42 protein-coding genes and 1 pseudogene are annotated in these 57,671 nt (G+C 68.9%); 16 read left to right on the top strand and 27 right to left on the bottom strand.

Features of this window, described 5'->3' with window-relative positions; translation table 11 throughout:
- Nucleotides 1–497: 497 nt before the first annotated feature.
- Nucleotides 498–2,174: an aspartate-alanine antiporter gene (aspT, locus tag ACSVC7_RS13650; RefSeq protein ID WP_448204934.1), complete on the top strand. Its 1,677-nt coding sequence runs from the start codon at nt 498–500 to the stop codon at nt 2,172–2,174.
- Nucleotides 2,175–2,207: 33 nt separating this feature from the next.
- Here aspT and ACSVC7_RS13645 read toward each other — a convergent pair whose 3' ends face one another.
- A complete protein-coding gene (locus ACSVC7_RS13645) occupies nt 2,208–3,011 on the bottom strand; it encodes a DUF4344 domain-containing metallopeptidase (RefSeq protein WP_448204935.1) in 804 nt (267 codons plus the stop codon).
- A 135-nt stretch (nt 3,012–3,146) separates the two neighbouring features.
- Here ACSVC7_RS13645 and ACSVC7_RS13640 point away from each other — a divergent pair, with 135 nt between their 5' ends.
- A complete protein-coding gene (locus ACSVC7_RS13640; protein ID WP_448204936.1) occupies nt 3,147–3,539 on the top strand; it encodes an EF-hand domain-containing protein in 393 nt (130 codons plus the stop codon).
- 21 nt (nt 3,540–3,560) lie between these two features.
- On the opposite strand, the gene ACSVC7_RS13635 is transcribed toward ACSVC7_RS13640, so the two are convergent.
- The 11 genes from ACSVC7_RS13635 to ACSVC7_RS13585 all read right to left on the bottom strand — a co-directional run bounded on the left by ACSVC7_RS13635 (nt 3,561) and on the right by ACSVC7_RS13585 (nt 16,359).
- A complete protein-coding gene (locus ACSVC7_RS13635) occupies nt 3,561–5,090 on the bottom strand; it encodes a S41 family peptidase (RefSeq protein ID WP_448204937.1) in 1,530 nt (509 codons plus the stop codon).
- Between the two features lie 285 nt (nt 5,091–5,375).
- Nucleotides 5,376–5,759 (bottom strand): hypothetical protein, encoded by a 384-nt coding sequence (locus ACSVC7_RS13630; protein WP_448204938.1) that lies wholly within the window; start codon nt 5,757–5,759, stop codon nt 5,376–5,378.
- Nucleotides 5,760–5,835: 76 nt separating this feature from the next.
- Nucleotides 5,836–6,096, bottom strand: a complete 261-nt coding sequence (locus tag ACSVC7_RS13625) for a hypothetical protein (RefSeq protein WP_448204939.1) — start codon at nt 6,094–6,096, stop codon at nt 5,836–5,838.
- A gap of 407 nt (nt 6,097–6,503) precedes the next feature.
- Complete coding sequence (locus tag ACSVC7_RS13620) at nt 6,504–7,724, bottom strand: MFS transporter (protein ID WP_448204940.1); 1,221 nt, start codon at nt 7,722–7,724, stop codon at nt 6,504–6,506.
- A gap of 223 nt (nt 7,725–7,947) precedes the next feature.
- Nucleotides 7,948–9,258, bottom strand: coding sequence for a solute carrier family 23 protein (locus ACSVC7_RS13615; RefSeq protein ID WP_448204941.1), 1,311 nt, complete (start codon nt 9,256–9,258; stop codon nt 7,948–7,950).
- A 212-nt stretch (nt 9,259–9,470) separates the two neighbouring features.
- Nucleotides 9,471–10,001 (bottom strand): peptidoglycan-binding domain-containing protein, encoded by a 531-nt coding sequence (locus tag ACSVC7_RS13610; protein ID WP_448204942.1) that lies wholly within the window; start codon nt 9,999–10,001, stop codon nt 9,471–9,473.
- A gap of 162 nt (nt 10,002–10,163) precedes the next feature.
- The gene (locus ACSVC7_RS13605; RefSeq protein ID WP_448204943.1) at nt 10,164–11,513 is read right to left on the bottom strand and encodes a four-carbon acid sugar kinase family protein; all 1,350 of its coding nucleotides are present in this window, start codon (nt 11,511–11,513) and stop codon (nt 10,164–10,166) included.
- Nucleotides 11,510–12,802 carry a ribulose-bisphosphate carboxylase large subunit family protein gene (locus ACSVC7_RS13600; protein WP_448204944.1) on the bottom strand — a complete coding sequence of 431 codons (1,293 nt, stop codon included), beginning with the start codon at nt 12,800–12,802 and terminating at the stop codon, nt 11,510–11,512. The genes ACSVC7_RS13605 and ACSVC7_RS13600 overlap by 4 nt, the downstream gene beginning before the upstream one ends.
- A 10-nt stretch (nt 12,803–12,812) precedes the next feature.
- Nucleotides 12,813–13,352, bottom strand: coding sequence for a VOC family protein (locus tag ACSVC7_RS13595; protein WP_448204945.1), 540 nt, complete (start codon nt 13,350–13,352; stop codon nt 12,813–12,815).
- Between the two features lie 39 nt (nt 13,353–13,391).
- Nucleotides 13,392–15,281 carry a TRAP transporter large permease gene (locus ACSVC7_RS13590; protein ID WP_448204946.1) on the bottom strand — a complete coding sequence of 630 codons (1,890 nt, stop codon included), beginning with the start codon at nt 15,279–15,281 and terminating at the stop codon, nt 13,392–13,394.
- Nucleotides 15,282–15,327: 46 nt separating this feature from the next.
- Entirely contained in the window at nt 15,328–16,359 is a 1,032-nt protein-coding gene (locus tag ACSVC7_RS13585; protein WP_448204947.1) for a TRAP transporter substrate-binding protein, read from the bottom strand.
- A gap of 112 nt (nt 16,360–16,471) precedes the next feature.
- On the opposite strand from ACSVC7_RS13585, the gene ACSVC7_RS13580 reads away from it, so the two are divergent.
- Nucleotides 16,472–17,593 carry a LacI family DNA-binding transcriptional regulator gene (locus ACSVC7_RS13580; protein WP_448204948.1) on the top strand — a complete coding sequence of 374 codons (1,122 nt, stop codon included), beginning with the start codon at nt 16,472–16,474 and terminating at the stop codon, nt 17,591–17,593.
- A 61-nt stretch (nt 17,594–17,654) separates the two neighbouring features.
- Here ACSVC7_RS13580 and ACSVC7_RS13575 read toward each other — a convergent pair whose 3' ends face one another.
- Nucleotides 17,655–18,035: a tautomerase family protein gene (locus ACSVC7_RS13575; protein WP_448204949.1), complete on the bottom strand. Its 381-nt coding sequence runs from the start codon at nt 18,033–18,035 to the stop codon at nt 17,655–17,657.
- A 110-nt stretch (nt 18,036–18,145) separates the two neighbouring features.
- Here ACSVC7_RS13575 and ACSVC7_RS13570 point away from each other — a divergent pair, with 110 nt between their 5' ends.
- Both ACSVC7_RS13570 and ACSVC7_RS13565 read left to right on the top strand, forming a co-directional pair.
- On the top strand, nt 18,146–19,003 hold the full coding sequence (locus ACSVC7_RS13570) for a LysR family transcriptional regulator (protein ID WP_448204950.1): 858 nt from the start codon (nt 18,146–18,148) through the stop codon (nt 19,001–19,003).
- Between the two features lie 285 nt (nt 19,004–19,288).
- Nucleotides 19,289–19,957: a YitT family protein gene (locus ACSVC7_RS13565; protein ID WP_448204951.1), complete on the top strand. Its 669-nt coding sequence runs from the start codon at nt 19,289–19,291 to the stop codon at nt 19,955–19,957.
- A gap of 10 nt (nt 19,958–19,967) precedes the next feature.
- Here the strand turns inward: ACSVC7_RS13565 and ACSVC7_RS13560 are convergent, their stop codons facing one another.
- Nucleotides 19,968–22,265: a calcium-binding protein gene (locus tag ACSVC7_RS13560; RefSeq protein ID WP_483508353.1), complete on the bottom strand. Its 2,298-nt coding sequence runs from the start codon at nt 22,263–22,265 to the stop codon at nt 19,968–19,970.
- 724 nt (nt 22,266–22,989) lie between these two features.
- Between ACSVC7_RS13560 and ACSVC7_RS13555 the strand changes: the two genes are divergently transcribed.
- The gene (locus tag ACSVC7_RS13555) at nt 22,990–23,820 is read left to right on the top strand and encodes a response regulator (protein WP_483508366.1); all 831 of its coding nucleotides are present in this window, start codon (nt 22,990–22,992) and stop codon (nt 23,818–23,820) included.
- Nucleotide 23,821: 1 nt separating this feature from the next.
- Here ACSVC7_RS13555 and ACSVC7_RS13550 read toward each other — a convergent pair whose 3' ends face one another.
- A complete protein-coding gene (locus ACSVC7_RS13550; RefSeq protein ID WP_448204954.1) occupies nt 23,822–27,964 on the bottom strand; it encodes a hybrid sensor histidine kinase/response regulator in 4,143 nt (1,380 codons plus the stop codon).
- Between the two features lie 397 nt (nt 27,965–28,361).
- Here ACSVC7_RS13550 and ACSVC7_RS13545 point away from each other — a divergent pair, with 397 nt between their 5' ends.
- Nucleotides 28,362–32,273 carry an SH3 domain-containing protein gene (locus ACSVC7_RS13545; protein ID WP_483508351.1) on the top strand — a complete coding sequence of 1,304 codons (3,912 nt, stop codon included), beginning with the start codon at nt 28,362–28,364 and terminating at the stop codon, nt 32,271–32,273.
- A gap of 217 nt (nt 32,274–32,490) precedes the next feature.
- Here ACSVC7_RS13545 and ACSVC7_RS13540 read toward each other — a convergent pair.
- The 7 genes and pseudogenes from ACSVC7_RS13540 to ACSVC7_RS13510 form a co-directional block, all read right to left on the bottom strand.
- Nucleotides 32,491–32,763 (bottom strand): annotated as a pseudogene (locus ACSVC7_RS13540) (helix-turn-helix domain-containing protein); the annotation flags it as partial.
- A gap of 423 nt (nt 32,764–33,186) precedes the next feature.
- Entirely contained in the window at nt 33,187–33,861 is a 675-nt protein-coding gene (locus tag ACSVC7_RS13535) for a DUF4142 domain-containing protein (RefSeq protein WP_448204956.1), read from the bottom strand.
- A gap of 23 nt (nt 33,862–33,884) precedes the next feature.
- A complete protein-coding gene (locus ACSVC7_RS13530; protein WP_448204957.1) occupies nt 33,885–35,798 on the bottom strand; it encodes a nitric oxide reductase activation protein NorD in 1,914 nt (637 codons plus the stop codon).
- 8 nt (nt 35,799–35,806) lie between these two features.
- On the bottom strand, nt 35,807–36,616 hold the full coding sequence (locus tag ACSVC7_RS13525) for a CbbQ/NirQ/NorQ/GpvN family protein (protein WP_448204958.1): 810 nt from the start codon (nt 36,614–36,616) through the stop codon (nt 35,807–35,809).
- Between the two features lie 9 nt (nt 36,617–36,625).
- Complete coding sequence (locus tag ACSVC7_RS13520; protein ID WP_448204959.1) at nt 36,626–37,975, bottom strand: cbb3-type cytochrome c oxidase subunit I; 1,350 nt, start codon at nt 37,973–37,975, stop codon at nt 36,626–36,628.
- Between the two features lie 132 nt (nt 37,976–38,107).
- Nucleotides 38,108–38,560: a c-type cytochrome gene (locus ACSVC7_RS13515; protein ID WP_448204960.1), complete on the bottom strand. Its 453-nt coding sequence runs from the start codon at nt 38,558–38,560 to the stop codon at nt 38,108–38,110.
- A gap of 270 nt (nt 38,561–38,830) precedes the next feature.
- Nucleotides 38,831–40,303: an amidase gene (locus ACSVC7_RS13510; RefSeq protein WP_448204961.1), complete on the bottom strand. Its 1,473-nt coding sequence runs from the start codon at nt 40,301–40,303 to the stop codon at nt 38,831–38,833.
- A gap of 123 nt (nt 40,304–40,426) precedes the next feature.
- Between ACSVC7_RS13510 and ACSVC7_RS13505 the strand changes: the two genes are divergently transcribed.
- Nucleotides 40,427–41,269, top strand: coding sequence for a helix-turn-helix transcriptional regulator (locus tag ACSVC7_RS13505; RefSeq protein ID WP_448204962.1), 843 nt, complete (start codon nt 40,427–40,429; stop codon nt 41,267–41,269).
- A 25-nt stretch (nt 41,270–41,294) separates the two neighbouring features.
- On the opposite strand, the gene ACSVC7_RS13500 is transcribed toward ACSVC7_RS13505, so the two are convergent.
- Both ACSVC7_RS13500 and ACSVC7_RS13495 read right to left on the bottom strand, forming a co-directional pair.
- Nucleotides 41,295–42,635, bottom strand: coding sequence for an APC family permease (locus ACSVC7_RS13500; RefSeq protein WP_448204963.1), 1,341 nt, complete (start codon nt 42,633–42,635; stop codon nt 41,295–41,297).
- A 284-nt stretch (nt 42,636–42,919) separates the two neighbouring features.
- Nucleotides 42,920–43,684, bottom strand: coding sequence for an SDR family oxidoreductase (locus ACSVC7_RS13495; protein ID WP_448204964.1), 765 nt, complete (start codon nt 43,682–43,684; stop codon nt 42,920–42,922).
- A gap of 108 nt (nt 43,685–43,792) precedes the next feature.
- Here ACSVC7_RS13495 and ACSVC7_RS13490 point away from each other — a divergent pair, with 108 nt between their 5' ends.
- On the top strand, nt 43,793–44,737 hold the full coding sequence (locus ACSVC7_RS13490) for a LysR family transcriptional regulator (protein WP_448204965.1): 945 nt from the start codon (nt 43,793–43,795) through the stop codon (nt 44,735–44,737).
- 79 nt (nt 44,738–44,816) lie between these two features.
- On the opposite strand, the gene ACSVC7_RS13485 is transcribed toward ACSVC7_RS13490, so the two are convergent.
- On the bottom strand, nt 44,817–46,112 hold the full coding sequence (locus ACSVC7_RS13485) for an NAD(P)/FAD-dependent oxidoreductase (RefSeq protein ID WP_448204966.1): 1,296 nt from the start codon (nt 46,110–46,112) through the stop codon (nt 44,817–44,819).
- 147 nt (nt 46,113–46,259) lie between these two features.
- On the opposite strand from ACSVC7_RS13485, the gene ACSVC7_RS13480 reads away from it, so the two are divergent.
- The 4 genes from ACSVC7_RS13480 (at nt 46,260) to ACSVC7_RS13465 (ending at nt 51,385) form a co-directional block, all read left to right on the top strand.
- Nucleotides 46,260–47,303 carry an efflux RND transporter periplasmic adaptor subunit gene (locus tag ACSVC7_RS13480; protein WP_448204967.1) on the top strand — a complete coding sequence of 348 codons (1,044 nt, stop codon included), beginning with the start codon at nt 46,260–46,262 and terminating at the stop codon, nt 47,301–47,303.
- The gene (locus ACSVC7_RS13475) at nt 47,300–50,584 is read left to right on the top strand and encodes an efflux RND transporter permease subunit (protein WP_448204968.1); all 3,285 of its coding nucleotides are present in this window, start codon (nt 47,300–47,302) and stop codon (nt 50,582–50,584) included. Before ACSVC7_RS13480 ends, ACSVC7_RS13475 begins: the two co-directional genes overlap by 4 nt.
- Before the next feature lie 86 nt (nt 50,585–50,670).
- Entirely contained in the window at nt 50,671–51,000 is a 330-nt protein-coding gene (locus ACSVC7_RS13470) for a rhodanese-like domain-containing protein (RefSeq protein ID WP_448204969.1), read from the top strand.
- A 19-nt stretch (nt 51,001–51,019) separates the two neighbouring features.
- Nucleotides 51,020–51,385 carry a carboxymuconolactone decarboxylase family protein gene (locus tag ACSVC7_RS13465; protein WP_448204970.1) on the top strand — a complete coding sequence of 122 codons (366 nt, stop codon included), beginning with the start codon at nt 51,020–51,022 and terminating at the stop codon, nt 51,383–51,385.
- 156 nt (nt 51,386–51,541) lie between these two features.
- Here ACSVC7_RS13465 and ACSVC7_RS13460 read toward each other — a convergent pair whose 3' ends face one another.
- Together ACSVC7_RS13460 and ACSVC7_RS13455 are read right to left on the bottom strand one after the other, a co-directional pair.
- Nucleotides 51,542–52,381 (bottom strand): isocitrate lyase/PEP mutase family protein, encoded by an 840-nt coding sequence (locus ACSVC7_RS13460; protein ID WP_448204971.1) that lies wholly within the window; start codon nt 52,379–52,381, stop codon nt 51,542–51,544.
- A 102-nt stretch (nt 52,382–52,483) separates the two neighbouring features.
- Complete coding sequence (locus ACSVC7_RS13455) at nt 52,484–53,344, bottom strand: DMT family transporter (protein WP_448204972.1); 861 nt, start codon at nt 53,342–53,344, stop codon at nt 52,484–52,486.
- 173 nt (nt 53,345–53,517) lie between these two features.
- Between ACSVC7_RS13455 and ACSVC7_RS13450 the strand changes: the two genes are divergently transcribed.
- From ACSVC7_RS13450 to ACSVC7_RS13440, 3 genes are all read left to right on the top strand, one after another.
- The gene (locus tag ACSVC7_RS13450; protein ID WP_483508348.1) at nt 53,518–54,921 is read left to right on the top strand and encodes an aminotransferase-like domain-containing protein; all 1,404 of its coding nucleotides are present in this window, start codon (nt 53,518–53,520) and stop codon (nt 54,919–54,921) included.
- Between the two features lie 223 nt (nt 54,922–55,144).
- The gene (locus tag ACSVC7_RS13445; RefSeq protein WP_483508346.1) at nt 55,145–55,744 is read left to right on the top strand and encodes a hypothetical protein; all 600 of its coding nucleotides are present in this window, start codon (nt 55,145–55,147) and stop codon (nt 55,742–55,744) included.
- A gap of 93 nt (nt 55,745–55,837) precedes the next feature.
- A complete protein-coding gene (locus tag ACSVC7_RS13440; protein WP_448204975.1) occupies nt 55,838–57,598 on the top strand; it encodes a toll/interleukin-1 receptor domain-containing protein in 1,761 nt (586 codons plus the stop codon).
- Nucleotides 57,599–57,671: the final 73 nt, after the last annotated feature.

Raw genomic sequence — 57,671 nt, 5'->3', positions numbered from 1 at the left:
AGGCATTGCGGATAGCCCTTCTCCCCTCCGGCCTCTCGCGCAAGCGAAGCTTGCGCTGCCGGCGACAGGCGGCCTTTGGCCGCCGAGAGCGGGAGAAGGGTTGGGATGAGGGGGAGCCCCGCCAGGGGCTATAAACGCAGGCATAGTGGCGATTTTTCCGGGCTGCCGCCCGTAGCCACCCTCACCCCAACCCCTCTCCCCTCGAGGGAGAGGGGCTTTTCCAAGGTGGGTCAACCGCTTACCGCACACGCAACATCTGTGCATTCCATAGCCCCTTGTGGGAGAGGGGTTGGGGTGAGGGGTAAACGCCCGTACGGAAAGACCTTTCCGGTCTGACGGCCGCCCCCTCATCCCAACCCTTCTCCCACACAGGGGAGAAGGGCTCGGCGCCAGAACCGGCCTATCTTCGGTGCTCGCAGAATGATGATAGCGCGGACCTGAGCCCACCCCCCGGATTTCCAGGAGCCCGCCCCAGGAGAATGTCCCAGGAGGAAGTCATGGACTGGATTGGCGATGTGCTGCGTCATCACCCGGAACTGGCCGTCTTCCTGGTGCTGGGCTTCGGCTATTGGATCGGCGGCTTCAGGCTGGGGCCGATCAGCCTGGGCGCGGTCACCGGGTCGCTGTTCGCGGGGCTCGTCGTCGGGCAGCTCAACATACCGGTGTCGAGCACCGCCCGGTCGTTCATGTTCCTGCTGTTCCTGTTCGGGAACGGCTACGCGGTGGGGCCGCAGTTCTTCCAGTCGCTGCGGGGCGACGGGGTGAAGGCCCTGCTGCTGACCCTGATCCAGTGTTCGGTGGCGCTGTGCGTCACCATCGCCTTCGCCAAGCTGCTGAAGCTCGACCCCGGCATGGCGGCCGGGCTGCTCACCGGCAGCCTGACCCAGTCGTCGGCGCTGGGGGCCGCGGTGGAGGCGATCAACGGCCTGCCCCTGCCGGAGGCGGAACGCCAGCTTCTGGCCGCCCATGTCGCCATCGGCGACGCGCTGACCTACCTGTTCGGCACGCTGGGCGCCATCCTGTTCCTGAGCCAGGCCGGCCCGCGCCTGCTCGGCATCGACCCGCGGCTGGAGGCGCAACGGCTGGAGGCGGAGCTGGGCGTCAAGACCAAGCCGCCGGGCCTGCTCAGCGCCTACACCATCTTCATCGCCCGCGCCTTCCGGCTGGAGCGCCCGGATCTCGGCGGACGGACGGTGTTGGATCTTGAAAACAGCGTACCCCAGCGCGTCTTCATCAACCGCATCCGGCGCGGCGACGGCATCATCGAGGCACAGCAGGACACCCGGCTGGCGGTGGGCGACGTGCTGACGCTGACCGGCCGGCGGGCCGCCGTCATGGAGGTCGGCCCCGCGCTGGGCGCCGAGACCGACGATCCGGAGGCGCTGGACTTCGCCGTGATCCAGGCCCACCTCGTCGTGAGCACCGCCTGGGCGGACGGCAAGACCATCAAGGAGCTGAGCGAGGCGCCCGACACCCGCGGCGTCTTCGTCCGGCGTCTGGTGCGGCTGGGCCAGCCGATCCCCCTGCTGCCGGAAACGCGCGTCAACCGCGGCGACGTCTTCGAGGTCGTGGGCAGCGAGCCCGACGTGGTGCGCGCCGGCCGGGCGCTCGGCCGCGTCGAGCGGGAGAGCCTGACCACCGACATGACCGCGGTCGGCCTTGCCATCGTGCTGGGCGCCATTGTGGGCATTCCGCAAATGCTGATCGGCCCGTTGCAGATCGGGCTCGGCACCAGCGTCGGCGCACTGCTGGCCGGGGTCATCGTCGGCTGGCTGCATTCCCGCCGGCCCGGCTTCGGGCAGGTGCCCCCGGCGGCGCTCGACCTGATGCGTACCATGGGGCTGGCCGCCTTCGTCGGGATGGTCGGCATGCAGGCCGGCCCGCACTTCGTCGACGCCTTGCTCCAGTACGGTGTCGCCGTCGTGCTGGCGGGGGCCGTCTGCACCATCATGCCGCTGCTGGTCGGGATCCTCGTCGGGCGCCACGTCCTGGGCCTCAACCCGGTGCTGGCGCTGGGCGCCTCCGCCGGCGCGCAGACCTCCACCCCGGCGCTGGCCGCCGTGCAGGACCGCTGCGGCAGCCCGGTCGCCGTGCTGGGCTACACCGTGCCCTACGCGCTGGGCCAGATCGTGCTGACGCTCTGGGGCACGGTGATCGTGGGCATCCTGTCCTGAGGAGGCCTTGTGAGGGGGCCTGGGACGATACGGCTACCGCGCCTCCTTCAGGTGGGGCGCGACCAGCCGTTCGAAGGCGAACTTGACCTGCCGGTACTCCTCCTCGCAGAGCGCGGCCCGCTCGGCGGGGAGATAGCCCTTCTCAACGAAATCGCCGAAGGTCCGGCGGTCGGCGCCATAGGCGATGCACAGCAGGTTGTAGAAGCGCTGCGCCGGCAGGCTGTGTTCGTTCGCGAAGTCCTTCAGGTCCGGCGGCGCGTCCTTCGCCTCGCTGGCGTACATGACGGCGACGCTGGCGATCACCCGTCGGGCCTCGTCCTTGCCGATGCGCAGCAGGGCGTAGGCGGCGACCTGATCGGCCGCGTCCTCCTCCCGCCCCAGGATGGGGATCTTCTTCAGGTCGAAGATGGCGTGCGCCAGCTCGTGCAGGACGACCTCCAGAAAGGGACCGGCGATGTAGTTCGCGGGGGTAAGCCCTTCCCTGACCCCGGCGGGCGGGATGTTCTGCGCAAGCTCCCGGATGTAGGCGAGATACTCGTAGCAGATCGTGATGGTCGTGTCGGACGCCTCGTAGGAGGCATCGACCTCCCCGTCGCAGCCGGTCACCCTGATGGACAGCGGGCGGGGCAGCCGCAGGCCGTCCAGCCGGTCGCGGATGCGTTCGAGCGCCCGCTTCTCCCGCAGGGTCTGGTGTATGGGCTCATGCGCCGCGTCCTTCGGCGGGTCGTAGGTGATCCGCAGGTCGCTTGGACGCGCGGCGGCCGGACCGCCCGCAAGGCTCGCCCCCAGGGCCACGAGAACCGCGCAACCGGCAAGGCGACGGAACGGGGCAGACATGGACCACCTCCTCAACAGGCCCGGGGAAAGATGGCCCGGGGAACAACGGAGAGCGTAATGTGCGGCAACGTACCTGCGGCAAGCCGCCCGCGTCGCTTAAGTGGTGTGATGGCAAAGCGAAAGGAAAGGTGCATCATGGGGATGAAATTTCTGGGCTTTCTGATGGCGATCGCTGTCCTTCCACTGAACGCGTGGGCCGCGGACGTCTCGGCGGGTGATCGTAGAACCAAGCAGCTCTTCGATCTTCTCGACGACAACCACGACGGCGTCATCACCCTGCCGGAGTTCAAGAACAACCAGATGCTGGTGTTCTACATCTGGGACCGCAACAAGGACCTCGTCCTCACGCCGGACGAGGTTCCCCTTCCCCCGGATGTCTTCGCGCGAATCGCCGGCTCGAACAGCAAGATCGACACCATCGAGTTCCTCAACACCGTCGATGAGGCCTTCAAGAGAGCCGACGCGAACCACGACGGGAAGCTCGACCGGCGGGAGTTCGCCACCTTGCGGCAGCGGATCCGGCAGTAGAGCCCGGCGGTAGAGCCACATCTACGGCCCGCCGATGCCAACGCCGACCCGGCCCGCGCGCAGCGCGGCGAAGGCGCATTCGAGCGGGCCGTCCACCCCCCGCCCCGGCAGCCTTCCGGAAAGCAACTTTCCGGAGAGCATCCTTTCGGAGAGCAACCTTCCGGAAAGCTCGGGGCACAGCGCCGCCATGGTTCGGGCCTTCGGCGGCACCGGGGCGGCGTCGCGGTGATCGCAGGTCGCGGGATCGCGGCGCACCTCCTCGTCCTCGGGCAAGCCCTCCGGAATCCTCGGGCGTTCGGCGGGCAGGATCTCCAGGTCCGGCAGGACGCCGAAGCAGTCCACGCGCGCGCCGGACGGCCGGAAGAAATGCGCGGTGGTCAGGCGCAGCCCCTCCCCGCCCGGCAGCACGAAGATCGACTGCACCGATCCCTTGCCGTAGCTGCGCGCGCCGAACAGCAGCGCCCGGTGGTGGTCCTGCAAGGCGCCCGCGACGACCTCCGCCGACGAGGAGGAGCCGCCGTCGATCAGCACCACCATCGGCAGATTGGGCATCGGCAGGCTGGGCATCGGCAGGCTGGGCATCGGCAGGCTGGGCATCGCATCACCGCCCGAATCCGAATTTCCGTAAAGGTGCCGCTCGCCGAAATCGCGGCTGCGCGTCGATACGATCTCCACCGGCCCGAGGAATTCGGCGGCGACCTTGATCCCCTGATCGAACAGGCCACCGGGGTTGTCCCGCAGGTCGAGCACGACGCCGGCCAGCCGGCCGCCGCTTCCGCGCCATTGGCTTTCCAGGGCGTCGTGCAGGCGGCGGGCGGCCTGCTCGCTGAAATAGACGACGCGGACATAGGCGACGTCGCCGTCCAGCCAGGACACCACGGGCTGAAAGTGGACCACCGCGCGCGTCACGGACACCCGGACGGGAGCGTCGCCGTCGCGATGCAGCAGTTGCAGGTTCACGGCGCCCCCCGCCGGGCCGCGCAGGGCCGCCACCGCGTCGGGCAGGCTCAGGCCCTTGATTTCCCGCCCGTCGATCGCGGTGATGAGGTCGCCCGACTGCACACCGGCATGCGCCGCCGGCGTGTCGTCGTGGGAGGCGACGACGCGCAGCAGACCGGTCTCGCGGTCGGTCGCGACCTCGATGCCAAGGCCGGGGAACTCGCCGTGCATCTGCTCCCTCACGTCGCGGACATGCTCGGCGTCGAGAAAGGCGGTGTAGGGGTCGAGCGGGGCCAGCATCGCTTCGATGGCGCCGACCGTCAACGCATGCTCCCCGGCGCCGGGATCGTTCCGGTTCTTCGCCCTCAACCCCTCGATGGCCTTGTCCACCAGCCGTTGCGGGTCGGTCGGCGTCACATAGGACGTCACCACGAGGCGCAGCACGTCGGTGAACAGGGCGTAGTTGGGGTCTGCCGGGGAGGGCGGAATGGCGCCCGGCCGCAACGCGGCGAAGGCTTCCCGATAGCGCTCCAGCGCCGGGCCGGCTTCGGGGCGCGCGGCCGGCACGACCGCGCAGGTCGCCACCGACGCCGCCAGAAGAAGCAGCGTCACGGCCGCCGCCAGCCTGCGCGCCGGCGCATACAGGCACAGGATCCGCAAACGCAGGGCACGCAAGCTTAGGGCCTGCATACTCGGGATATGCAAATACGGGCGGGCCATGGTCGGGAATGCGCCTCCGCAGGGGAAACCACGGGCCGATTGAGCCGCAATCGGAGGCCATTCCTGAAGTAGCAAGCGGTTCAGTTCCGCCCTGCTACGGTAACCTCCACCGTATCAGGGTCGGACCGGCGGAGCCGGCGCGGGGCCGCAACGCCTGCATTCGCGGCCGGAGCGGCCCTACCAGTGGCCCATACCCGACACGCGGCAGCCACCCGTGGTGTAGACCTGCTCCATGTTGCACAGGCCGTCGAAGTTCATGACCACATAGCCGTTGCAGGTCGGGTTGTAGAACCGCGCCCGATAGCCGGACGTGATGATGACGCCGCTGCGGACTTCCGAGGAAACGCCCCTTTGAACGCTGTCGGCCAAGCCCATCGCGCTGATCCGCTCGGTCGCGGCCTGCTCGCATTTCGGCGGCAGCTTGGGGAGCGGAGCGTCCTGCGCCAGCGCCGTCGTGGCGCCGAGGAGAATGGCGAACACCCCCACGGCAAGGACGAGCGCCGACCGGTACGGGATGGTGGCCGGGGTGGTGGCTATGTACGGGCTGACCTGAAGCAACATGCGACGCTCCTCCCTTGGCGAGTCCCATTGCGAGCCGCGTCCAGGTGGGCAAAGGCCGAACCGGATCGGCGGATCGTCAACCGCCGTTCCAGCGTTCCAGCTCCAACAGGATCTCGCGTTCCAGATCCGTGACGAGTTCACGACAGGTGCTGATGCGCTCGGACTCCGCGGACCCGCTTGACTGTTCCCCAGACTGTTCCCATTGGCGCAAGACCTCGACCGCCTCGCCGTAGTCTTCGCACAAGCCGTGAAAGAATCGGTTGTCCGCGCAGTATTGCTTGATCGCCTGCGCCAAGTCCGGAAACCGGTCCATTGCGTACCGTATCTTTTCCGACATGAATGCTCCCGCTGGCGTTCCGGCTGGGCATGAACGCTCCGGCTGGCTTCGGACGGATGCAAAGGATCGCGGCCGCCTGGATCGCGGCCGTCTGAGCAGTCTGTTTGAGCAGTCTGATGCCGTCCGGACTCCTCTGTCTCTGGACTCCGCTGTCGTGACGCGGCGCTGCTTCGAACCAGCCTGCATCCGTCGCCGCCCACCCTGAAGGGTGCAACGGTAGACTCTGATACCGTATCATCGGGGCGGGAGAATGAAGCCGTATGAATCCCAAGCGAATGGCAATTCGCTTCAAGACCCGGCACTCGCCCGGTTCAGCCGGTCCATCGCCGGCGCGTCCAGGCGCAGCCGCGCGGCGGCGATCAGGTCGTCCAACTGCTCCACTTTCGAGGCACTGGCGATGGGCGCGGTCAGAACGATGCGCCGCCTTTGCGGAACTCGGTTGCGTAGAACAGCAGGGCTGCCAGGGGAAAGGCGGCGCCGATCCAGGTCACCGGCTCCCACCCGCCGCGGGCGAAGGCGTAGCCGGCCAGCGCCGATCCGGCTGCCCCGCCGGTGAAGAAGATCGCCATGTAGACGCCGTTCATGCGGCTGCGCGTCTCCGCCCCCAGGGAGTAGATGGCCCGCTGCCCCAGCACCATGCTGGTCTGCACGCCCATGTCCAGCAGCAGCCCGGCGAGCACCAGCAGCGCGATGGAGCCCTCCCCCACCCGCGCCACAAGGAAGGACAGCGCCCCCATGGCGAGCGCCACACCCGTGGCCGGCCGCGTCCAGCCCCGGTCGGCGATGCGCCCGGCGATGGGGGCGACCAGCGCGCCGGCGGCGCCGGTCAGGGCGAACAGCGCGATCCCCCGCTGCGTCAGGTTGAAGGGCGGGGCGGCGAGCAGCAGCGGCACGCTCGTCCAGTACAGGCTGAAGGCGGCGAACATCGCCGTCTGGTAGGCGGTGCGCCGTTGCAGCACCGGCGTGCGCACCAGGAGCCGCCCCAGGGAGCCCAACAGGGCGCCGTAACCGGAATGGCGCGCCGGGCGGCGCTCCGGCAGGCGGCGGCTCAGCAGGATGGCGAATCCGACCATGGCCAGCGCCGACAGGCCGAACACCGCGCGCCAGCCGAAGCTGTCCGCGATCAGGCTCGCCACCGGGCGCGCCAGCAGGATGCCCAGCAGCAGGCCGCTCATCACGTTGCCGACCACTTGCCCGCGCGTCGCCTCCGGCGCCATGTGGGCGGCCAGCGGCACCAGCATCTGCACGGCGACGGAGGTCAGGCCGATGAGGAAGGAGGCCGCAAGGAACAGCCCCGCCGTGGGCGCGAAGGCCGCGACCAGCAGCGACGCGACCGTCCCGCACAGTGTCGCGCCGACCAGCCTGCGGTTTTCCAGAAGATCGCCCAGCGGGGCCAGCAGGATCAGCCCGACGCCGTAGCCGATCTGGGTCAGCGTGACGACGAGGCTGCTCGCCTCCGGCGGCAGGCCGATGGCCGGGCCGATCAGGCCGACCAGCGGCTGGGCGTAGTAGATGTTGGCGACGATGACGCCGCAGGCGATGGCCAGCATCGTGACCAGCGGGCGGGAAATCGTCGGCGACGCCGCCCCGGCGGGCGCGTCGGTGCGGCGGACGTCGCTGGTGGACATCAGGGGACTCCTGCGGACGGTGGGGGGAACGCTCAGGGCGCGCGCGGCCCGAAGCCCTTCAACAGGCGGGCACCCTACGCCGGCATGCCGCGCCGCCGCATCGGCGGAATCCGCCGCCCCGCCATGCGGTCCGGGCAAAACAAAGCCCCTCCCCCATGCGTGGGAGAGGGGCTTTGCCACAGCCAGCGATCCGATAGGGCCAGCAACCCGATAGGGCCAGCGATCAGATGTGGTCGGACGACAGGATCGCCTCGGCGTCGCCGCCGGTGCCGCGGCCCGGCAGCAGGGCGTTCAGCCCCACGCCCAGCACCGCCGACAGCGCCATGGAGGACACGACGAAGCCGCCGTCGCCGAACTTCAGCGAGGCGCCGCCGATGCCGATCACCAGGATGGTGGAGGAGATCAGCAGGTTGCGCTTGTCGCCCAGGTCAACCTTGCCCTCGATCAGCGTGCGGATGCCGGAGGACGCGATCACGCCGAACAGCGCGATCGACACGCCGCCCATCACCGCCGTCGGGATGGTGGACAGGAAGGCCGACAGCTTGCCCACGAAGCCCAGCACGATGGCCAGTGTCGCGGCCCCGGCGATCACCCACACGCTGAAGATGCGCGTCACCGCCAGCACGCCGATGTTCTCGCCGTAGGTCGTCGCCGGCGGGCCGCCGAGCGCCGCCGCCACCATGGTCGCCACGCCGTCGCCCATCACCGAACGGTGCAGGCCCGGATCGGCGATGAAGTTGCGGCCGACCACGCGGCTCAGCACGATCTGGCCGCCGATGTGCTCCGCAATGGTCACCATGGCGACCGGCGCCACCAGCAGGATCATCGCCCAGGCCGACACGCCCTCCTTCATGTTGGAGAACAGCAGGTGGAAGTTCGGGATCTGGAACAGCGGGGCGGCGGCGACCGCCGTGAAGTCCACCATGCCCGCGGCCACGCCCGCGATATAGCCGGTCAGGATGCCCAGCAGGATCGGCACCACGGTGAAGAAGCCGCGCAGCACGATCGAGTAGACGAAGATGCTGCCCAGCGTGAACAGGGCGAGCAGGAAGTGCGGCAGGCTGTAGGCGCCGCCGCCGGCCGTGTTCTGCGCCATGCCCACGGCGACCGAGGCCAGGCCCAGCCCGATCACCACGATCACCGGCCCGACGACGATCGGCGGCAGGATCGCCAGCAGCCAGCGCACGCCGAAGGCGCGGATCAGCAGCGCCACGATGACGTAGACCGCCCCCGCGGCGCAGGCCCCGACCAGCGCCCCGCCGGCCCCGCCGATCTGGGTGGCCGTGACGATCGGCCCGATGAAGGCGAAGGAGGAGCCCAGATAGGCGGGCAGCCGCCACTTCGTGAAGGCAAGGTAGATCAGCGTGCCCAGCCCGCTGGTCACCAGACCGACCGACGGGTCGAGACCCGTCAGGATCGGCACCAGGACGTTGGCCCCGAACATGGCGAACAGGTGCTGAAGGCTGAGCAGGAGGAAGGTCGCCGGAGGTGGACGCTCGTGAACGTCCAGCACCCGGTCGCGCGGTGCAGTCATGATTGTGGTTCCCGTGCCGACGATGCCGTACGTGGCAAGGGTTACTCCGACAGGGCAAGCGCGGTCAAATTTCCTCGGCGGTCGGCGGTCGGCGGGTGCCCGGTTTCCATCCCCCTTCCAATTGGTCGGCGGAGGGCGGCGCAGGAGGTGCGCACACCACGGCGATGCCCGTGATGCCGCCCCTGCCGGGGCCGCCCTCCGCCGGGGCCGCTCTACCGGGTGCCGGACGTGCCGGTCCGGTTCTGATCCAGGTTCAGCGCCGTCTGGGTTTCGGCGTTCAGTTTGCCTGTCGGCTTCAGGTTGTGGGCGCGCTGGAAGTCCGCCAGGGCTTTGCGCGTCGCTGGCCCCCACCGGCCGTCCACGGCGACCTGGCTGCCGTTGTCGTTCAGGGCCTGCTGGACGCTGCGGACCCGCTCGGCGCTCATCGACGTGTTCCGCCCCGCCGACGAGGTCCGCGTCGCCGTCTCCCGGCGGTCGGTGGACGGGCTGACCGCTTCCGACGCCTTGTTCGCCGCCTGATCGGTCATGCGGTCGGTCTTGGTCCCCAACCCTTCGTTCATGGTGTGACCCGCCGCCGCTCCGCCGACGCCGCCGACCACCGCACCGACCGGGCCGCCGACCGCGGCCCCCGCCAAGGCACCACCACCGGCGCCCGTGGCGGTGCGCGAGGTGTCCGTGCTGCCGCACGCGGCCAGCGCCAGGAGCAGGCTGGCCGACACGGCCGCTTCCTTCAGTCTAAGCATGTTTTCCCTCCCATTCTTTCGCTATTGACGCGTCCTACATGCGTACAAGTATCGATGGGAGGCTGTTGTTCCGCCGCCGGCGCGATGTTGGCCGTTTTCTTTCGCCGTTGGAGGCAGGCGCATCGCCGCCTGCCCCGCCGCGACGGCGTCGGAAAAACCATGTCACGACGCGGGTGGACCGCCGTGCACCAAGTGTTCGAAGAGATGCTCGGTGCCCATCTGGCCGCCCTTCAGCATCAGCTCCATCCCGTCGCAGGCCGGATCGTCGCTGTGGGTCCGGCTCAGCGTGACCCCCGGCGCCAGCGTCGTCGCGTAGGACAGGCCCCAGCAGCCGAGCGCCGTCACCGCCTTGCTGGAGGTGTCGCCCCCGGCGATGCCCATGCGCCGCAACGGCACCGCGCGCACGACCTCGGCCACGAAACGGGCCGTGGCGTCGGCCACCCGTGGGGCCTGGGTGGTGTCCGGGGTGGAATCGGAGGGGGTGGAATCGGAGGGAGCGGCATCGGGGGGAGCGGTCCAGGCCAGAACGTGCCGCCCGGCCCGAAGGCGTTCGGCGACGTCGGCCAGAACGCGCCGGCCATAGGACGGGTCGCCGCACAGCCGCCCCGCATCCACCGGCAGCCGGTCGAAGGAGGTGGACGCCTCGACCTGCCGTCGCGTCAGCGGCGACAGGCTTCCGGCCATGACGAAGACCGGTCCTGATGCTGGAGAAAACGGCGCGGGATCCTCGGCAGGCTCGCCGGTCGCCCAGTCCGTCGCCCAGTAGGCGGCGAGGGCCTGGGCCACGCTGCTCGGGCCGACGGCCAGCAGGGGGGCCTGCCGGGCGCGGTCCCAGATCAGCCGCCCGACCAGCGCCAGATCCTCGGGACGCGCGACGTCGAGCAGAACGCCGTCCGGGCCATCGGCGATGCGGCGGTCCAGGGCTTCGTTCAGCTCATCGAAGCCCAGGGCGTAGCCGGGATAATGCACCGCCGCCATGCTCGCCAAGCCCTGCGCGCCGAGGTGGAGGCGCAGATCGGCCTCGGCCATCGGGGTCACGGGATGGTTCCGCATGGTCGGGTGGCGGTCCAGCCGGTGAACCGCGCCGCCGGTGCCGGCCGCCGCGAACAGCGTGCTGAACAGGCAATAGCGCCCGATGTTCGGCTGCCCCCCGACCACCGGGCGGAAGGGGTTGGGGAAAAAGCCCCGCAGGCTCGCCACCGCGGCGCCGATGCTGCCGATCTGGGGCGCGCTGTCGAAGGTCGAACAGCATTTGTAGTGCAGGACCGGCACCCCCAGATCCGCGAAGAAGCGGCCGACCGGTTCCAGTTCCGCCCGCATGGCGGCGGGGTCCATGGTCCGGGTCGCCCCGGCGATGCCCACCGCGTCGAGCGGCCCGGCGGCGGCCAGACGCTCCGCCGTCGGCACGCCCAGGAACAGCAGCGCCCGCCGCCCGGCCCGCGCGAGCGCCGCCAGCGTGTCCGTGGCCCCCGTGAAGTCGTCGCCGTACCAGCCCAGACGCGGCGCCGTCATGCCTTGGCCCCGCCGAAGAAGTCCAGCGCGCGCTTCAGCTCCGGCTGGGTCTGCGCCGCCGTGCGCAGGTCGGTTCCGGCCCGCACGGCGGCCCAGGCCTGGCGGATGCTCAGCACCCCGGCGGCGGGACCGTCCGGATGGGCCATGATGCCGCCGCCGGACATGAACAGCAGGTCATCGGTGCCGACCGCGTCCCAGGTCGCCGGCACGGTGCCCGCCCATTGCCCGGAGGAAAAGGCCGGCATCACCGGGTCGCCGCTCCCCTCGGCGAGCGGGGTGAGGCAGGCTTTCGCACCCTCGACCACCTCCTCGTCCGGCTGGGCGAACTTGCCCTGGAGCCCGTGGACGTGCATGTGATCCACACCGGCCAGCCGCCACAGCGCCTGATAGGCGTCGAAGCCGATGCCGAGCCAGGGGTGGCGCGACAGCGCGCCGAAGCCGTTGCGGTGCCCGTGCAGGACCAGCCCGCTGCTCCGCCGCAGCGTCTGCACGGCGGAGAAGCCGCACCAGTTCAGGCTGACCATCGCGCAGCTTCCGCCCTCGCGCTCCACCAGATCGGCGTGGCGGCGCATGGCGTCCGTCTCGTCGGTGATGTTGAAGGCGACCATCACGTGCTTGCCGGTGCGGTCCTGGTGGCGGCGCACCCGCTCCATCACCGCCGGCACCCGTTGCGCCAGCGGCGCGTGGGCCGGGTCGGCGCAGATCTCGTCGTCCTTGATGAAGTCGAGCCCCGCCGCGCAGAGCTGTCCCACCAGTTCCCCCGTCTCTTCCGCCGACAGCCCGACGTTGGGCTTGATGATGGAGCCGACCAGCGCGCCCTCATGCACCCCCGTCAGGCGCCGCGTGCCGGCCACGCCGTGGCGTGGCGCGTCGAAGCCCGCGCGGTAGGCGGCGGGCAGGCGCACGGACTCCAGCCGCAGCCCGGTCACCTCGCCCAGGTCGAACAGGTTGCCCGCCACCGTCGCGGCCAGCGTCGGCAGGTTGGCGCCGATGTTGACGGTGGGGAAGCTGATGGCGACACGGGCGCGCCGCCACGGCCCCGGCCGCTTCTGCCGTTCCAGCCAGCTGTTGGGCAGGCTGGGCGCGGCGGCGGGCTCCAGCTCCTCCACCCGCTCCACGACGGCGCGGGCGCGGGCGCGCAGCTCGTCCGTTTCGCCGTGCACGCGGGTGAAGGTGCCGCAGGACTGTTCCCCCGCCATCACCTCCGCCACGCGGGCGGGGTCGAGCGGCGTTTCGATCAGATAGGTTGCCTCAATGCGGTCGGGGCGGTCGGGGCGGTCGGGCTGCATCGGGTCCGCCTCAAATCCGGTTCAGGTCGGGGAAGGGGCGTACGGGATCCGTGCCGTCCCAGCCCTGCGACGCCTTGCGGATCAGGTCGAACATGCGGCCCTTCGGCCCGGCGACCTCCGACAGCTCGATCACCGTGCCGGGGTGGTATTCGGTGTCGAAATAGACGAAGCGCCCGCGCTCCCCCACCTCGCCGCTCATCACAGGCTCGAAGCCCTGCCGGGTCAGGCGCTCCATGTCGGCGTCGAAGTTCTCGGTCCAGTAGGCGACATGCTGCAAGCCGGTGCGCCCGGCCTTCAGGAAGTCGCGGTACATGGAGGGCGCGTCGTTGCGGGTCTGGATCAGTTCCATCTGCAAGGGGCCGGAGTTGGCGAGCGCCACGGAGTTGTGCACCTCGTACCGCTCCCCCCGGTAGGTGTAGTTCACGATGGGGACGCGCTCGTTGTAGAACCAGGGGCCGATGCCCAGCTTGCGGCTCCAGTAATCCATGGCGGCCTCGATGTCGTTCACGACATAGCCGGCCTGCCGGATCTCGCCGAAAAATCGGCTCATGCGGAAACTCCTGTTCGGATTGTTTGTGTTCCGGCCGTATCAGAAAGGCAGGAAGCCGGTGGAAATCCAGGGAACGGCGACGACCACGGCCAGCCCGGCCAGCAGCGCCAGGACATAGCCGCCGATGTGCTTCAGCCCCTCGTCCGGGTTCACTTTGCTGATGGCGCAGGCGCCGTAGTAGCCGACGCCGAAGGGCGGGGCGAACAGGCCGATGCCCATCGCGAAGATGACGACCATCGCGTAATGCACCTCGTGCACCCCGGCGGCCCGCGCGATGGGGAACAGCAGCGGCCCGAACAGCACGATGGCGGGAATGCCTTCCAGCACGCTGCCCAGGATGACGAAGGCGGCGACGGAAACGGCCAGGAAGCCGTAGGCGCCGCCCGGAATGTCCGCCATCCAGCGGGCGAGGTCGCGGGAGAAGCCGGACTGCGTCAGGCCCCAGGCCATGGCCGTGGCGCAGCCGACGATGAAGATGATCGCCCCGGTCAGCGACGCCGTTTCGATCAGCATGGGCTTCAGGCGGCGCCAGTCGAACTGGCGGTAGACCAGCAGCCCCATGACGGTCGCGTAGGCGATGCCGATGGTGGACACCTCGGTGGCCGTCGCCACACCCTCCACCACGGCGGCGCGGATCACGAAGGGCAGCAGGATGGCGGGCAGCGCCGCCACGGCCAGCCGCGCGATCTCCGCCTTCGGCGGGCGGCGGACATGGCTCAGATCCTCGTTCCGGTAGCGCCACCAGACGACGGAGCACAGCGCCGCCCCCAGCACCACGGCCGGCAGCAGGCCGCCCGCGAACAGCGCCGCGATGGACACCCCCGTCACGGAGCCGATGGTGATCAGCACGATGCTGGGCGGGATCGTCTCCGTCTGCGCGCCGGTGGCCGACAGCAGGGCCACGAGGTCGCCCGGCGGGGCGCCGCGCTTCTTCATCTCCGGGAACAGCACCGGCGCGATGGCCGCCATATCGGCGATCTTCGACCCGGAAATGCCGGAGACCAGATACATCGCCCCGATCAGCACGTAGGACAGGCCGCCGCGCACATGGCCCAGCAGCGCGGCCAGGAACTGGATCATCGCGCGGGCCATGCCGGTCATCTCGATCAGCAGGCCCAGGAAGACGAACAGCGGCACGGCCAGCAGGATCAGGTGCGACATGCCCTCGTCCAGCCGCCCGACCATGACCAGCAGCGGCGTGGAGGTGGTCAGCGCCAGATAGCCGAAGGTCGCCAGCGCGAAGGAGAAGGCGATGGGAACGCCCGCGAAGACGTTGGCCGCGACGATTCCGACGAAGAAGATCAGCAGGTTCGCCTTGCCCAGCGGCTTCAGCGCAGGCCCGGCCAGCCAGAACGCCCCGACCAGCACGGCCGTCAGCGCCACCGCCGCCAGCGTGGTGCGGGCGGAGCGCAGCCGCATCAGCCGGAACAGCGCCGCGACCGTCATCAGCCCGACCCCGACCGGCAGCGCCGCCGCACGCCAGGCGTTGCTGATCTCCAGCGCCGGGGTGACGATGAACTGCTCCTCCATGGCGTAGTCGATGGCCGGGTGGAGGATCATCGCCAGGAAGGCGACGGGGGCGGTCAGCGCCACCGTTTCCAGCAGCGCGCGGGCCTTCGGGCCGACGTGGCTGACCAGCCCGGTCATCCGCATGTGCTCCCCGCGCCGCAGCGCCACCACGGCCCCCAGCATGGACAGCCAGAGGAACAGGATGGAGGCCAGCTCGTCCGACCAGACCAGCGGCGCGTGGAAGACGTAACGCGCCACCACCCCGGCCAGGAGGATGGCGATCTCGGCCAGCACCAGCAGCGCCGCCACGGCCTCGATCGTGAAGCCGAGGCCACGGTCCAGCCGGTCGATCAGGGCACCGGCGGTGGCGCGCCCGGAGCCGTCACCGTCCACGGGAAATGCGGTGGCGTGGTGGGACACGGCCTCACCCTCCTTCCGGAATGCGGTCACGGGGGTTGCGGGCGGGTCAGGCGAGCTTGCCGACGCTGCCTTCCAGAAGCGCCCAGGCGTCCTCGCCGAAGCGGCCCTTCCATTCCGAATAGAAGCCGGACTCGCGCAGCTTGGCGCGGAAGCTGTCCGGCGACGGCTGGTTGAAGGCCAGCCCCTTGGATTGCAGGTCGGTCTGCACCGACTGGTTCAGCGCCTTGATGTCCTCGCGCTGCTGAAGGCCCGCCTCGTTGATGGCGGATGCCACGATCTTCTGCAGGTCGTCGGGCAGGCTCTTCCAGGCGCGGCCGTTGGCGATGAACCAGAAGCCGTCCCAGATGTGGTTGGTCAGGGCGCAGTATTTCTGCACCTCGTACAGCTTGGCGACCTGGATGATCGGCAGCGGGTTTTCCTGCGCGTCCACGATGCGGGTCTGGAGGGAGGAATAGACCTCGCTGAACTGAAGGCTGGCCGGGGCCGCCGACAGCGCCTTGAACATCGCGATGCTGAGCGGGCTGACGGGGACGCGGATCTTCAGGCCGTTCATGTCGGCGGCGGACTCGATGGGCTTGCCGCTGCTGGTCATCTGGCGGAAGCCGTTGTCCCACATCTTCTCGAAGGCGTAGAGCCCGGCCTTGGAAATGGCGTTGCGGACATGCTCGCCCACCTTCCCGTCCATCGCCGCCCAGACCTGGCCGTAGTCGGAGAAGGCGAAGCCCACGGCGTTGATCGCCGCGACCGGGACCAGCGTCGCGATCACCAGCGCCGACGGCGTGAAGAAGGTGATCCCGCCGTTGCGCACCTGCGACAGCATGTCGGTGTCGCCGCCCAGCTGGTTGTTCGGGAAGATCTCGATCCGGACGCGCCCGTTGCTCTCCCGCGCGATGCGGTCGGCGGCCTGCTGGGCGCGGACGTTCAACGGGTGGGTCAGCGGCAGGTTGTTGCCGTACTTGAATTCGAACTCGGCCGCGCGGGCGATGCGGGGCATGCCGAGGACGCCACCGGCGGCGATGCCCGCGGCCGGGGCTGCGGCCAGCGCCTTCAGCATCGAGCGGCGCGAGAACTGGGTCATGCTTTCCTCCCTTGCGTGATGATGCGTTTTGATGCATCACATTGATTGTTGGCTCGACGGTATGTTTGCGGAAGACCGCTGTCAAACGGCAAAAATGATGTGATTTGATGTCATGAAGGATGGTGGTGACGTGATGCAGGATGATGCCGACGCCGCGACCGCCGCACCGTCCGCCGAAACGCGGAGCCTTCCCCGCATCGCGGACATCGCCCGCCTGTCCGGGGTTTCCACGGCCACGGTGGACCGTGTCCTGAACCAGCGCCCCGGCGTGCGCCCCGCCACCGTGCAGCGCGTGCTGAAGGCCGCCGCCGATCTGGACTACATCCCGGAAACCGACCTGCGCGCCGCCCTGGCGCCCGCGATGGCGCCGAAGCCCATGCGGGTATCCTTCCTGCTGCCCGACGGCACCAACCGCTACCTGAGCCGCCTCGGCCAGCTGATCCGCCAGTCGGAGGCGGCCCTGGCGCCGCTCGGCATCAAGGCGCAGGTGGACTTCATCAAGAGCTTCAACCCGGAGCTTCTGGCGCGCAGCCTGCTCCAGCATTGGCGCAAGGTGGACGGGGTCGCCTTCATGGCGCTGGAACACCCGGCGGTGCGCGAGGCGGTGAACGAGCTGGCCGCGCGCAACGTGCCGACGGTGACGCTGATCTCCGACATCCTGAACTGCCGACGCGCCGCCTATGTCGGGCTGGACAACCGGTCGGCGGGGCGGACCGCGGGCTATCTGGTGTCGCGCTTCATCGGCCCGCGCCCGGCCAAGGTCGCCATGATCGCCGGCAGCCTGAGCTATCGCGCCCACGAGGACCGCGAGTTGGGATTCCTGCACTACCTCAACGAGGCCGCCCCCGCGGTCGAGGTGGTCGGCCTGCGCGAGGCGCACGACGACGAGGCGAAAAGCTACCGGCAGACGCGCACGCTGCTCAGCCACCACCCGGATTTGGCGGGCATCTACAGCATCGGCGGCGGCGCGGAGGGCGTCGCCAAGGCCCTGAAGGAAGCGCGGCGGGAGCGGGACGTCGCCTTCATCGGCCACGGCCTGACGCCGGAAACGCGGGCGCTGCTGATCGACGGGACGATGGACGCCGTCATCACCCAGGACCCCCGCGCCGCGATGATGAGCTGCGCCGCCGCCTTCGCGAACCTGCGCGGGGGCCGCGACGCCCTGCATGGCGTCGAGCCCCCGCGCGTCGAGGTCATCTTCCGGGAGAACCTGCCGCAAACCCTCATGCCATGATGGCCCTCATGCCATGATGGACGGGGCCGGCGAGTCTGGATACGGCGGCAAGCCCATCGCCTCACGCGTATTGCGCAAGGCCGTTGCCGAGCGACCAGTTCTCCTTCACCACTTCGACGATGTTCACGAACACGTCCTGTGGCCGAACGCCGGGGTTGTCGCCGAGCAGTTCCATGGTCCGCCGGAACAGCGCCTTCTTCTGGTCCACGGTGCGGGTGTTGTTCGCCGTGATCTGGATGTACACGACGTCTTCGCTCCGGTCGACTCCAAGATAAGACGCGCTGTAGCGGAAATTCGCGGCATCATGCTCGGTGATGGTCATGAACTGATCGTCTTCGGGCACGTTGAACGTTTCGTGCATCGCGCGGGCCACGCCGTCGAAGATTGCCTGACGGTACGCTTCCGACTTTCCAGCGCGCAGCGAGATATGAACGAGCGGCATCGTAGGTCCTTTCCAATTATGTTCGGTCCATTTACGTCCGGCTTGACAATAAGCAAGGACTTGTCATTTTCATACGCTATGGGTTTGGATATCTGAGATAACGATCGCAAATGACGGACCAGCTTCTCGACCTCGACGCCGTCCGAGCCTTCGTGCGCATTGCCGAATTTGAGAGCTTCACGCGCGCGGCCGAGGCCATGCGGACGACGCAAGCGGCGGTCAGCCTGAAGCTGAAGCGTCTCGAAGAAAGGCTCGGGTGCCGCCTTTTCGAGCGAACGCCGCGTTATGTGCAATTGTCGGCGCGCGGCGCCGCCTTCCTCGATCACGCCCGCGAACTGCTGGAGGCGCATGATCGCGCGCTCGCCTCGCTCGCGCGGGGGCGCCAGCGTATCGCCATCGGCATCAGCGACCATGTGGCGGGGCCGGAGCTTCCCGCCCTGATCGCCCGGATGAACGCACAGGACCCGCAACTGGCGATCGAAATCCGGATCGGGTCGTCGGGTGATCTGCTGCAGAGCTTCGACCGGCGGGAACTCGATACGGTGATCGTCCGCCTGCACGCGGGGCGTGACGATGGCGAGATCCTCACCGAAGAGCAGTTCGGCTGGTTCGCGGCGCCAAGCTGGCAACATCGGGCGGACGAACCTCTGCCCATCGCCACCATGGCCGAGCCCTGCGGGGTGCGGGCCTTGGCCGGGCAGCTTCTCGATGCGGCCGGCGTGCCGTGGACGGAGATTTTCGTCGGCGGCGGCGTGACGGCGGTGGCGGCGGCCGTCATGGCCGGGCTCGGCGTCGCGGCGTTGTCGCCGCGCATGGTTCCGTTCGGAGTGGTCGACGTCGGCCCGAGGCTCGGGCTGCCGGCCTTGCCGCGGCTGCCCGTGCTTCTGCACACCAGGATCAAGGACGGACCACCGCGCGACGCGCTCGCGGCACTGTCGGCCGCCTTCCGAAGCGCGGTCCGAGGCTGACCTGTCCGCCACAAGAGGCGGGCAACCGACCTGTCCTTCCGCTACAATCCGGGCGTTTCCCCTAAGCAGGATTTCCAAACTCCGCCCACACATGGGCGGGCTCGGAAATCCTGCAAAACCATAGAGTCCGCAGATTTGTCCAGGCCGGGCCTGTGGCCCGATCTGGACAAATCTGCTTAGGCCAACCGGACCACCGACGATGTTCGACACGCTGACCCGCCAACCCGACGACGCCCTGAGCACCGCCGCCTTGGAAGGCGTGCTGGCGAAGTTCGCGGCCCTGCGATGAGCACCGCCGAAAACGCCATGGGCGGCACGATGGCGGCGGCGGCTCAGGCGGCGGCGCGGCAGCCGGCGGTCGAGCGCCACCGCCTGTACGAGGACGCGCTCGCCCTGTTGCTGGGCACGCTGTTCGTCGCGCTGGGCACGGCGATCTACACCAAGGCGATGCTGCTGACCGGCGGCGTAGCGGGGGTGGCGCTGCTGCTCAGCTACGTGACGAAGGTCGGTTTCGGGACGCTGTTCTTCCTGGTCAACCTGCCCTTCTACCTTCTGGCCTGGAAGCGCATGGGCTGGCAGTTCACCCTGCGCACCTTCATCGCGGTCGGCATGGTGGCCGGCTTCTCGCGGATGACGGACAGCTGGATCGGCTTCAGCCACCTCGACCCCGTCTTCGCGACGGTGATCGGCGGCGGGCTGTGCGGCAACGGCCTTCTGATGCTGTTCCGCCACCGCACCGGCCTTGGCGGCCTGAACATCCTGGCGATCTACCTGCAGGAGCGTTTCGGCGTCCGGGCCGGCTATTTCCAGCTGGCCGTCGACCTGTCGATCCTGGCCGCCGCCTTCCTCGTGCTGGAGACCGACCGGCTTCTGCTGTCGGTGCTCGGCGCGGCGATTGTCAACATGCTGCTGGCGATCAACCACAAGCCGGGCCGCTATCTCGGCATCAGCTGAGGCCGGCCGCTCACCCGCGCAGCCACAGGGCCAGATAACTGGTGTCGTTCACGGTGCCGGGGCTGGTCATCAGCGACCCGACGGACTTCCCGCTCAGGGTCAGGCTGGCGTCGATCCGGCCGTCGCCGTTCAGGTCGATGTGGGCGGTCGCGCCCTTGAAGCCGTCGGCGCCGCCCATCTCCGCCCAGGTCAGCGTGGAGGTGCCGGGCTGCCAGCCCCAGACGGTGACCAGTTCGCCCGGATCCAGGTCGGTCACGGTGGACCAGACCGGCTCGCCGCTGCGGCCGTCCACGAAAAAGACGTCGTTGCCGGCGCCGCCGGTGAGGAAGTTGGAGCCCGTGCCGCCGTCGAGCACGTCGTCGCCGGCGCCGCCGTCGATGGCGTCCATGCCGCCCAGGCTGTTGATGAAGTCGTTGCCGGCGCCCCCTTTGACGGCCTCGCCGTCGCCGTCGCCGATCCATTGCCACCGCAAACCCTGCACCGGGCCGACGTAGGCCGATGCCTCGCACATCGCGGCGTTGCCCGAGGTGGCGTCCGTGACCGCGAAGACGGTATCGACCTTGGCCCCCGGCGTCGCGTCGGGCGCCAGCACGACCGTCATGTCGCCGAAGGCGAGCTGTTCCACGTTCCGGACCGTGTCGGTCCCGTCCGGGCCGGCGACGGTCACCTCGCCGGGGGCCGTGTGCGTGATGGTGTAGGAGGAGCGCGGCGCGCCGTACAACGCCGTGTCGCGCCCGTCGCCACCGTCGAGCAGGTTGTTGCCCGCTCCGCCGCTCAAGGTGTCGTCTCCCCCGTTCCCGTCGAGCGTGTCGTTGCCCTGCTTGCCGTACAGAACGTCCTTCCCGGCGGTTCCCGTCAGCGTTTCCGCCGTGTCGATGCCGGTGTCGGGCACCGCCGTGGGGGGATGATTCACGTCGGAAAGCGTCGCGGTGAAGACATCGGCCGCGCCGTTGGTGTCTCCGGCGACGAGATTGCTGGCGGCGCTCGAATAGGCGATCCGGTGACCGTCCGGCGAGAACACCGGGCTTCCGGAGGCGCCATTCCCTTGGGTGCCGTCGGCCTTGGCGCTGATCCGCGTCACGGCCCCGGTCGCCAGATCCTTCACGAAGACGTCCCGGACGCCGTTGGTGTCGCCGGGGACGAGATTGCTCGCATCGCTGGAGAAGGCGACCCGGCGGCCGTCCGGCGAGAACACCGGCTCCGAGGAGGCTCCGTTGCCCCGGGTGCCGTCCGCCGCCGACGTGACGGCCGTCACCGCCCCGGTGGTCAGGTCCTTCACGAAATAGTCCGCAAGACCGTTGGTGTCGCCGGGCGTGAGGTTGCTGGCCGTGCTGGAGAACAGCAGCTTGCTGCCGTCCGGCGAGAACACCGGGCTCCCGGAGCCGCCATTCCCTTGGGCACCGCCGGCGTTCACGCTGACCCGCGTCACGGCCCCGGTCGTCAGATCCTTTACGAAGACGTCCTCGACACCGTTGCTGTCACCGGAAACGAGGTTGCTGGCCGTGCTGGAGAAGGCGACCTTGCGGCCGTCCGGTGAAAACCGCGCGTTGTAGGAGGCCCCATTGCCCGGCGTGCCGTTCGCCGCGGACGTGACCGCCATGACCGCCCCGGTGGCCGGATCCTTCACGAAAAAGTCCTCGACGCCGTTGCTGTCGCCGGGGACCAGATTGCTGGCCGTGCTGGCGAACAGCACCTTTCCGCCGTCGGGCGAGAGCGCCGGGCTGCTGGAAGCGCCGTTGCCTTGAACGCCGTCGGCCCGCACGCTGAGCCGCGTCACCACCCCGGTGGTCAGATCCCTCACGAACACATCGCGAGCGCCGTTGCTGTCGCCGGGGACGAGGTTGCTGGCGTCGCTGTTGAAAACGATCTTGTGGCCGTCCGGCGAGAACGCCGCGCTGGTGATGTTGTTCCCGACGGAACTTTCCGTGCCGGGGACGACCCGCGTCACCGCCCCGGTGCCCAGATCCTTGGTGTAGACATCAAGCCACCGGTTGTTGCCGTCGGGGACGAGGCGGGAGTAGCTGCTGAAGGCGACCTTGCTGCCGTCCGGTGAAAACACCGCTCCGAATGAGTAGCTGGTCCCCGGAGCACCATTCGCAGTCGAATCGACCACCGTCACCGCCCCGGTGGACAGGGTCTTCACGACAATGTTCGTCACGCCGTAAGGGGTGTTGACCGCCGGCGCGCTGTAGAAGAGCACGTCGCCGCCGTCCGGAGAGAACATCGGTCTGAGAGAGTCATTGCTCCACTGAGCGCCATCGGCCTTGCGGCTGACCAAGCTGACATCCGAGACCATAAGTTCTGCCATTCAATCCTCCGTCCTGGAATTCGGACCGAAACATCGAAATCGCAAACAAAATCCATGTGATTTTCTGTCTGCGTTTGACGCCATGCGATCCGACACCTTCGCGCTTCTTTCATTATGGCAGCTGGACGAGCGCCAGCGCTTATCATTGCGCGTTATGATTTCCCGAAGGAGAGTTAAGAAGAGCCGCTTCGGGATCTATGCTCAATCATTCGGATGAATTTCGGCGGTAGCGTTTCTGCGTCGCCGGGTCCATTCGCGTTGACACCACTCTGCCCGCCCCATCCATTGAGAGGAGCTTGGCGGTTGTCATGCCGTCGCGCCGAAGCGTTGACACGTCCGCCCCCTGTTCATCGTTATGCCCGGCCTTGAGCCACGGGTGTCCGCGGCGATTCCGAGACTCCTCCAAGCCGGCGTGGGTGGCCGGGTCAAGCCCGGCCGTAACGACGAAAAGAGGTGCGGGCAGTTGTCTTTGCTACGATAACGCGATAAGCAAAAACCTTGCCGGACACCCGTGGGCTTGACCCGGCTATGACGGAAATGGGGAGGCGATTGACTTTCCGCGGGGATGACGATGGAAGAGGGTTGGAAACCCAATTCCGTCCGCGACCGGCCGTAAATATTCGTACACGCATCGCTTGGACCGCGGCGGCGCAGGACGCGCAGAAGTCAATCTTTGGTTGAAGTCGTCGTCTGTGACCATAGAGAGCGAAAGTTCCGCCCGGCTATGGTCAAAATCCGCACATTCGCGTATTCTATTGCGCACCCGTCAAATGGAAGTTACCAGTCTGGCAAATCGACCGGCCGAAGCAATTGCTCTGGGCATCCCTGCATCATGTTAGAGAAGCGTGATACTCTCATAGTCGTAGAAGATGACCCGGTCACTCGCTCGATGATTGCGGGCTATTTTACGCGGGAAGGCTTCAACGTTTTTCAGGCTGCCAGTGCCGCCGAATGCCGGGCCTTGGTCCGCGCCAGGAAGGTCGACCTGATCTTCTTGGACATCCAGTTGCCCGATGGCAGCGGATTGGCGCTCGCGCAGGAAATCCGGGTGGCAAGCCCGGTGGGCATCATCTTCGTCACCCAGCAGGACAACGAGACCGACCGCATCATCGGGCTCGAACTGGCCGGGGACGACTACGTCACCAAACCGGTGAACCTGCGCGAGCTGCTGGCCCGGTCGCGCGCCCTGATACGGCGCCGCGCGCTGGAACGAGGCTCCGTGCGCCGCAGTTCCATCGTGTCCATGGGGGCGTTGCTGCTGGACTTCACGCGGCGGGAGGTCGCGGTGCGCAACGGGGAACCGATCCGCCTGACGCGGGCGGAATTCGACCTGCTGGCCGCCCTCATCGAGGCGGACGGGCGCCCCCTGGGCCGCGACTACCTGATCGAGGTGGTGAGCAACCGCGATCAGGTGAGCGATCTGCGCACCGTCGATTCCCTTGTCGCACGCCTGCGCCGCAAGATGGCGCCGGTGCATGAAAGCGGGGCCGACGTCATCGTCACCGTTCCCGGCATCGGCTACAAGCTCGGCGTCACCGTCAGCCCCGAGATCTGAGTCAGCCCCGAGATCTGACCTCGCGGCGCGCGGCCTGCGCGAGCGCGTCGAGCGACGCGCGCCGCTGGTGCCGGAGCGCCGCGATCCGGGCCATGTCGACGGTCGCGGACAGGGCCGCCTCTGCCTCGAGGGCGGCGGCCGCGCCGGACAGCCGGATCAGGCCAAGCGCGCCGGCCGCGCTGCGCAGCCGGTGGACGTGCGCCCGAACCCCCGCGACGTCCCGCAGCGCCGCGGCCTCCTCCACCTCGACGATGCATTGCCGCGACATCCGGCCGAACAGCCGGACCAGCCGGACCAGTTCGGCGATCCCGAGGATCCCGTGCTGGACGCGCAGGAAGTCGAGGTCCAGCCAGTCCGCCGGGCCGTCGCCCAGATCGGCGGCGACCGACGCCGGGCCGACCTGCCGCGCGAGCGCCTGCCGAACCGTGTCGAGGTGGAGGGGCTTGCTCACCACCGCCTCCACCCCGGCCTCCCGGCAGCGCCGCCGCGTGTCTTCGGTCACGTCGGCCGTCATGGCGATGAAGCGCGTTCCAGCCTGCCGGACGTTCGGCAGCGTGCGCAGGCGGCGGATCGCCTCGATCCCGTCGATGCCCGGCATGTGGACGTCCATCAGGATCAGGTCGAAGCGTGTTTCCGCCGCGGCCTCGATGGCGGCCAGCCCCCCATCGGCGACCGACACGCGGTGGCCGAGCCTGCCGACCAGCGCCAGCCCGACCTGCCGGTTGATCGGATCGTCGTCGACGAGAAGGATGTCCAGCTCCGGCCCGGTCCCCCTCCCCTCCCCCGGCGAGCCGTCCGGAGCCGGAACCGGCACGGTTTCCTCCGCCACGGCTTCGACCGGAACGGTCAGGCGGAAGGTGCTGCCGGCGCCCACCGCGCTGTCCACCGTCAGGCTGCCGCCCAGCATCGTCGCGATCCGCCGGCAGACCGCCAGCCCCAGCCCGGTGCCGCCGAACCGCCGCGTGATCGAATCGTCCGCCTGCACGAAGTCCTGGAAGATCGCCTCGTGCAGGTCCGGCGCGATGCCGATGCCCGTGTCGGCGACGACGAGGTGCAAAAGGCCGCCGTCTCCCTCGCCTTGTTGCGTCACGTCCAGCGAGACGGTGATCCGCCCCTCCGGCGTGAACTTGACGGCGTTGCCCAGCAGGTTGTGCAGGACGCGCGTGATGCGGACGCGGTCGCAGCGGATCGCCGCCGGCACGCCGGTCCCGATGGACAGGTCCAGCCGGACGCCGTTCGCCGCGGCCTGCACCGAAAACAGCGCCACCGCGCTGGTGACGAGGTGGCGCGGGTCGAGGACGCCCAGCTCGACGGACTCGCTTTCAGCCTCGCAGCGCCCGTATTCCAGGATGCTCTCGATCAGGCTGACCAGAACGTTGCCGGAGTTGCGGGCGATGTCCAGGTAGCGGCGCTGCTCGTCATCCATCCGCTTCGGGTCGAACAGCTGGAGCATGCCCAGCACGCCGTTCAGGGGCGTGCGGATCTCGTGGCTGACGACCGCCAGGAAGCGCGACTTCGCCCGGTTGGCCGCCTCGGCCTCCTCCATCGCGCGGCGCGCGCCGGCCTCGCCGGCGACGGCGCGGGCGCGCTCGGTCTCGACCTCGGCGGTGCGCTGCGCCACCTGGCGCTCCAGCTCGCGCTGGCGGCGGCGGAGCAGCGCGGTCCGCACATGCACCGCAGCGGCCAGCAGCGCCAGCGTCGCCGCCGCCGTGACAAGCCGGAACCAGAGCGTCTGGTGCCAGGCGGGCAGGACCCGGATGTCCAGCGAAAGCGGGGTTTCGTTCCACACGCCGTCGCGGTTCGTCCCGCGCACCGACAGGCGGTAGGACCCGGGCGGCAGGTTGGTGTAGGCCGCCGTCCGGCTGTTGGCGTCCGCCATGGTCCAGCGTTCGTCGAACCCCTCCAGCCGGTAGGCGTACCGGTTGCGCTCCGGCGCCGAGAAGTCCAGGGCGGCGAACTCGACCTGGACGCTGCGGCTCTCCGGGGTGATGGTGATGGGCTCCCCGCCCGGTGGGACGGGAACCGGCTGGCCGCCGACCCGCAGCTCCGTCGCAACGACCGGGGGCTGGAATTCCCAGTGGGGCAGCCGGCCGGGCCTGACCACGGTCATCCCGCCGAAGCCGCCGAACAGCAGCGTGCCGTCGGGCAGGCGCGCGCCCGAACCCGCCCAGTGGGTCCGGATCCCGGCGCCGTCCATCGGGCCGAAGCTGTGGACGGACAGGGTCCGGGGATCGACCGCGGCGAGGCGGTCGCCGCCGCCGACCCAGATCAGCCCGTCCTTGCCCTCCTGCAGCACGGTCACCGTGTCGTGCGGCAGCCCGTCGGCGGTGCCCAGCGTGCGGAAGCTGGCCGGCCCCTCGGACGGCAGGGTGAGAATGCCGATGCCGCCGGCCGTGCCGACCCACAGCCGCCCTTCCCGATCCTCCAGCAAGGTGTTGACGATGTCGTTGGGCAGGCTGGCCGGATCGTCCTGATCGTGCAGGAAGCGACGGAAGGTCCCCCGCCCGGCGTCGAACAGGTTCAGGCCCCGCTGGGTGCCGACCCAGAACCGCCCCTGACGGTCGCGCAGCAGGGACTGCACGCTGTTGTCGCTGAGGCTGTCCGCGCGGTCGGGGTCGTGGCGGTGGATCTGCGCCGTCCCGCGGTCCGGATCGATGCCCGGATCGATGCGGGCCAGCCCCATGCTGCCCCCGGCCCAGAGGTCCGCGCCGTCCGCCATCAGCGACAGGATGCTGGCCTTGTCCAGCGGGCCGAAGGCCGACACGACGCCCGTGTCCGCCGCCATCCGGTGCAGGCCGCGCGTCGTCCCCAGCCAGACGTCGCCGTTCGCCGGCGCGGCGATGGCCTGGACCATCTGCCGGGGCAGGCCGTTTGCCGCTGGAGCGTTTCCTGCTGGGCCGTTTCCTGCCGGACCGCTTCCTGCCCCACCGGCCCCCATCGGACTGAACGGCGCGACGACCTCGGCGACGCGGCCGGCGGCGGGGTCGAGCAGAGCGACCCCCTCGTCGCGGAACCCCAGCCAGACCTTGCCGTCCGCGCGCACCGCCATGCTGCGCACATATTTTCCCGGAAGGCCGCCGCCTTTCGCGGGAAGGACCGTCAGGATGCCGTGGTCCCGCGGGTTGTGCCGGTCCACGCCCCCCAGGCCGCTGGCCCAGACCAGCCCGGAGCGGTCGACCAGCAGGCCGAGGATGGAATCGTCGGCGATGCTGCTGGCGTTCGCCGGGTCGTTGCGGAACCGGCGCGAGGCGCCGGTGGCGGTGTGCAGCTCGTGGATGCCGCCGCCGAACTCGCCGATCCACAACAGCCCCGGTTCCGGCTCGACGATGGCCGTGACCCGCTGGCCGGAGGGCGCCGGGTCGCGGAGCAGCCGGGCGCCGCTCCCGTCCGCCACGCCGACCCGGCCGGTCGCGGTGCCGAACCAGACCGTGCCGGACGTGTCCTCGTAAAGCGCCGTTGCCACCACCGGGCCGGCGTCGGCCGGCGCCTCCACGGTCCGGAAGCGGTCCTCTCCCGGAGCGCGGCGGCGCAGACCGTCCTGGGTGCCGAGCCACAGCGCCCCGCTTCGGTCCTGGAGCACGCTGCGGATCTCCCCGCGCGGAAGGCCGATCGCGGCGGGATCGTCGCGCCGCCATTGTCCGGACGCGCCGTCGAGATGGGCCAGCCCGCTGTTCCCCACGGCCCACACGCCGCCCCGGCCGTCCCCCGCAAAGCCGCTGAGGCGGCCGATCCCGCTCCCCTGGTCGCGGTGGGTGATGAAGCGCTCCCCATGCGGGTCGTAGCGCGCGACGAGGCCTGACGCCGTTCCCAGCCAGAGCCGCCCCTGCCCGTCCACGGACAGATGCGTGACGATGTTCTCCGGCAGCGAATCCGGGTCACCGACGCGGTGGCGGAAGACCCGCATGCGGTACCCGTCCCAGCGGGCCAATCCGCCGGGCGTTCCGATCCAGATGAACCCGTCGCCGTCCTGGGCCAGCGCCGACCCGACCGAGTAGGGCAGTCCCTCGGCCGGACCGAAATGGCTGAACAGCGAACTGGACAGGCCCGCCCAGGGATCCGACGCGTCCCCGGCCTGCGCCAAGGGCGCCGCGAGCATAAGCGCGGCCGTGCCAAGCGCGTGCATCAGCCGGAGTGCGATCCGCATGACCAATAATTATCCCGTGCCAGACGCCGTCCAGCCAGCCTTATGGCAGATCCACGCCCCGGCTGTCCTGTGCGAAGCGGCGGTGCGGAACGCGACATGTCCCGCCGCGCGCCGGCTCTGTTGCCCTGCGGCCCGAACGGGCGCTCTTCGGACGGAAGGTGATCGAAAAATGGATCAACCGCTTCGCATTCCCGTGCCCCTGGACTTCCGGCCCGAACAGCAACGGCTTCCATTTTGCGATCGGCTCAAGGCTGCCAGCTTCCGCAACAGATGCTTGTTCATTTCGGTTATCAAATTTACCTTCGATAATCGTCGTGAGGCATTAAGCATTCAATGGCGTGTAAATAAGCAGTTATAGCAACTTTTAATTTAGTAACCAAGCCGAGAGGAGATGCCGATGACCAGCCCCCACGCCCCGCGCCCGGCCGACGAACTGACCTTCCTGGCCGGAATGCCTTCGGCCCCGGCTCCGACCTCCTCTCTGTATGTGGTGAAGCGGCAGCAGACGCTTGCGAAAGGCGTGCGGCGCACGGTCAGCGGCGTTCATCTGGAGATCAATGAAGGAAGTGATCTCCAGGCCTTTCTAAGCGCAACGCGGACGCGGGTCAGCAGCCCCGAGACGGTAATCTTGACCGTGCGGGAGGTCGATATCTTCTGCGACACGCTGGACCTCAACTGCCGGCTGGACCTGCCGCAGTGCGACATCCGCATCTTCGCGCGCAGCCTGAACTTCGGACCCAAGGGCGTGATCGACACCTCCGCCCTGGAGTATGTCAGCAAAAGGGCAAGCGAAGCCCTGCACGAGCCTCCCACGGAAGCCAAGGACGGATATCCGGGACAGAACGCCGGGAACGTGACCCTGTACGTGAAAACCGCTGATCTCAGGGTCGCGCAAGCCCCCTGCATTCTCGCCAGGGGCGGCAAGGGACAAGGTGCCGGCCTTGGCAAGGATGGCCGGTTCGACGGTCACTCCATGCCGGCGTTCGAAGGCAACAAGCCGATCTTCCATGATCGGGAACGAATGATGAGAAGACGGGGGTCTAACGGCCCGCTCCCTGGCTTGGACCACAAAGACTGGTATGTCACCGTCAGATTCGATACGCCGGCACGGTTTTACGAAATGGAATTCAGCCGGAACGCGCTCACATCGAACGATTTCGTCAGAGAAGGTGACCCAAACACACTCCCCGGACATGGAGACCCCGCCCTGAAGCCCGGTCGGCCGGGCGCCGGGGGCAGGGGCGGCACGATTCGCAGCAGCGTTCCCGCGTTCGAAGGCCATGTGCAGAACCCCGGCGGGGCGGCTGGCGCGCTGGCCGATCCCGTCAAGGGAGGACGTGGCGGCACCCCAAGGAAGAGTTGCAAGTACACCGGTTTCGCGGAAACGTTCTTTTATAACGAAACGTGCTTTTTGCACCGGTGGGTCCCCTACGATTTTTTCGAAACGCAGGACGGGGAAAGCTTCGATCCCCCCGGCAAGGACACGACTCCCGGCGCCACTCCGCCGTTCGAGCACGACGCCGATCCTCGCCGTTGGCTTCACCCGATGCAGGTGCAGCGCGTCCTTGCCTTCGCGCGCGACGCCTATCTGGGCGGCGACCGGGAGGGCGTGAAAACGCTTTTGACCGAATACGCCGAGGACCTGCGGGCGCTGAAGGAGACCGCACCGGGCTGGGATGACCGTCCCGCCCTACCCCTGGCTGCGGCGCGGGCCGAAATCGCCGCCATGCTCGGCCACATCGCCGCCCAGCTCGACTATTACGGGAATCCGGCGGGGTTTATGCCGCTGCTGTCCCTGCCGAGCGCCATGCGGCTGTACGAAATCGAAGTGAAGAACACGGTGCGCACGTTGCTGCTCTCGCGCTGGCTGACAGCGGAGGCGAACGCGCACCGCACGGCCGCGGCCGGGATGACGGCGATGATCCTTCAGACCAACGACTCCACGGCGTTCATCGCCGGGAACGTCGAGAAGGCGGAGGAGTCCATCCGCATCCTCAGCGGTTCCCTGGATGCCCTGGTGTCGAAGATCGCGGATCTGACCGGCCGGATCAAGACGCTGGAAAAGCGTCTTGAGGCCGACGCCACCGCCACCGCGTCGACCCGGGCGCGGATCAAGGGAATCATCAAGATCGCCGGCGCCATCACCCAGCTCATACCGGTGGGCCAACCCTATCTCGGATCGGTCGGCAAGCTGGCGGACGTCATCACCGACTTCGATTCCGGCAAGTACGAGGAATCGGCCAAGAAGATCAGCGCCGTCGTAGCAAAAGCGAAGGACGCCATCGTCGACCACCGCAAAGTGCGCGCCGAAACGCTGGACACGTTGAAGAAGGAACAGGAGACGCTGATAAAGGAACAGGAGGCGCAGAAGAAGGAAAAGGAGAAGCTGGACCAGGAAGTGAAGGCGTTCGAGCCCGACGTCGACGGCAAGCAGCGTGAGCGCGGCAAGGCGGTGGTGAAGCCCCCCGCGGAGAAGCCCGCCGAGCCGACACCGGAACAGAAGGCGGCAAAGAAGAAACGGAACGAACAGTGGAAGCAGGTCGGCGACAATCTCGGCGACGCGGTGACGCAGGTCGCCTCCGGAATCCGGCTCTTGCAGGTTCCCAAATCCGAAATTGACGGGGAACTGACCAAGCTGAAGCTCGAAAGCAAAGAGTGGAAGGAACTGGCCGCCGATCTGGAACAGCTTATGGAGCGCAAGGCCGCGATCTTCAAGAATCTGGCGGAGACGCTGCCGGCGGTGACCGAGGGTTACGCACGCATCGCCACCAACACGGCGGCGGTCGCCCGATTGCAGGAGCAGAAGGGCGCGGCATTGGAAGCGCTGGAACCGGAATCGGTCCTCTTCATCGAGGACATGGCGCAACGCGCGCGGTTGACGCTCCAGCACGTGCTTTACCTGACGGTCCGCGCGTTGGAAAGCACGCTGTTCCGCGAGGTCAGGGTCGACTGGTCGCTGAACGAAATCCTCCAAAAGATCGCCGACACGCTGGAAACCTCCAAAGACTGGAGCCCTGCGGCCTTCAGCCAAAATGTCGACACGCTGGAAACCATGTTCAGCGACATCCGCAGAAAGGTCCGCGAGGAACTGAGGGAAAGCCTGCAGAACGGCCTGCCGGGCGCCTTGCCTCTGGAGGTCGGGATCAGCCGGACGCAGAACGCCGCGCTGCTGGAGGAGCTTGAGGCCACCGGCCGGATTCGGCTGGACCCGTTGGCGCTCGGGCTGGTGCCGCCGACGATGGAACGGGTGCGGCTGATCTCCGTGGATCTGGGCGCGCAGACGGCGGAGAACAAACGGCTGCCAGGGCTGCGGTTCGACCAGAAGGGTCCGCCCCTGCCGGAGAGCGGCAACCTGGAGATCACGCTGCGTGTCGGCAAGACCGGCGCCGTGCGCAGCGGCTCCAAGCTTTTCGGGGTCCATCACGACGCCCCACGGGAATGGCGTTGGATCTACGGCTTCAGCGGCGCCGCCGAACAGAAGGCGGCGCCCACCGCCGCCACGCTGGACCAGCTCAACCTGCTGCTGGAGGACACCAAGGTCGAGATCAAGGAGAAGCTGGCCATGCCCGTCGCCTGGTCCGACCTGGAACTGGAGGTCAATTACCCGACCAGCCTGCCCCCCGAACGCCGTCCGCGCATCGAACGGCTGCTGCTGTCCTTCAAGGTCGATGGCGCCCCCGCCGCCGACGGCGTCTTCGTCCTGGACGTGCGGACCGACAACCCGTACGTGACGCTGACCGTCGACAAGGAAGACCTCAACGGCCGCACCAACGGCCGTGGCCGTCTGTACCGCCTTTACCCGAATGGAACCACGGTGCGCCTGGGTTTCTCAGGGGATTCGCCGATCCCGTTCGCCGGCTGGCGGGCCACCGCCGGGCGGCACCTGGCCATGTCCCAAGGCGCCGACCCGCAGTCGATCGTGATCGACATGACGCAGCACGTGGTCGCCGAGTGTAATTTCCGGGCGCCGCCGCCGGCCGAGCCCGCCAGGACCAGACCGCGGGTGCGCGACCCGCGGGAGGACACGGTGATGGAATCGGCGTGGGCCGTCAGGAACCGGATGCCCACGTCGTTCGCATCGTTCGGGGCCGCCGCCCCCGAAATCGCCGAAACCGAAACCGCCGAAACCGAGAACGCCCTGCCTCTGGTGCTGGCCGCGGCGCCGGTGGAGGCGGTGCACGCCGGTCCGGGGGAAGAGTTCCCCGTCGTCGCCGCGCTCTCCCCGGACTATGAGCTGCTGGAGGAGACGGCGTCTGGCGGCTGGTGCAAGGTTCTGTCGGGGATGAGCATCGGCTACGTCCGGGTTTGAAGCGGATTTCGATCCGCTTTGGACCGCGACTGCGATCCCGGCCGCTCATGCGGCCGGAAACCCCCTCCCGGCATTCTGTTCACGCGATGCGGAGGAGTCCGGGCGGCATGTCCGGAGGCCTCCGCCGCCCCCGGACACCGCATCGGGAAAACCAGCCCGAAACCGACCGGCGGCCCACCGCGTCTGCGTGGCGGCGTCAGAAATCGTGGTCGACCGGGACGGAGGACACCTCGGCCGGCATGTCGTCGAAGAAGAACGACACCGGCACATCGAGAATGCGGGCAAGGTCGAACAGGCGGGACGCGCCGATGCGGACAACGCCGTGCTCATACCTCTGAACCTGCTGGAAGGTCAGACCGATGGCTTCGCCGAGCTTCTGCTGGCTCATGGCCAGCTGGGTTCGCCGCAACCGGATGCGGGAACCGACGTGAGCGTCGATCGGGTTCGGCTTGTCACGATGGAGGCCGCGCCGCGGAATACCACTCGGCATGTTTGTCATTCTGCACCTTTGCGTTTGGGGTCCCTCGTCGAGGGCAGTCGAGGGAGTTTGGGTGAGGCGGGATGCGAGGCTCCGGCGTGGCGCTGATCGGGCCGTCCGGAAATGAACGAGCGCGATCACCTGCACACCCCATCAGCACATCTATAAGGTGTGCTTATTGCAACAAATAGGATCATGGAGGGAACTTATAAACGTTATATGTCAGTTGGGTTGCAGAGTGCCGCAACCCATGCGGCGATGCAAACCAATTGAGGGCATGACGCAAACGGAAAGGGTCCAGGGTTCTTGGACACGGAATGGCTGTGCTTGCGGGAGGGGGCAAGGCGCAAGCAGAAACCTTGCCGGACACCCGTGGCTCAAGCCCGGCCATGACGATGGAGAGCCCGCGCGTGTGGGCGTTTCGGCTCGACGGTATCAGCGGGCTTTGGTCGGATCGCCGTACTGCACCGCCTGCCCTTCCGCAGGCGCTTTGATGCCGAACCGTCCGGCCATCTGGCGCAGCGCGTCGCGGTCCTTCTGGATGCTCACGAGGCTGATGATGGCGTAGGTGGCAAGCTCGCGGTCCGGCGTGTTCGACGCCTCGGTCTGGTAAAGGTCAGCGATGCGGTCGTGGATGCGCAGCTGCGCCTCGATGTAGCCCTTGGCGAAGGCCTCGCCGCTCGTCCCGGACAGGGACTTGACCGCGTCCTGGGTCATGCCCTCCTGGGCATTCGCCGGGTTGGTCACCGCCCCGGCCGCGCCGAAGCGGTCGGCGCGGTCCGGCTTCAGCTGATCGGCGGGCCGCAGGGTGCGCCCCCCGGTCAGGCGCTTCAGGTGCTCGGCGAGCTTCGCGTGGGTGTCCGCGATGCCCTTCGCCAGCGTTTTCATCGCGTCGTCCGGCGCCTTCTCGGCCGCCAGACGCCCAAGCTCCATCTGGCCCTGGCTGGCCGCGAGCGCTTCCTTGAGAAACAGCGCGTCCTCGACCGGAATGGACTGGCCCGGCTGCGGCGGGACGCGCGGCGTCGGGTCGGGGCGCAGATTGGCCTGCGACCAGGCCGGTCCCGAGAACGCGGTGAGGCACAGCAGGGCGAGGGCGGCGATCTTGCGCATGATGGCTCCTGTTCCTTGAACGCTCAGCCGGTCAACTGGCGGTAGATGGCGGGCAGCGCCGCGGGCAGGCGCGCGACGTGCGGAAAGATGGCGTAGGCGCCGGGGCCGAAGATGTAGGGGAGATAGTCGCGCCCCTGTTCGTCCACGGTCACGCCGAACAGCTTCACCCCGGCCCGGCGCGCCTCCTGGACGGCGACGCGGGTGTCCTCGATGGCGTAACGCCCCTCGTAATGGTCGGTGTCGTTCGGCTTGCCGTCCGTCAGCACCAGCAGCAGGCGGTGCGTGTGCGGCCGCTTGTCCAGGAGCGCCGTGGCGTGGCGCAGGGCGGCGCCCATGCGGGTGTAGCTGCCGGGCTTGAGCGCCTGGATGCGGCGCACCACGCGCGCGTCGAGGCGCTCCTCGAAGTCCTTCACGGTGCGCAGGTCCACCCGGTGACGCCGGTGCGAGGTGAAGGTCAGGATGGCGTGCTCGTCGCCGCAGGCGGCCAGCCCGTGCGTCAGCGCCAGCAGCGCCTCCTTCTCCACGTCCAGCACGCGCCGCTCCTCGACGTAGCTGTCGGTCGACAGGGAGACGTCCACGAGCACGCAGACGGACAGGTCGCGGGCGATGGTGCGCACCGCCGTGAAGACCCGGTCCGAGCCGACGCCGCCCGCCCGCCGATCGGCAATCGAGCGGACCAGGGCCGAAAGGTCGAGGTCGTCGCCATCGGGCTGCCCGGTCATGATCTGGCGCCGCGGCCGCATCGCCTCGAACTGGCGGCGCACCAGACGTATGCGGCGCAGCGCGTCGTCGTCGGGGCGCCACTCCTCGCCTTCGAGCGCGGCGGGTTCGGCGACCACGCGGCAGTGGTCGGGAAGGTACCGGCGGCGCTTCCAATCCCATTCCGGGTAGGTGATCTCCGCGCGGAGCGGTTCGATGTCGGGTTCGCCCGGCGCGAGGTCGAGGTCGAGCTTCAGCTTGGTCGACGCCTTGCGCTCGTGCTGGCCCACCGCGATCTCGTCCAGATCCTCGGCCGCCTTGCGGGCGTTCTCCTCGTCATCGTCCTCGACCTTGCGGTTGAGGTTCACCATCTCGGCCAGCCCGAGAATCTTCTCGAACCGGTTCAGCATCAGCGGGTCGTCGCGTCGGGTCTGGTCACTGTCCCGGCGCGAGGCCTTGCGGCGCTTGCCGTCGCCCTCGCCGGCACCGCCCTCCTCCCCGGCCCCCTCCCCCGCCGGCTGTCCGGCGCGCGGCTCCGTGACCTCGCCCCACAGGGGAACGGGCAGGAAGGGGCGGTAGCCGGGTTCCGCGCGGAAGCGGTCGAGCGAAGCCGCCGGATCCGCGACGGCGGCCATCAGGGCCGGATCCGGAGCATCCCCGCTTCCGATCAGCGCTCCGACCAGCGCTTCCACCGCCGCCTCCCGCGCCGGCAGGCGGCGCTTTGGCCGAACCGCACGCAGAGCCTCGCAAAGACGGTGGTGCAACGGGCGCAGGCCCGGCCACGCGTCCAGCGCCCGCCCGGTCGCCCGATGCGCCGCGCGCAGGCGGGCAAGGTCGGCCTGGAGCGGGTCGGCGGGGGCGTCCCGCAGCGGCTCCGCGTGGGCGAAGAAGGCGGCCAGCCACTCGTACAGGCCCGCGTTGTCCTCCGGCGCCGGGAAGACGTCGATGCGGTCCGGCAGCTGGAGCGTGACGCCGTCGTACCGCGCGCGGTCGAGCTTCTCGGTGCCGAGCCCGAGGCGTTGCTTCAGGCCGAGGCGGTGGCTGGAGGCCTCGGCGGCGGCGCCCGCGACACGCACCGCTCCGGGGCCGCCCATCGCGCGGAACAGCACGCCCAGGCGGGTGCGCACGTCGTCGAGCCGGACCGCCGCGTCCGGATGGCGGGGGTAGGACGAGGCGGTGCCCACCAGACGGTGCCACAGCTGGCCGACGAACTCCTCGGGTTCCCAGATGGAGGCCATGGCATCCCTCAGCCCAGGGTCAGTTCAGCGACCCGCAGCAGCGCCTTCTTGACCTCGGGGTCGTCGGTCAGCGGCTCGATCATGGCGGCCAGGATCGCGTCGTCCCGCGGCATGCCGGAGCGGATGAGCGACGCGCCATAAACCAGCAGCCGGGTCGAGACGCCCTCCTCCAGATCCTGGCCCTTCAGCGCCCGCAGCGCGTTGCCCAGCCGCACCAACGGCGCGACCTGATCGGCGGGCAGGCCGCTCTCCTGGGCGACGATGGTGGTTTCGGCATCGGACGCCGGAAAGCCGAACTCGATGGCGACGAAGCGCTGGCGGGTGCTGGGCTTCAGGGACTTCAGAATGTTCTGGTAGCCGGGGTTGTAGGACACCACCAGCATGAAGTTCGGCGGTGCCTCCAGCAGCTCGCCCGTGCGCTCCAGCGGCAGGACACGGCGGTCGTCGGTCAGCGGGTGCAGCACGACGGTCACGTCCTTGCGCGCCTCCACCACCTCGTCCAGATAGCAGATGGCGCCTTCACGCACGGCGCGGGTCAGCGGCCCGTCCGTCCACACGGTGTCGCCGCCCTTCAGCAGGTAGCGGCCGGTCAGGTCGGCGGCGGTCAGGTCGTCGTGGCAGGACACCGTGTAGAGCGGCCGGCCCAGCCGGGCCGCCATATGCGACACGAAGCGCGTCTTGCCGCAGCCCGTCGGCCCTTTCAGCAGCAGCGGCAGGGCGTTGTCGAAGGCGTGCCGGAACAGCGCCTCCTCGTTTCCGGTCGGGGCGTAGAAGGGGGCGGTCGCCGCCCCCGTCCGCGTATCGCTGTCGTTGGCCATCGCATCCGCCTATTCGGCCGGGACGACCGAGGGCTGCGTCCGGGAGGGCACCTGCTCGCGGGCCGGACCGAAAATCGAATAGATGAACATGAGCGCCGAGACGACCACGAACAGCCCCGCGCCCAGGCGCATCCAGTAGAACAGCGCCAGCTGCTCCTGCACCTCCATGTAGGTCAAGCCCATCACGCGCTGCAGATGGACCTGCACCACGCCGCCGAAGGTCAGCGTGAAGGTCATGAAGGCCATGGCCGAGCACATGATCCAGAAGCTCCACATGTTGAGCACCTGGTTGAACGGGGCGCGGTTGCGCAGATGCGGCATGGCGTAGGTGATGATCGACAGGTTGATCATCACGTAGGCGCCGAAGAAGGCCAGATGGCCGTGCGCCGCGGTGATCTGGGTGCCGTGGCTGTAGTAGTTGACGAAGGACAGCGTGTGCAGAAAGCCCCAGACGCCCGCCCCGAAGAAGGCGAAGACCGGGGTGCCGAGGGACCACAACAGGGCCGCCTTGTTCGGGTGGTCGCGCCGGCCCTTCCAGGCCATCGTGAAGGCGAACAGCACCATCGCGAAGAAGGGCGCCACCTCCAGCGTGGAGAACAGCGAGCCGATCCACTGCCAATAGCCCGGCGCGCCGATCCAGTAATAATGGTGCCCGGTGCCCAGCAGGCCGGAGAACAGGGCCAGCCCGACGATGGCGTACAGCCACTTCTCCACCAGCTCGCGGTCCACGCCGGTCATCTTGATGACCAGGAACGCCAGGATGGAGGCCATCACCAGCTCCCACACGCCCTCCACCCAGAGATGGACGACGTACCACCAGTACAGCTTGTCCACGGCGATGTTGGCGGGGTTGTAGAAGGCGAACAGGAAGAAGATCGCCACGCCCCACAGCCCGAGCAGCAGGACGTTGGTGATCGCCGTCTTACGCCCGCGCATCACGGTCAGCGACACGTTGTAGAGGAAGATCAACGCGGCCACGACGATGCCGATCTTCACCCACAGCGGCTGCTCCAGGAACTCGCGGCCGCCATGGATGCCGAGCGCGTAGCTGATGACCGCGCCCAGCGCGCCGATCATCAGGATGGCCAGCTGCGCGTAGGCGAGCGTCGGGCTTTCGATGTCGCGTTCCGCCTCCTCCGGGATCAGATAATAGGCGGACCCGAAGAAGCCGAGCAGCAGCCACACGATCAGCGCGTTCGTGTGGATCATGCGCAGGATGTTGAAGGGCAGGATTTCGGACAGGAAGTTCGGGATGACGTAGACGGTTCCCGCCAGGGCGCCGAACAGCATCTGGACCCCGAACAGCGCCATGGCGCAGACGAAGTACCAGTAGGCGATGCGTTGCGTGGCGTATTTCACTCGGTGGCCCTCCCCCTCATACGGTTGGAAAATGATTACTTCCATCATTTTCCAGCCGTGAAACCCGACAGATCAATGCGTTAGCATTGATTGAAAGGGTGATACCGGCGGTGCCTTAAGGTGCCGACGGTATCAGCCCGCGATGTTCGGCGGCCAGCCCTGGGTCTTGACCCGGCTGGTCCATTCCAGGAAGTCGACGAGATCGTTGAGGTCCTGGTCGTTCAGGTTGAACTGCGGCATCTGGCGCCGGCCCTGGACGCCGCTCGGCTGCGACTGCATCCAGGCCTTCAGCGCGTCGCGCGCGCCCTGCGGGTCCTTGTCGCCGCCGTAGCGGACCCAGACGTTGCCGAGTTCCGGAGCGAAATAGGCCCCTTCCCCCAGCAACGTGTGGCAGTTGATGCAGGAGTTCCGCTCCCAGACGTGCTTGCCCCGGACCACGCCGTCGCTCAGCGTGGATTCGTCGGTGCTCGTGGTCCGCATGTAATAGTGGCTGTGGATCGTCAGGGCGACGAACACCACCAGAAAGAACGCCGAGCCGCCGTAGAAGATGTTTCTCGCCGCTGATTTGGTGAACCGTTCGGCCATTCCCTTCCCCTTAGCCGTGATCGATGGGCGCGCCTCAACCCGGGGAAACAGCGCGACCAAGCGTTACGACCAAAACGCAGAAGTATAGGCTCTTCGGGGCTAGGTTCAGGGTGGAGTAAAGCGACGGAAAACCTGACGGCGATCCGCGAACCACTTCACGGGACGTTGGCGCACAATTCGGAGATCATACCGTCGTGACGGGCTCATCCTGTCCGAGGAACAGGAATCACCTTAGCCGGACGCGGCGCTGTATGGTTGGCAGGCGGCGCCTTACGGCTGGCGGGCGGCGTACCAGGGCGGCGGGTGGACCGTCCGCCCCGTGTCGGCGAGCACCCGCTCGAACGCGACGGCGATCCCGAGAACGTCCTCGTCCGCGAAACGGTGCCCGACGATCTGGAGCCCCACCGGAAGCCCGTCCGACGCCAGCCCGACCGGCAGCGACAGGGCCGGGCACTGCGGCAGCAGGTTGAACGGGCAGGTCATGTCCAGCCCCCGGAACCGCCCGTCGGCGGTGGTGGCCATGTAGTCGTCGTCCGTTTCGCTCGCCGGCGGAGCGGTCACCGCGCAGGTCGGGCAGAGCAGCGCGTCGTAGCGTTCGAACAGCCCCGCCAGATCGCGCCAGATCGCGGTGCGCAGCACCTCCGTGCGCTTGTAGCCGGTCGCGTCCATGGCGAAGCCGCGCTCCATCATCGCGACGACCGCCGGGTCCATGCGCTCCCGGTGGGACGCCAGCCGGTCGCCGAAATAGGCGGTCATGAACACGCACCAGAGGTCGAACCACTGGTCGTTCACCGCCCGCGTCCAGGGGATCGCCACCTCGTCCACCGTGGCACCCGCGTTCCGCAGGTCCCGCACGGCATCCCGGATGGCGGCCTCCACGCCGGGCTGGATTTCGTAATAGCCGAGATCCATGGACAGCGCGAAACGCCGGCCCTCCAGCCGGCCGGCGCGGGCCTTCTCGCCGGAAAAGCGGAGCGGGACGGAGGAGATGTCCTCGTCGCTCGGCCCGGCCGCCGCCTCCATGAAGGCCACGGCGTCGTCCACCGTGCGGGCGAGCGGACCGAAATGCGAGATGTTGTCGAAGACGCTGGGAAGGATCGTCATCGGAATGCGGCCGAGGCTGGGCTTCAGCCCGACCGTGCCGCACAGGGCGGCGGGGATGCGCACCGAACCGCCCATGTCCGTGCCTTCGGCGAAGGGAACCACGCCCGCCGCGACCGCCACGGCCGACCCGCCCGACGACCCGCCGGACGTCCGGCTGGGATCCCAGGGATTGCGCGTCACGCCCCAGCGCGGGCTGGCCGTGAAGCTGGAATGCGCGAATTCGGGCGTCGTCGTCTTGCCGATCAGGATCGCGCCGGCCTCCTGAAGCCGCCGGATGCACAGCGCGGTCTCCTCCGGCGTCCAATCCGGCACCGACCAGGAGCCGAGCGTGGTCGTGTCGCCGGCGGTCGGGGTCAGATCCTTGGCCGCGAAGGGCACGCCGTGCAGGGGGCCGGTCGGCTCACCCCGCGCCACGGCCTGGTCCGCCCGCCGCGCCGCGTCGAGCGCCTGGGCCTCGCGGATCAGGGTGAAGGGGTTCAGCGGCCCGGTCAGCGCCTTCGCGCGGTGGATGGACTCCGCCACGACGTCCTCCGCCCGGAACCGTCCGGACCGGATTCCGTGGGCAATGGCCGTCGCCGGCAGATCCAGCGGGTGCCCGCCCGGCCGGTTTTCCGCCCGATCGCGGGCGTCCAAAGGCATCGAATTCATCGCAACCCCGTGAGACGAAAGGGGAAGAAAGGGGACTTGGAAACACGCGCATCCCTATGCAACCATGCACGGGAACACCGTTCCGTCGGCGTCAGGAGAAGGTCAGCGGCCCGCATGCAGTCCTCGTTCGAATCCGGCGCGGCGATCCCTCCACCCTTCGGCCATCCACCCTTCGGGACGTGGAACGAGGCAGTCGGCCGGGTGGTCGAGGCGACCGGCACGCCGGACTTCCCGCGGGCGCTCGAAGCCGCGCTCGGCCTGCTGGCGCCGTTCCAGATGATGAACGGCTTCCACTACTCGCCCGACGGGCGCGCCTTCGACCTGTGCAACGACCGGATCAGCGCCGACCGCGGGATCATCGTCGACCAGTATCTCGCCGGGGCCTATGTCCTCGACCCCTTCTACGACGCGACCCGACTGCCGGGGGCTGAGCGGCTGATCACCATGCGGCAGCTGGCGCCGGACAGCTTCGAACAGTCGGAATATTTCCGCGTCCATTACGCGGCGACCGGCATCGTCGACGAAATCGGGTTTCGGCTGGCGCTCCAGGGCGGGCACGCCGCCGTCCTGTCGCTGTCCCGCATCGGCGGGGAGGCGGCCCTGTTCTCCGCGGACGAGCTGGAACGCCTGCGGGCGGCGGCGGCCCTCGTCTGCGCGCTCGGCGAGCGGCATTGGGGCTCCGTCCCGGCTTCCGCCGACACGGCGGCGCAGGACGGAACGCCGCGGCGTTTCGAACACCCGCTGCTGACCCGGCGGGAACAGGAAATCGTGACGCTGATTCTGAAGGGGCATTCCAGCCTGTCGATTGCGGCGGTGTTGTCGCTGTCGCCCGACACGGTGAAGGTCCACCGGCGGCGCATCTACGCGAAGCTGAAGATCTCAAGCCAGGGCGAGCTGTTCCGCACCTTCCTGGCCGACCATCTGGCGGATCGTTTGACGACTGCCGGCCCGGCGTGACCGGCAGTCGTCAGGAAAGGCGCCGTCAGGACAGCTTTTCGGCGAAGTCGATCTCCGGCGGGGCCTTGCGGAACAGGGCCGTCAGATAGCCGAGATACAGGACCCCGACGGTGATCCAGACGAGGCCCAGGATCTTCGCGTTGTCGTCCAGGTTCGCCAGCAGATACAGGTCGCAGACCGCCGCCAGGGCCGGAATGGCCAGCCCGACCAGCGCGCCGGCCGCCCGGACCGTCGGTTCGCGCCGGACATAGAGCGCGATGACGGACAGGTTGACGGCGGTGAAGGCCAGGAAGGCGCCGAAGTTGATGAAGGAGGTGGAGGTCGTCACGTCCATCCACAGCGCCGCCAGCCCGATGACCCCGACCATGACCAGATTGATCACGGGGGTGTGCCACTTGGGATGCAGGCGCCCGAAGATCGCCGACGGCAGGACGCCGTCGCGGCCCATGGCGTACAGCAGGCGGCCGACGCTCGCCTGCGCGGCAAGGCCGGAGGTGAACTGCGCGACCACCAGCGTGGCCAGGAACACCGTGACGAACAGGTCGCCGCCGATGGCCTTGGCGATTTCGAAGGCGGCGGCGTCGACCGATTCGAACTGGGTGCCGGGGTGGACCAGCTGCGTCGCATAGGCGGCGACGATGAAGATGGCGCCCCCGGCCAGCGCGACGATCAGGATGGCCTTCGGCATCGTCCGCTTCGCGTCCTTCGTTTCCTCGGTCAGCGTCGAGATGGCGTCGAAGCCGAGGAAGGAATAGGCCGCGATGGCCGCGCCGGCGATGGAGGCGCCGAACGGCACGTCGGCCTGGAAGAAGGGGGTCATGGACACCAGCCCGCCCGGCCCGCTCGCGGCCATCACGGCACGCGCGGCCAGCAGGACGAAGGCGGCGAGCACCGCGAGCTGGATCACCATCAGGATGAAGTTGACCCGGCTGGCGAAGGCGACGCCGGCAAGGTTCACGACGGTGGTGAGGACGATGAAGCCGACGATCCAGATCCAGGTCGGAACGTCGGGGAAGGCCGAGGACAGATAGGCGGCGCCGATCAGCCAGATGACCATCGGCAGGAAGAAATAATCCAGCAGAACGGCCCAGCCGACCAGGAAACCGATGTTCGGGCTGAGCGACTTGCGGGCGTAGGTGTAGGCGGAACCGGCGACCGGGTAGACCCGCACCATCAGGCCATAGCTGATCGCCGTCAAAAGGATCGCGCCGGCCGCGAGGACATAGGACATCGCCGTCGTCCCCTCGCTGGCCGTCGCAAGCGCGCCGAAGGTGCCCAGCACGATCATCGGCGTCATGTAGGCAAGACCGAACAGCACGACGGACGAAAGCCCGAGCGTGCGGTCGAGTTTCACGCCTCCATTCATTACCACCTCCTGAGACATTCTCGTTCTTGCGACGCTTCGATCACAAGACGCCGGAGGACGGCGGCAGGATTGCCGACGGACCCGCTGCCTGTTCTGTCGCGCCGCTTTTTGTCGCAGGCAGGGTGGGGCCGACGGAACGCCCCGAACAATAACCCCAAGGTGTTACAAATCGGCCCGGATGTCGTCGGCGGGCGGCGAAGCCGACAGGCGGCCTCGCCGTGAACCGTGTGTGTTCAGGAGCACTCTCCGGGCGATCAGACTCCCGGCGATCAGACTCCGGGCGATCAGACCTGGGCCATGCCGCCGTCGGCGAACAACTCGACGCCGTTGACGAAGCTGCTGTCGTCGGACGCCAGGAAGACCGCGGCCTTGGCGATTTCGTCGGGATCGCCGACGCGGCCCAGCGGCACCTGCGCCGCCAGATAGTCCACCAGCCCCTGCTGCTGCGCGGCATCCGGGCCGGCCAGTTCGACCAGACCCGGCGTGCGGATCGGGCCGGGGCTGAGCGTGTTGATGCGGATCCCGCGATCCTTCAGGTCCAGGATCCAACTGCGGGCGAAGTTGCGCACCGCCGCCTTGCTGGCGCTGTAGACGCTGAAGGCGGCCGTGCCCATGCTGCCGGCGGTCGAACCGGCGAGGATCACCGAGGCACCGCGACCGAGCAGCGGCAGCGCCTTTTGCACCGTGAACAGGACGCCCTTCACATTGCGGTTGAAGGTGTCCTCGTACTGTTCCTCCGTAATGGCGCCCAGCGGCAGCATGCCGCCGCCGCCGGCGTTGGCGTAGAGCACGTCGATGCGGCCCTTCTCGGCCTGGATTTGGGCGTAGAGCCGATCGAGGTCGGCGAGGTCGGACGAGTCCGCCCGGACGCCGGTCGCGGCGCCGCCGGCCGCGGTGATCGCGGCGACCGCGGCGTCCAGTTCGGCCTCGCGGCGGCCGGTGAGATAGACGAAGGCGCCTTCCGCGGCAAAGCGCTTGGCCGCGGCGAGGCCGATGCCGCTGGTGGCGCCGGTGACGAGGGCGATCTTGCCGTCAAGCTTGCGTGACATTTGCGGGCTCCGTGTCCGTGATTGTGTGTTTGGGCTGGTCACAAAGCTATCGACGGCCGGATCGCATCGAAATAGAAATGACTGAAAACCATCGTTGCAGATTTGTCGATGTCGAAGCTCCCTGATTTCGAAGGTTTGGCGATGTTCGCCAAGGTGGTGGAGGAACGCTCCTTCGCCGGTGCGGCCCGCGCCATGGGGGTCTCGGTCGCCACCGTGTCGCGCGCGGTCAGCCGGCTGGAGGAGCGGCTCGGCGCGCGGCTGTTCAACCGCACCTCCCGCCGTCTGGCTCTGACGGATGTCGGCCATTCGCTGGCCGAGCGCGCGACGCGCCTGTATGGCGAGGCCGAGGCGGCGGAGGACGCCGTGCGCGAGATGTCCAGCCGCCCGCGCGGCCTGATCCGTCTGGCCGTGCCGATGTCCTTCGGCCTGCGCTGGGTGGCGCCTCTGCTGCCGGACTTCTTCCGCCTCTATCCGGAGATTTCCGTCGATCTGCATCTGAGCGACGCGGTCGTCGATCTGGTGGGTGAGGGCTTCGACGCCGCGCTCCGGATCGCGGTGCTGCCGGACAGTTCGCTGGTGGCCCGGCGGCTGTGCCCGATCGCGCCCGTGCTCCTCGCCGCCCCCAGCTATCTGGCCCGCCACGGCCAGCCCCGGCACCCCCGCGAGCTGAACGGCCACCATTGCCTGGGCTATGCCCACCGCCGGCGGCAGGACATCTGGCATTTCATCAACCACGCCGGGGAGGAGGAGAGCGTGACCCCGTCCGGCCCCCTGCGCGTCACCAACGCCGACGCGCTGGTGCCCATGCTCCTGGAAGGCTTGGCGATTGCCGAGCTGCCGGAGTTCATGGCGGCCGAATATCTTGCCGACGGGCGGGTCACCGCCATCCTGACCGACTGGTCCCTGCCCAGGGGAGGCCTCTACTTCATCACGCCGTCGGCCCGCACGCGCCCGGCGAAGGTCGGTGTCCTGGCCGACTTTTTCATTGAACGGCTGTCGGAACCGGCATGGTGGCGCACCGGCGGCAAGAAAGGCGTCTGGCGGGAGGGCTGAGCGTCCGACGTCCCGGCCGCTCCCGCTGCAAACATCGCAACAGAGCGCTAAGCAAGCGCCTCCGCCTGGAATGCTGCCGCTACAACGCTCCGACCGGCGGTTCCTTTTCCTGAAGCCGGCTGATGCCCAGCATCTTCAGGGCCTGCCGCTCGAACATCGGTTCGCTGATGCCCTTGCGGACCTTGCGCAGGAAGTAGCGCTCGAACCCGACCTTGGCGAGGTGCACCCACTTGCCCTGCGCCGACCAGTTGACGTTGCGCGGCGGGATCTGCGGCATGGCGATGAAGATGACGCCGGAATCGCCGAAATCGGCGAGGCACAGGGCGTTCCAGGTCGCTTCCTGCGTCGGTTCCCTGCCCGCGACCAGCGCCTGGACGTTGTGGGCGGCGGCCGACACCATGGATTCGATCATGTAGCCGGTCTTGGGCACGCCGACCGGCACAGGCGTCTTCTCCACCGGCGGGATGGCGATGCACACGCCGACGCCGAAGACGTTGCGGAAGGTCGGATTGCGCTGGTGCTTGTCGGTCAGCACGAAGCCGCGCGGGTTGACGAGCCCGTCCACGCCGCGCAGCGCCGGGATGCCCCGGAAGGCCGGCAGCATCATGGTCAGGCGGCTGTCCACCCTGTGCTGGGCCTTCTCCTGTCCATCCTCGCCGATTTCGGTGACATGGACGGCGTCCGCCGCGAACCGGTCCACGCGGGCGTTGGTGATCCACTTGATGTGCTTTTCGCGCAGCGCGGATTCCAGAAGCCCCTTGGTGTCGCCCACCCCGCCGAGCCCGAGATGGCCGACGTAGGGCTCCGACGTGACGAAGGTGATGGGCACCTTGTGGCGGATCTTGCGGCGGCGGAGGTCGGCGTCCGCGATCATCGCGAACTCGTAGGCCGGACCATAGCAGGACGCGCCCTGGACGGCGCCCACCACGATGGGGCCGGGATCGCGGCAGAACGCCTCCCACCGCTCGGCGGCCTTCACCGCGTGGTCCACATGGCAGATCGAGATCGTGTGGGCATCCGGCCCAAAGCCTTCGATCTCGTCGAAGGCCAGATCCGGGCCGGTGGCGATGACGAGCTGGTCGTAGGAGAGACGGCTGCCGTCGGCGAGTTCCAGGGCGTTGTCCTGCGGAACCACCCGCGTGCAGGCGGCGACGCGCAGGTCGATCCCGCGTCGGCGAAACGGTTCGGCGAGAGGGACCGTGATGTCCTTGCGCGTGCGCCAGCCGACGGCCACCCACGGGTTCGACGGCACGAAATGGAAGCTGTCGGTGTTCGAAACCACGGTGATGCGATCGTCCGGCCCCAGGAGATCCTTCATCTCGTAGGCCATGGGAATGCCGCCGATTCCGGCGCCCAGAATTACCACGTGAGCCATGCGTTTCCTCTTGGTGTTCCGGGCTTCGCCCCGCCACGGCGGTGAGGCATACCCTCGTATATTCGTTGACACTAAATTAGAATATGCTAAGTTATGAGTCAACAGCGATCCCGCCCCGATTCCGGTCCACAGCCGAGCCCCCCTCCGATGATCCTGCGAACGACCATTCTTTCCGCGACGCTGGCCGCGACATTGTGGGCCGCCCTGCCCTGCCCCGCCGCGCGCGCCGAGGCCCCGGCCGCGGACGGCCGGCTGACCGTGCAGATGCGCCCGACCGACGACCTGAAGGCGGTCTACGCCACGGTCGAGAGCGTGCGCGAGACGCGCGCCCGCGCCCGCATCAGCGGCACGGTGGCCGACCTGCGCGTCACCGAGGGTGACAAGGTCGCCGCCGGGCAGGTGCTCGCCACCGTCCGCGATCCGAAGCTGATCCTGCAGATGACCGCGCTCGACGCCCGGATCCGCTCGCTGGAGGCGCAGCAGCATCAGGCCGAAACCGATCTGAGCCGCGCCCGCCAGCTGCGCTCCAGCGGCACGGGGACGCAGCAGAAGCTGGACGACGCGCAGACCGCGCTGGACGTCATCCGCGCCCAGATCGCCGCCATGAAGGCGGAGCGCTCCGTGACCGAACAGCAGTTGCGCGAGGGTGAGGTGCTTGCCCCGGCGGGCGGGCGGGTGCTGCATGTGGACGTGATCACGGGGGCGGTGATCATGCCCGGCGAGCCGGTCGCCGCGCTGGCGACCGAAACCTACATCCTGCGCCTGCGCCTGCCGGAGCGGCACGCCCGCCTCATGCGCGTCGGCGACCCCGTGCTGGTCGGCGACCGGGGCCTTGCCGCAACGCGCGAGACCGGCGCCCTGAAGCGCGGGCGCGTCGTCCAGGTTTATCCGGAGATGGCCAGCGGCCAGGTGGTCGCCGACGCCGAGGTGGCCGGGCTGGGCGACTTCTTCGTGGGCGAGCGCGTGCGCGTCCATGTGGCCACGGGCACCCGCGACGCCGTCGTGATCCCCCCGGACTATCTGGCCCGCCGGTTCGGCACGGACTTCGTCACGCTTGCCGACGGCATGGAGACGCCGGTTCAGGTCGGCGGCACGGTGCCGGCCATGGAAGGCCGTCCGGGCGGGCTGGAAATCCTGTCCGGCCTGCACCCCGGCGAGGTCATCGTGAAGCCGGCGGAGGCGACGCGATGACGCCGGGCCTGAAGCGATTGGGTCTGTCCGGGCACCTGACGCGGACCTTCATCCGCTCGCCGCTCACGCCGCTTCTGCTGCTGGCCTCGCTCGTGCTGGGCACGGTGGCGCTGGTCAGCCTGCCGCGCGAGGAGGAACCGCAGATCAGCGTGCCCATGGTGGACATCCACGTCCGCGCCGACGGGCTGAAGGCCGCCGACGCCGTGGAACTCGTCACCAAGCCGCTGGAGGAGATCGTCAAGGGCATCGACGGGGTCGAGCACACCTACAGCCAGACCATGGACGATGGGGGCATCGTCACCGCCCGCTTCCTGGTCGGCACGTCGGCGGACGACGCGATCCTGCGCGTGCACGAAAAGGTGCGCGCCAACATGAACCGTATTCCTCTGGGCATCCCGGAACCGCTGATCGTCGGGCGCGGCATCAACGACGTGGCGATCCTGACGCTGACCCTGGCGCCCAGGCCCGACACGGCGGACCGCTGGACCCCCAATTCCCTGCGCACCGTCGCCGACGAGCTGCTGGCCGAGCTGATCAAGGTGGAGGACGTCGGGCTGGCCTATGTGGCCGGCGGGCGGCCCGACCAGATCCGCGTGGAACCCGATCCGGAGCGGCTGGCGCTCTATGGGGTCACGCTCAACCAGCTCGTCGAGAAGGTGAAGAACGCCAACCGCTCCTTCATCGTCGGTTCGGTGCGCGCCCAGGGCGGCAGCCGGGAGGTGGTCGCCGGGCAGACCTTGCAGGGGGTGGCCGACATCGGCCTGCTGCTGATCACCACCCAGGACGGACGGCCGGTCTATGTGAAGGACGTGGCCGACATCGTGGTGGGCGCGCGGCCGGACGAGAGCACCGCCTGGAACCTGACGCCGGACGGCAAGGGCGGCCTGATCCGCACCCCGGCGGTCACCATCGCCGTGGCCAAGCGCGCCGGGGCCAACGCCGTGACCATCGCCGAACGGGTGCTGGAGCGCGTCCACGCCATCCAGGCCGGCTCCTTCCCCAAGGACCTGACGCTGACCGTCACCCGCAACTACGGCGAGACGGCCAACGAGAAGGCGAACGAGCTGCTGTTCCACCTGGGGCTCGCCACCCTGTCCATCGTCGCGCTGATCGTGCTGGCGATCGGCTGGCGCGAGGGCGTGGTGACGCTGGTCGTCATCCCGACGACGATCCTGCTGACCCTGTTCGCGTCCTGGCTGATGGGCTACACGATCAACCGCGTCAGCCTGTTCGCGCTGATCTTCTCCATCGGCATCCTGGTGGACGACGCCATCGTGGTGGTGGAGAACATCGACCGCCACTGGTCCATGCGCGACGGCCGGTCCAAGATCCAGGCCGCCATCGAGGCGGTGGCGGAGGTCGGCAACCCGACCATCGTCGCCACGCTGACGGTCATCGCCGCCCTGCTGCCGATGATGTTCGTGTCCGGCCTGATGGGCCCCTACATGAGCCCGATCCCGGCCAACGCGTCCGCCGCCATGCTGTTCAGCTTCTTCGTCGCCATGGTGCTGACGCCCTGGCTGATGGTGAAGCTGCGCCCCGGCGAGACGGCGGCCGGGCACGGCCACGGCGAGGATTCGCACGGCGGGAAGCTTGGCCGCGCCTACCTGACGGTGGCCCGCCCGGTGGTGCGGACGAAGCGGTCGTCCTGGCTGTTCCTGCTGGGCGTCGGGTTCGCCACGCTGGCCTCCATGACGCTGTTCTACACCAAGGACGTGACGGTCAAGCTGCTGCCCTTCGACAACAAGTCGGAGCTTCAGGTGGTGCTGGACCTGCCCCAGGGCGCCTCGGTGGAGGACACCGGCCGCACCCTGCTGGCCGCCGCCGACGCGCTGGCCGGCGTGCCGGAGCTGGCGAGCGTCCAGGCCTACGCGGGCACGGCCGCGCCCTTCAACTTCAACGGCCTGGTGCGCCATTACTACCTGCGCGACCGGCCGGAGCAGGGCGACCTTCAGGTCAACCTCGCCCCCAAGGCGGAGCGCGGCCGGGCCAGCCACGCCATCGCGCTGGACATCCGGGAGCGGCTGAAGAGCGTGCCCGTGCCCGCCGGCACGTCGATCAAGGTGGTCGAGGTTCCCCCCGGTCCGCCGGTGCTCGCCACGCTGCTGGCCGAGGTCTACGGCGACACGCCGGACCAGCGCCGCAAGGCCGCCGCGCTGATCGACGAGGCGTTCCGGCAGGTCGATTTCGTGGTGGACGTGGACACCAGCTTCCGCCATCCGGCCAGCCGGCTGCGCTTCGCGCTCGACCGCGAGAGCCTGGAGTTCCACGGGGTGGAGGAGCAGGCGGTCTACGACACGCTCCAGGCGCTGATGGGCGGGGTGCCGGTGGGCTATTCGCACCGGGGGGCCGGGCGCAAGCCGATCGAGCTTGCGGTGCGCCTGCCGGCCTCCGGCCTGTTCCTGTCGGAACGGATCCTGGCGACCCCGGTGCCGGGCAAGGGCGGCACGGTGGAACTGGGCGACCTCGTCACCGCGACGAACGAGCCGGCCTCCTTCCCGATCTTCCGCCACAACGGCCGCTTCGCCGAAATGGTCATGGCCGAGCTGGCGGGCCGTTACGAGGCACCGGTCTACGGCATGATGGCGGTGCGCGAGCGGGTGGAGGCCATCGACTGGAAAGCCGCTGGATTCCAGGGGCCGCCGGCCATCCTGATGCACGGGCAGCCGGCCGACGAGTCCAGGCCCAGCCTGCTGTGGGATGGGGAATGGGAAATCACCTTCGTCACCTTCCGCGACATGGGTGCCGCCTTCGCGGTGGCGATCCTGGGCATCTACCTGCTGGTGGTGGCGCAGTTCGGCAGCTTCAAGCTGCCGCTGGTGATCCTGGTGCCGGTGCCGCTGACCCTGATCGGCATCCTGCTGGGCCACTGGCTGTTCGGCGCGGCCTTCACGGCGACCTCGATGATCGGCTTCATCGCGCTGGCCGGCATCATCGTGCGCAACTCCATCCTGCTGGTGGACTTCATCCGTCACCTGCGCGAACGCGGGCTGCCGCTGCGCGAGGCGGTGCTGGAGGCCGGCGCCATCCGCTTCAAGCCGATCCTGCTGACCGCCGTCGCCGCGATGATCGGCGCCGCCTTCATCCTGACCGATCCGATCTTCCAGGGGCTGGCCATCTCCATGCTGTTCGGGCTGCTCAGCTCCACCCTGCTGACCGTGCTGGTCATTCCGGCCATCTACATCGTGCTGCGCAGCGACGGCACGGCGCCGGGCCGACCGGCGGAACGGCCGGGATCCCGCCAGGATCCCGCCGCGCAACGTCAACTCATCGAAACGTGAGGGCTTTCACCATGGGCATTTTCCAGTGCTGCGCCAGCCTCTTCGGGGGCAGGGCGGGCTCGAACGACGAACGGAAGGAAAACCGGATGGACGGGCAGATCAGGATCATGGACGCGGCCACCGTCATGGGCTGGCTGAAAGACGGCACGGCGACCATCGTCGATGTGCGCGAACCGCACGAACACCGCGCGGCGCACATCCCCGGCGCCGTGCTCAACCCCCTGTCCGCCTTCGACCCCGGCCGGGTGCCGGCGGCGGAGGGCAAGCATCTGGTCTTCCACTGCCAAAGCGGAAGGCGCTGCGGTCCCGCCGCCGCGAAGATGGTGGAGAGCGGCTACGCGGGCACAATCCACCGGCTGAACGGCGGCATGGCGGCGTGGCTGGCGTCGGGTGGGCCGGTCGAGCGGAACGGCTGATTGGCGGGGAGAAACGATCATGCACAAGAACTGGCCGGAGATGACGGTCGAGCTGTCCGGCGCCATCCGCGAGCTGCGCGGCGGCGCGCCGGAGGTGATGAAGGCCTTTTCCGGCATCGCCCAGGCGGCGCTGAAGGCCAACGCCCTGGACACCAAGACAAAGGAACTGATCGCGCTGGCCATCGCCGTGGCCATCCGCTGCGACGGCTGCGTCGCCTTCCACGCGGAGGCGGCGGTCAAGCAGGGCGCCACCCGCGACGAGATCATGGAGACCATGGGCATGGCCGTCTACATGGGCGCCGGCCCCTCGGTCATGTACGCCGCCCAGGCGGTGGAGGCCTTCGACCAGTTCGCCGAAAAGAAGGCCGAAGCGACGGTTTCCTGAAGCGGATTTCGATCGGTCGTGCCCCCCTTTTCCGGCCGTCAAGCCCGGTCATCCACGGCGAAGCTGGTGCGTTCTCGCGCGGGTGTGGATGCCCGTGTCAAGCACGGGCATGACGGCAGGAAACGGGGGTCCACGACCGATCAAAACCCGCTTTAATCAGGGGGTACGCTGGCCATGCGTGCGGAAGAACCCGTTGAGCGCGTCGAAGGGTTCGGTCTCGGCGAGGGCATCGAAGCGGCCTTGGTCGGCCAGCATCCGCGCCGCCCGCAGGAAGCCGCCCCACGCGGCGCGGCTGAGTGCGCTGCCCAGGCTGATGCGCCGCACGCCGAGTTCGGCGATCTGCTCCACCGACAGGCCGATCGGCGAAGAGACCAGCAGGTTGAGCGGCTTCGGACCCACCGCATCGACCGCGGCCCGGATGACGTCCGCGCCACGCAAGCCCGGCGCGTAGAGGACGTCGGCCCCAGCCGCGGCGTAGGCCGGCAGCCGGCGCAGCGCCTCGTCGACTGCGGCCGGATGGTTCACCAGCACGGCCTCGCACCGGGCGGTCAGGAGAACACCCGTGCCCCGCAGCGCCTCCGCCGCCGCGGCCACGCGCTCGACGGCGTGATCGAAATCGTACAGCGGCTTCGACGGGTCGCCCGTGGCGTCCTCCACCGACAGGCCGGCAACGCCCGTGTCGGCGCAGAGCCGCACATTGCGGGCCAGCCCGTCGCAATCATGGGCATAGCCGGATTCGAAATCGGCGTTCACCGGCAGGTCGGTCGCCCGGACCATGTCGGCGATGTGGGTCAGCATGTCCGCGCACGGCACCGCCCAATCGGCATCCGGAAGCCCCCGCGAGAAGGCGTACCCCGCCGAGGTGGTGGCCAACGCGCGGAATCCGAGATGCTTCAGCATCAGGGCGCTTCCGACGTCCCACGGGTTGGGAATGACGAAGCAGCCGTCCCGATGGAGATCGGTAAAGGCGGCGCGGGCTTGACGATGATCGACCATCACGATGTCCTTCCCCAGTTCCCTTCCACCATACCGCGTTCAACCGACGTTACCTAGCCGACGTTACCCAGCGCCGACCTTGGGCCTTGGACGCCGCACGGCTCACGCGAACCTCTTCGCGCCCGCGACGCACAGCACGACCAGCCCCGTCACCGCGATCATCGTCCAGGCGACCGGCTCACCCAGCAGCAGCCCCGCCAGCGTCAGCCCGATGAAGGGCTGGAGCAGCTGCAACTGTCCCACACCCGCGATGCCGCCAAGCGCCAGTCCCCGATACCAGAAGATGAACCCCACGAGCATGCTGAACACCGAGACGTAGCCAAGCCCGATCCAGGCCGGTGCGCCGATGCCGGTCCACGCGTCCGGCATCCCGACGAGCGCCACCACCGCCATCACCGGCAGCGCCAGCAGAAGCGCCCAGGAAATGACCTGCCAGCCGCCGAGACGGCGCGACAAGGCCGCCCCTTCCGCGTAACCGAGGCCGCAGAGCAGGATCGCCAGCACCATCAGGAGGTCGCCGGTGAGGGACGCGCCGCCGCCCTGCGCCAGAGCGAAGCCGGCGACCGCCACGCTTCCCACCGCGGAGAACAGCCAGAAGGCCGGCTTCGGCCGCTCGCCGCCGCGCAGCACGCCGAAGAGCGCTGTGGCGAGCGGCAGGAGACCGATGAAGACGATGGAATGCGCCGAGGTGACGTGCTGGAGCGCCAGCGCGGTCAACAGGGGAAAGCCGACGACGACGCCGAGCGCCACGATCGCGAGCGGGGCAAGATCGCCGCGCGCCGGACGCGCCGGACGCAGCATCGACAGCAGCAGGGCGGCCAGGGCGGCCGCGATCACCGCCCGCGCCGCGGTCAGGAACAACGGGCTGAAGCTGCCGACCGCGACGCGCGTCGCCGGCAGCGATCCGCTGAAGATGATGACGCCGAGCATTCCGCTGCCCCAGCCGACTGTGGTCCGCCGCATCCGTGCTCCCCTTTTCCATCCGGTTCCCGACGCGACGATGCTAGCGCGGGGAGCCCTGGCGGACCCAGGGACAGTCCAATACAATTTCACCGAACTGTACTGGCTACGGTGGCCATACACTCGGCGAAACACTTGGCAAAACACTTGGCGAAACACTGGGCGAAGGTCGAACCATGGGGCACAGGACCGGCACGCGCACCGGCGAGGTGATGGCGGCGATCCGCCGGAAGATGGCGAGCCGCGCCCTGTCTCCCGGCGAGAAGCTGCCCTCGATCCGCGGCCTTGCCACCGCCATGGGCGTGTCGCCGTCGACCGTGGTGGAAGCCTACGACCGGCTGGCGGCCGAAGGCGTCATCCGGTCGCGGCCGGGGTCGGGCTTCTACGTGTCCGGCGCCGTGCCGCCCCTCACCCTCGCCGACGTCGAACCGCGGCTCGACCGGGCGATCGATCCTTTCTGGGTGTCGCGGCAGTCGCTCGACGCGGGCGCGGAGATGCTGAAGCCCGGATGCGGGTGGCTGCCGGCCGACTGGATGCCGAACGATTCCCTGCGCCGCGCGATGCGCCATCTCGCGCGCGCCGACGACGCGCTGCTGGCGGACTACGGCGGCACGCGCGGCACGCTCGCGTTGCGCGGGCTGCTGGCGCGCCAGTTCTCGGATGAGGGAATGGCGGTGGGCACCGATCAGATCCTGCTGACCGTCTCGGGGACCCAGGCGATCGACCTGATCTGCCGCTTCCTGGTGCGTCCCGGCGATGCGGTGCTGGTCGACGACCCGTGCTATTTCAATTTCCAAGCGTTGCTGCGCGCCCATCAGGCCCGGATCATCGGCGTGCCCTACACGCGGACCGGGCCGGACGTGGCCCTGTTCGCCGAGGCGCTGGCGCGGCACCGGCCGCGCCTCTACCTCACCAACTCGGCGCTCCACAACCCGACGGGCGCGACGCTGTCGCCGCAAACGGCCCACACGCTGCTCAACGCCGCGGCGGCCCACGACCTTACCATCGTCGAGGACGACATCTTCGCCGGCTTCGAACCGGAACCGTCGCCACGTCTGGCTGTCCTCGACGGGCTGGTCCGGGTCATTCGCATCGGCAGCTTTTCGAAGACGCTCTCCGCCTCGGTCCGCTGCGGCTACATCGCGGCGCGGCCGGACTGGATTGAGGCGCTGGCGGATCTGCAGGTCGCGACGAATTTCGGCGGCCCGAGCCCGGTGGTCGCCGAACTCATCCGCGCGACCTTGAGCGACGGCCGTTGCCGCAAGCATCTGGACGGTCTCCGTCGGCGGCTGGCGCGGGTCCGGCGCGAGACGGCCGACAAGCTCGAAGCGCTCGGCCTGCGCCCGTGGCTGATGCCGCGCGGCGGATTCTATCTCTGGTGCCGCCTGCCCGACGGCCGGGACGCGGCCGATGTCGCGCGCGCCGCGTTGCGCGAGAACATGGTCCTCGCCCCCGGCAACGTCTTCAGTGTCGCCCAATCGGCGACGGACTGCATGCGCTTCAATGTCGCCCAGATGAGCGACCCGCGCGTTTTCGACGTGCTGGCGCGGGCCATGGCGGCGGCGACATCGGGTTCATGACGCATGTGGTGGTCGCCGGGGCGGAGGCGGCGCAGCGGCGGCCATGAAGCCCCCAGGGCTATCGCATTTGGCGTTTTTAGCCCTCTCCCCTCTGGGGAGAGGGAATTGAAATGCGATGGCCCTGATGAAGCCCCCGGCGGTGCTTGCGGGACGGAGGACAGTGCCCATAGACTGCCGGCCCATATGGTCCAGAATAGGACGGTCCTGACGGGGGGCGCCGGTCATGATGGAAGCGAACACTCCCTACGGTGCGGTGCCCCAGACAAGGGCAGTAATCGCCCTGGCCGGGAGGCGGATCGACCCATCCGGTGCCGATACGCCACGCTTTCCGCTGGGCAATGTGCCTCTCGTGCGCCGGCGCCTCGCCGACCTCCTTGCCGGGGAGCGTGCCGAGGCGCTCGTCTGCTCGGCGGCCTGCGGCACGGATCTCATCGCGCTGGAAGAGGCCGAGCGGCTGGGCCTTCGGCGGCACATCGTCCTGCCCTTCGCGCCCGAGCGGTTCCGCGAAAGCTCGGTCGTCGATCGTCCGGGTGACTGGGGCCCCCTGTTCGACCGCCTGATTGCCGCCGCCACGGCGTCCGGGGACCTCGTCGTTCTGGACGACGCCGGCGGGACCGACGACGACGCCTATGCCGCCGCCAACGCGGCCATCATCCGGGAGGCCGAAGCCCTGGGCAAAGCCGCGCCCGAGGACGGGCCGCGGCGGATGCTGGCCGTGATCGTCTGGGAAGGCACGCCGAGGCCCGGCACCGACGCCACCGACGGGCTGCGGGCCATCGCGGCGGGCGCCGGCTTCGCGGAGCGCTTCGTCCTCACCCGCTGAACGGGTGGAGCCGGATCGGCGTCCGGCTTTCCGCCGGCCCCGTCCTGCATTACACTGAAACGGTGAAGATCCAGCCCCGGTTTTTCCCGTCCCATGCATGACCTGTTCCTCAGCTACCCGCACGCGGACGCGCTGCTGGTGCGCCCGCTGGTCGAGGAGTTGAAGCGCCTCGGCCTCACCGTCTGGTTCGACGAGCGGGAGATCGGCGACTCCGACGCCATCACCCGCTCCATCGTGGAGGGGCTGGGGCAGGCGCGCATGCTGGTGGCCTGGTACTCCCCGGCCTACGCGCGCTCCCGCCCCTGCCAGTGGGAGCTGACCGCCGCCTACCTCGCCGCCCAGCACGAGGGCGGCGATCTGGCGCGCCGCATCCTGATCGTCAACCCGGAGCCGGGCGCGGACCACATCCAGCCCGTCGAGCTGCGCGACCGTCGCTATCTGGAGGGCACGGCCGACCCCGCCGATCTGGCCCGGCGCATCGCGGAGCGCCTGGACCGTGCGGCGACCTGGATCGGCGACATCCGCCCCTTGCAGGCGCCGCCCTGGCTGGCGGGCAAGCGGCGTATCGGCTCCAACCGCTTCGTCGGCCGCGTGCCGGACCTGTGGAGCGTCCATGACGGGCTGACCGCCGCCTCCGTCACCGTCATCACCGGGGCGCGGCCCGGCGGCGATCTGGTGCAGGTGCAGGGCATGGGCGGCATCGGCAAGTCGATGCTGGCCGAGGAATATGCGCTGCGCTTCGGCGCCGCCTACCCCGGCGGCATCGTCTGGCTGTCGGCCGCGCGCACCGGCACGGTCGCCCCGGACGAGCGCGAGGCGGAGGCGGAAAGCACCGCCGGCCGCCACCTGTTCGATCTGGCCCTGCGCTTCGGCCTGCCCGTGCAGGGATTGGAGCCGGCGGCTGTCGCGGCGCTGGTCGGCCGGCATCTGGACTCGCTGGACGAGCCCTACCTGTGGGTGGTGGACGACCTGCCGGCCGACGCGAACGCCGCCGTGCTGAACCACTGGACGGCGCCCAGCGCCAACGGCCGCACCCTGATCACCACGCGCGGCACGCGGCTGGACGGCAGCGGGACGATCCACCGGCTGGACGTACTGACGCCGGACGACGCCTACCGCCTGCTCACCAGCCGTCACCCGCCCCGCGACGCGGCGGAGCGCGCGGCGGCCGAGGCCATCGTGGCCGAACTGGGTCGCCACGCCCTGGCCGTGGACGTCGCCGGCGCCGCCGTGCGCGCCATGGGTTACGCCAACTTCCTAGAAATGTTGCGCAACCCCGGCGACGACGCGCTGGCCCTGGCCGAGGAACTGGCGGGCGAGCTTCCCAACGGCCACCATCCCGGCATCGCCGTCACCCTGCTGCAAAGCATCCACCGCCTCCGCCCCGAAGGCGCGCTGGTCCTGCAACTCGCCTCCCTCCTGGCGCCCGACCCGATCCCGACGGGCTACATCGCGGACGTCCTGGCCGAGCATGCGGGCGACGAGGCCGCCGGCCGCCGGACCGCCCTGCTGGGGATACAGGCCGCCGAAGCCGAAGCGCTGGCGGACCGCCTCGGCCCGGAGGATGTGGTGGTCCACATCCTGACCGCCCGCACGATGCGCCTGCACGCCCCCGCCCCCGAAGCCCTGCGGGCGGCGGCGGTGGAGGTGATGAACCGCATGATGCCGGGGGCACAGGACATTCGGAACCATGCCGCGCTCGAACCGCTGATCGGGCACGTCCGTGCGTTGACTTTGTTGGTGGAGCATGCGGAAGCCGCCACACTTCTGGGCTGGCTGGGCTGGTATGAAAATACACGTGGGGCCTACGGTTCGGCTGTGCGGGTAACTGCTCACCTGGCTGGCGGCTGGTAAGTGGTCAGGCGACGACGAAGGTTCCGTCGATCAGGTCGCGGATGGCGGTCCAGGCGGATTGGCCTTGCCGGCG

This window comes from Azospirillum mesophilum (assembly GCF_053470405.2).
This window is presented reverse-complemented; position numbering and strand designations above follow the sequence as displayed.

Coding starts and splice junctions, on each gene's coding strand:
- ACSVC7_RS13495 (WP_448204964.1), bottom strand. CDS start 43,684: ATGTCACGCAAGCTTGACGGCAAGATCGCCCTCGTCACCGGCGCCACC.
- ACSVC7_RS13525 (WP_448204958.1), bottom strand. CDS start 36,616: ATGGCCAACGACAGCGATACGCGGACGGGGGCGGCGACCGCCCCCTTC.
- ACSVC7_RS13515 (WP_448204960.1), bottom strand. CDS start 38,560: ATGGCCGAACGGTTCACCAAATCAGCGGCGAGAAACATCTTCTACGGC.
- ACSVC7_RS13480 (WP_448204967.1), top strand. CDS start 46,260: ATGATCCTGCGAACGACCATTCTTTCCGCGACGCTGGCCGCGACATTG.
- ACSVC7_RS13605 (WP_448204943.1), bottom strand. CDS start 11,513: ATGACGGCGCCGCGTCTGGGCTGGTACGGCGACGACTTCACGGGGGCC.
- ACSVC7_RS13455 (WP_448204972.1), bottom strand. CDS start 53,344: ATGCGGCGGACCACAGTCGGCTGGGGCAGCGGAATGCTCGGCGTCATC.
- ACSVC7_RS13560 (WP_483508353.1), bottom strand. CDS start 22,265: ATGGCAGAACTTATGGTCTCGGATGTCAGCTTGGTCAGCCGCAAGGCC.
- ACSVC7_RS13620 (WP_448204940.1), bottom strand. CDS start 7,724: ATGTCCACCAGCGACGTCCGCCGCACCGACGCGCCCGCCGGGGCGGCG.
- ACSVC7_RS13445 (WP_483508346.1), top strand. CDS start 55,145: ATGATGGAAGCGAACACTCCCTACGGTGCGGTGCCCCAGACAAGGGCA.
- ACSVC7_RS13500 (WP_448204963.1), bottom strand. CDS start 42,635: ATGAATGGAGGCGTGAAACTCGACCGCACGCTCGGGCTTTCGTCCGTC.
- ACSVC7_RS13490 (WP_448204965.1), top strand. CDS start 43,793: ATGTCGAAGCTCCCTGATTTCGAAGGTTTGGCGATGTTCGCCAAGGTG.
- ACSVC7_RS13510 (WP_448204961.1), bottom strand. CDS start 40,303: ATGCCTTTGGACGCCCGCGATCGGGCGGAAAACCGGCCGGGCGGGCAC.
- ACSVC7_RS13580 (WP_448204948.1), top strand. CDS start 16,472: ATGAAGGATGGTGGTGACGTGATGCAGGATGATGCCGACGCCGCGACC.
- ACSVC7_RS13530 (WP_448204957.1), bottom strand. CDS start 35,798: ATGGCCTCCATCTGGGAACCCGAGGAGTTCGTCGGCCAGCTGTGGCAC.
- ACSVC7_RS13585 (WP_448204947.1), bottom strand. CDS start 16,359: ATGACCCAGTTCTCGCGCCGCTCGATGCTGAAGGCGCTGGCCGCAGCC.
- ACSVC7_RS13470 (WP_448204969.1), top strand. CDS start 50,671: ATGGACGGGCAGATCAGGATCATGGACGCGGCCACCGTCATGGGCTGG.
- ACSVC7_RS13630 (WP_448204938.1), bottom strand. CDS start 5,759: ATGTTGCTTCAGGTCAGCCCGTACATAGCCACCACCCCGGCCACCATC.
- ACSVC7_RS13640 (WP_448204936.1), top strand. CDS start 3,147: ATGGGGATGAAATTTCTGGGCTTTCTGATGGCGATCGCTGTCCTTCCA.
- ACSVC7_RS13645 (WP_448204935.1), bottom strand. CDS start 3,011: ATGTCTGCCCCGTTCCGTCGCCTTGCCGGTTGCGCGGTTCTCGTGGCC.
- aspT (WP_448204934.1), top strand. CDS start 498: ATGGACTGGATTGGCGATGTGCTGCGTCATCACCCGGAACTGGCCGTC.
- ACSVC7_RS13550 (WP_448204954.1), bottom strand. CDS start 27,964: ATGCGGATCGCACTCCGGCTGATGCACGCGCTTGGCACGGCCGCGCTT.
- ACSVC7_RS13535 (WP_448204956.1), bottom strand. CDS start 33,861: ATGCGCAAGATCGCCGCCCTCGCCCTGCTGTGCCTCACCGCGTTCTCG.
- ACSVC7_RS13565 (WP_448204951.1), top strand. CDS start 19,289: ATGAGCACCGCCGAAAACGCCATGGGCGGCACGATGGCGGCGGCGGCT.
- ACSVC7_RS13600 (WP_448204944.1), bottom strand. CDS start 12,802: ATGCAGCCCGACCGCCCCGACCGCCCCGACCGCATTGAGGCAACCTAT.
- ACSVC7_RS13440 (WP_448204975.1), top strand. CDS start 55,838: ATGCATGACCTGTTCCTCAGCTACCCGCACGCGGACGCGCTGCTGGTG.
- ACSVC7_RS13595 (WP_448204945.1), bottom strand. CDS start 13,352: ATGAGCCGATTTTTCGGCGAGATCCGGCAGGCCGGCTATGTCGTGAAC.
- ACSVC7_RS13505 (WP_448204962.1), top strand. CDS start 40,427: ATGCAGTCCTCGTTCGAATCCGGCGCGGCGATCCCTCCACCCTTCGGC.
- ACSVC7_RS13475 (WP_448204968.1), top strand. CDS start 47,300: ATGACGCCGGGCCTGAAGCGATTGGGTCTGTCCGGGCACCTGACGCGG.
- ACSVC7_RS13485 (WP_448204966.1), bottom strand. CDS start 46,112: ATGGCTCACGTGGTAATTCTGGGCGCCGGAATCGGCGGCATTCCCATG.
- ACSVC7_RS13460 (WP_448204971.1), bottom strand. CDS start 52,381: ATGGTCGATCATCGTCAAGCCCGCGCCGCCTTTACCGATCTCCATCGG.
- ACSVC7_RS13555 (WP_483508366.1), top strand. CDS start 22,990: ATGGTCAAAATCCGCACATTCGCGTATTCTATTGCGCACCCGTCAAAT.
- ACSVC7_RS13545 (WP_483508351.1), top strand. CDS start 28,362: ATGACCAGCCCCCACGCCCCGCGCCCGGCCGACGAACTGACCTTCCTG.
- ACSVC7_RS13570 (WP_448204950.1), top strand. CDS start 18,146: ATGACGGACCAGCTTCTCGACCTCGACGCCGTCCGAGCCTTCGTGCGC.
- ACSVC7_RS13610 (WP_448204942.1), bottom strand. CDS start 10,001: ATGCTTAGACTGAAGGAAGCGGCCGTGTCGGCCAGCCTGCTCCTGGCG.
- ACSVC7_RS13575 (WP_448204949.1), bottom strand. CDS start 18,035: ATGCCGCTCGTTCATATCTCGCTGCGCGCTGGAAAGTCGGAAGCGTAC.
- ACSVC7_RS13615 (WP_448204941.1), bottom strand. CDS start 9,258: ATGACTGCACCGCGCGACCGGGTGCTGGACGTTCACGAGCGTCCACCT.
- ACSVC7_RS13465 (WP_448204970.1), top strand. CDS start 51,020: ATGCACAAGAACTGGCCGGAGATGACGGTCGAGCTGTCCGGCGCCATC.
- ACSVC7_RS13625 (WP_448204939.1), bottom strand. CDS start 6,096: ATGTCGGAAAAGATACGGTACGCAATGGACCGGTTTCCGGACTTGGCG.
- ACSVC7_RS13450 (WP_483508348.1), top strand. CDS start 53,518: ATGGGGCACAGGACCGGCACGCGCACCGGCGAGGTGATGGCGGCGATC.